41 protein-coding genes, 4 tRNA genes, 1 pseudogene and 1 CRISPR repeat array (2 of these 47 only partly in view) are annotated in these 57,671 nt (G+C 35.5%); of the genes and pseudogenes, 31 read left to right on the top strand and 15 right to left on the bottom strand.

The window, feature by feature from the left end:
* A protein-coding gene (locus KGF34_RS01595) for an RING finger protein (RefSeq protein WP_252559610.1) crosses the window boundary here: on the bottom strand, positions 1 to 333 show its 5' end (the start). The gene continues 750 nt to the left of window position 1, outside the view; 333 of the gene's 1,083 nt are visible here — the first part of the coding sequence; it begins with the start codon at positions 331 to 333; the stop codon falls past the left edge of the window.
* 210 nt (positions 334 to 543) lie between these two features.
* Between KGF34_RS01595 and KGF34_RS01600 the strand changes: the two genes are divergently transcribed.
* The 5 genes from KGF34_RS01600 to KGF34_RS01620 all read left to right on the top strand — a co-directional run bounded on the left by KGF34_RS01600 (position 544) and on the right by KGF34_RS01620 (position 9,343).
* On the top strand, positions 544 to 6,300 hold the full coding sequence (locus KGF34_RS01600) for a DUF3320 domain-containing protein (RefSeq protein ID WP_252559611.1): 5,757 nt from the start codon (positions 544 to 546) through the stop codon (positions 6,298 to 6,300).
* Positions 6,301 to 6,443: 143 nt separating this feature from the next.
* Positions 6,444 to 6,647: a hypothetical protein gene (locus KGF34_RS01605; RefSeq protein WP_252559612.1), complete on the top strand. Its 204-nt coding sequence runs from the start codon at positions 6,444 to 6,446 to the stop codon at positions 6,645 to 6,647.
* Between the two features lie 72 nt (positions 6,648 to 6,719).
* Positions 6,720 to 7,838: a peptide chain release factor 2 gene (gene prfB, locus KGF34_RS01610; protein ID WP_186934917.1), complete on the top strand. Its 1,119-nt coding sequence runs from the start codon at positions 6,720 to 6,722 to the stop codon at positions 7,836 to 7,838.
* Between the two features lie 21 nt (positions 7,839 to 7,859).
* Positions 7,860 to 9,071, top strand: a complete 1,212-nt coding sequence (locus KGF34_RS01615) for a cofactor-independent phosphoglycerate mutase (protein ID WP_195410490.1) — start codon at positions 7,860 to 7,862, stop codon at positions 9,069 to 9,071.
* Positions 9,072 to 9,154: 83 nt separating this feature from the next.
* Complete coding sequence (locus KGF34_RS01620) at positions 9,155 to 9,343, top strand: FeoB-associated Cys-rich membrane protein (protein ID WP_178480416.1); 189 nt, start codon at positions 9,155 to 9,157, stop codon at positions 9,341 to 9,343.
* A 2-nt stretch (positions 9,344 to 9,345) separates the two neighbouring features.
* On the opposite strand, the gene KGF34_RS01625 is transcribed toward KGF34_RS01620, so the two are convergent.
* Positions 9,346 to 9,993, bottom strand: coding sequence for an HAD family hydrolase (locus KGF34_RS01625; RefSeq protein WP_252559613.1), 648 nt, complete (start codon positions 9,991 to 9,993; stop codon positions 9,346 to 9,348).
* 184 nt (positions 9,994 to 10,177) lie between these two features.
* Between KGF34_RS01625 and KGF34_RS01630 the strand changes: the two genes are divergently transcribed.
* A tRNA-Leu gene (locus KGF34_RS01630) sits at positions 10,178 to 10,262 on the top strand.
* A 94-nt stretch (positions 10,263 to 10,356) separates the two neighbouring features.
* On the opposite strand, the gene KGF34_RS01635 is transcribed toward KGF34_RS01630, so the two are convergent.
* The 5 genes from KGF34_RS01635 to KGF34_RS01655 all read right to left on the bottom strand — a co-directional run bounded on the left by KGF34_RS01635 (position 10,357) and on the right by KGF34_RS01655 (position 13,850).
* Positions 10,357 to 12,060: a recombinase family protein gene (locus KGF34_RS01635; RefSeq protein ID WP_252559614.1), complete on the bottom strand. Its 1,704-nt coding sequence runs from the start codon at positions 12,058 to 12,060 to the stop codon at positions 10,357 to 10,359.
* Complete coding sequence (locus KGF34_RS01640; protein WP_252559615.1) at positions 12,061 to 12,255, bottom strand: hypothetical protein; 195 nt, start codon at positions 12,253 to 12,255, stop codon at positions 12,061 to 12,063.
* Positions 12,256 to 12,300: 45 nt separating this feature from the next.
* Positions 12,301 to 13,134, bottom strand: coding sequence for a ParB/RepB/Spo0J family partition protein (locus tag KGF34_RS01645; RefSeq protein WP_252559616.1), 834 nt, complete (start codon positions 13,132 to 13,134; stop codon positions 12,301 to 12,303).
* On the bottom strand, positions 13,131 to 13,445 hold the full coding sequence (locus KGF34_RS01650; protein ID WP_195411059.1) for a hypothetical protein: 315 nt from the start codon (positions 13,443 to 13,445) through the stop codon (positions 13,131 to 13,133). Before KGF34_RS01650 ends, KGF34_RS01645 begins: the two co-directional genes overlap by 4 nt.
* Positions 13,446 to 13,640: 195 nt before the next feature.
* Positions 13,641 to 13,850, bottom strand: coding sequence for a hypothetical protein (locus KGF34_RS01655; RefSeq protein ID WP_252559617.1), 210 nt, complete (start codon positions 13,848 to 13,850; stop codon positions 13,641 to 13,643).
* A 709-nt stretch (positions 13,851 to 14,559) separates the two neighbouring features.
* Here KGF34_RS01655 and KGF34_RS01660 point away from each other — a divergent pair.
* Both KGF34_RS01660 and KGF34_RS01665 read left to right on the top strand, forming a co-directional pair.
* Entirely contained in the window at positions 14,560 to 17,307 is a 2,748-nt protein-coding gene (locus tag KGF34_RS01660) for a hypothetical protein (RefSeq protein WP_252559618.1), read from the top strand.
* Positions 17,300 to 21,976 carry a DEAD/DEAH box helicase gene (locus tag KGF34_RS01665; RefSeq protein ID WP_252559619.1) on the top strand — a complete coding sequence of 1,559 codons (4,677 nt, stop codon included), beginning with the start codon at positions 17,300 to 17,302 and terminating at the stop codon, positions 21,974 to 21,976. The genes KGF34_RS01660 and KGF34_RS01665 overlap by 8 nt, the downstream gene beginning before the upstream one ends.
* 281 nt (positions 21,977 to 22,257) lie before the next feature.
* On the opposite strand, the pseudogene KGF34_RS01670 reads toward KGF34_RS01665, so the two are convergent.
* Positions 22,258 to 22,632, bottom strand: a pseudogene (locus KGF34_RS01670) (TnpV protein).
* Positions 22,633 to 23,675: 1,043 nt separating this feature from the next.
* Positions 23,676 to 23,749: transfer RNA gene (locus KGF34_RS01675), tRNA-Gly, on the bottom strand.
* A gap of 633 nt (positions 23,750 to 24,382) precedes the next feature.
* Here KGF34_RS01675 and cas6 point away from each other — a divergent pair.
* From cas6 to rpiB, 12 genes are all read left to right on the top strand, one after another.
* A complete protein-coding gene (cas6, locus tag KGF34_RS01680; RefSeq protein WP_252559620.1) occupies positions 24,383 to 25,123 on the top strand; it encodes a CRISPR-associated endoribonuclease Cas6 in 741 nt (246 codons plus the stop codon).
* Positions 25,123 to 26,517, top strand: coding sequence for a type I CRISPR-associated protein Cas8a1/Csx8 (gene cas8a1, locus KGF34_RS01685; protein WP_252559621.1), 1,395 nt, complete (start codon positions 25,123 to 25,125; stop codon positions 26,515 to 26,517). The genes cas6 and cas8a1 overlap by 1 nt, the downstream gene beginning before the upstream one ends.
* Before the next feature lie 18 nt (positions 26,518 to 26,535).
* On the top strand, positions 26,536 to 27,414 hold the full coding sequence (cas7i, locus tag KGF34_RS01690; protein ID WP_252559622.1) for a type I-B CRISPR-associated protein Cas7/Cst2/DevR: 879 nt from the start codon (positions 26,536 to 26,538) through the stop codon (positions 27,412 to 27,414).
* Between the two features lie 12 nt (positions 27,415 to 27,426).
* Positions 27,427 to 28,491 carry a CRISPR-associated protein Cas5 gene (cas5, locus tag KGF34_RS01695; protein ID WP_252559623.1) on the top strand — a complete coding sequence of 355 codons (1,065 nt, stop codon included), beginning with the start codon at positions 27,427 to 27,429 and terminating at the stop codon, positions 28,489 to 28,491.
* A 10-nt stretch (positions 28,492 to 28,501) separates the two neighbouring features.
* Positions 28,502 to 30,709 (top strand): CRISPR-associated helicase Cas3', encoded by a 2,208-nt coding sequence (gene cas3, locus KGF34_RS01700; protein WP_252559624.1) that lies wholly within the window; start codon positions 28,502 to 28,504, stop codon positions 30,707 to 30,709.
* Positions 30,710 to 30,718: 9 nt separating this feature from the next.
* Positions 30,719 to 31,216, top strand: a complete 498-nt coding sequence (cas4, locus tag KGF34_RS01705) for a CRISPR-associated protein Cas4 (protein ID WP_022234507.1) — start codon at positions 30,719 to 30,721, stop codon at positions 31,214 to 31,216.
* Between the two features lie 9 nt (positions 31,217 to 31,225).
* On the top strand, positions 31,226 to 32,218 hold the full coding sequence (gene cas1b, locus KGF34_RS01710) for a type I-B CRISPR-associated endonuclease Cas1b (RefSeq protein WP_022234508.1): 993 nt from the start codon (positions 31,226 to 31,228) through the stop codon (positions 32,216 to 32,218).
* 3 nt (positions 32,219 to 32,221) lie between these two features.
* On the top strand, positions 32,222 to 32,500 hold the full coding sequence (gene cas2, locus KGF34_RS01715) for a CRISPR-associated endonuclease Cas2 (protein ID WP_022234509.1): 279 nt from the start codon (positions 32,222 to 32,224) through the stop codon (positions 32,498 to 32,500).
* A 185-nt stretch (positions 32,501 to 32,685) separates the two neighbouring features.
* Positions 32,686 to 38,447: direct repeats of the CRISPR family, unit length 29 nt; unit sequence CTATAAATCTATCCATATTGGATTTTAAA.
* Between the two features lie 171 nt (positions 38,448 to 38,618).
* Complete coding sequence (locus tag KGF34_RS01720) at positions 38,619 to 40,286, top strand: formate--tetrahydrofolate ligase (protein ID WP_252559625.1); 1,668 nt, start codon at positions 38,619 to 38,621, stop codon at positions 40,284 to 40,286.
* Positions 40,286 to 40,711 carry a tRNA (adenosine(37)-N6)-threonylcarbamoyltransferase complex ATPase subunit type 1 TsaE gene (gene tsaE / locus KGF34_RS01725; RefSeq protein ID WP_252559626.1) on the top strand — a complete coding sequence of 142 codons (426 nt, stop codon included), beginning with the start codon at positions 40,286 to 40,288 and terminating at the stop codon, positions 40,709 to 40,711. The genes KGF34_RS01720 and tsaE overlap by 1 nt, the downstream gene beginning before the upstream one ends.
* On the top strand, positions 40,708 to 41,418 hold the full coding sequence (gene tsaB, locus KGF34_RS01730) for a tRNA (adenosine(37)-N6)-threonylcarbamoyltransferase complex dimerization subunit type 1 TsaB (protein WP_252559627.1): 711 nt from the start codon (positions 40,708 to 40,710) through the stop codon (positions 41,416 to 41,418). Before tsaE ends, tsaB begins: the two co-directional genes overlap by 4 nt.
* Positions 41,412 to 41,864, top strand: a complete 453-nt coding sequence (gene rpiB / locus KGF34_RS01735; protein ID WP_252559628.1) for a ribose 5-phosphate isomerase B — start codon at positions 41,412 to 41,414, stop codon at positions 41,862 to 41,864. Before tsaB ends, rpiB begins: the two co-directional genes overlap by 7 nt.
* Positions 41,865 to 42,286: 422 nt before the next feature.
* On the opposite strand, the gene KGF34_RS01740 is transcribed toward rpiB, so the two are convergent.
* Positions 42,287 to 42,538, bottom strand: a complete 252-nt coding sequence (locus KGF34_RS01740; RefSeq protein WP_252559629.1) for a TIGR03905 family TSCPD domain-containing protein — start codon at positions 42,536 to 42,538, stop codon at positions 42,287 to 42,289.
* Between the two features lie 161 nt (positions 42,539 to 42,699).
* Here KGF34_RS01740 and KGF34_RS01745 point away from each other — a divergent pair, with 161 nt between their 5' ends.
* The 8 genes from KGF34_RS01745 to KGF34_RS01780 all read left to right on the top strand — a co-directional run bounded on the left by KGF34_RS01745 (position 42,700) and on the right by KGF34_RS01780 (position 50,147).
* Positions 42,700 to 43,725 (top strand): DnaD domain protein, encoded by a 1,026-nt coding sequence (locus KGF34_RS01745; RefSeq protein ID WP_252559630.1) that lies wholly within the window; start codon positions 42,700 to 42,702, stop codon positions 43,723 to 43,725.
* Positions 43,726 to 43,738: 13 nt separating this feature from the next.
* Positions 43,739 to 44,734 carry an ATP-binding protein gene (locus tag KGF34_RS01750; RefSeq protein ID WP_252559631.1) on the top strand — a complete coding sequence of 332 codons (996 nt, stop codon included), beginning with the start codon at positions 43,739 to 43,741 and terminating at the stop codon, positions 44,732 to 44,734.
* A gap of 246 nt (positions 44,735 to 44,980) precedes the next feature.
* Positions 44,981 to 45,054 (top strand) — tRNA-Gln (locus tag KGF34_RS01755).
* A 33-nt stretch (positions 45,055 to 45,087) separates the two neighbouring features.
* Positions 45,088 to 45,164: transfer RNA gene (locus KGF34_RS01760), tRNA-Pro, on the top strand.
* A gap of 65 nt (positions 45,165 to 45,229) precedes the next feature.
* The gene (locus KGF34_RS01765; protein WP_022233961.1) at positions 45,230 to 45,691 is read left to right on the top strand and encodes a DUF4358 domain-containing protein; all 462 of its coding nucleotides are present in this window, start codon (positions 45,230 to 45,232) and stop codon (positions 45,689 to 45,691) included.
* A gap of 73 nt (positions 45,692 to 45,764) precedes the next feature.
* The gene (locus tag KGF34_RS01770; protein ID WP_252559632.1) at positions 45,765 to 47,999 is read left to right on the top strand and encodes a UvrD-helicase domain-containing protein; all 2,235 of its coding nucleotides are present in this window, start codon (positions 45,765 to 45,767) and stop codon (positions 47,997 to 47,999) included.
* 12 nt (positions 48,000 to 48,011) lie between these two features.
* Positions 48,012 to 49,208: a serine hydrolase domain-containing protein gene (locus KGF34_RS01775; RefSeq protein WP_195410450.1), complete on the top strand. Its 1,197-nt coding sequence runs from the start codon at positions 48,012 to 48,014 to the stop codon at positions 49,206 to 49,208.
* A 93-nt stretch (positions 49,209 to 49,301) separates the two neighbouring features.
* Positions 49,302 to 50,147 (top strand): hypothetical protein, encoded by an 846-nt coding sequence (locus KGF34_RS01780; protein ID WP_207735296.1) that lies wholly within the window; start codon positions 49,302 to 49,304, stop codon positions 50,145 to 50,147.
* A gap of 125 nt (positions 50,148 to 50,272) precedes the next feature.
* On the opposite strand, the gene KGF34_RS01785 is transcribed toward KGF34_RS01780, so the two are convergent.
* Positions 50,273 to 51,565 carry a cytidylate kinase family protein gene (locus tag KGF34_RS01785; protein WP_252559633.1) on the bottom strand — a complete coding sequence of 431 codons (1,293 nt, stop codon included), beginning with the start codon at positions 51,563 to 51,565 and terminating at the stop codon, positions 50,273 to 50,275.
* On the bottom strand, positions 51,562 to 52,002 hold the full coding sequence (locus tag KGF34_RS01790) for a MarR family transcriptional regulator (RefSeq protein ID WP_022233966.1): 441 nt from the start codon (positions 52,000 to 52,002) through the stop codon (positions 51,562 to 51,564). The genes KGF34_RS01785 and KGF34_RS01790 overlap by 4 nt, the downstream gene beginning before the upstream one ends.
* Before the next feature lie 227 nt (positions 52,003 to 52,229).
* Between KGF34_RS01790 and KGF34_RS01795 the strand changes: the two genes are divergently transcribed.
* The gene (locus KGF34_RS01795; protein WP_252559634.1) at positions 52,230 to 53,054 is read left to right on the top strand and encodes a leucine-rich repeat protein; all 825 of its coding nucleotides are present in this window, start codon (positions 52,230 to 52,232) and stop codon (positions 53,052 to 53,054) included.
* A gap of 86 nt (positions 53,055 to 53,140) precedes the next feature.
* Here KGF34_RS01795 and KGF34_RS01800 read toward each other — a convergent pair whose 3' ends face one another.
* From KGF34_RS01800 to KGF34_RS01810, 3 genes are read right to left on the bottom strand one after another with little or no spacing between them, the layout of a single operon-like run.
* Positions 53,141 to 54,733: an FAD-dependent protein gene (locus tag KGF34_RS01800; RefSeq protein ID WP_252559635.1), complete on the bottom strand. Its 1,593-nt coding sequence runs from the start codon at positions 54,731 to 54,733 to the stop codon at positions 53,141 to 53,143.
* Entirely contained in the window at positions 54,730 to 55,947 is a 1,218-nt protein-coding gene (locus KGF34_RS01805) for an aminoacetone oxidase family FAD-binding enzyme (protein ID WP_252559636.1), read from the bottom strand. Before KGF34_RS01805 ends, KGF34_RS01800 begins: the two co-directional genes overlap by 4 nt.
* Positions 55,948 to 55,993: 46 nt before the next feature.
* The gene (locus KGF34_RS01810) at positions 55,994 to 56,443 is read right to left on the bottom strand and encodes a small multi-drug export protein (protein WP_186935009.1); all 450 of its coding nucleotides are present in this window, start codon (positions 56,441 to 56,443) and stop codon (positions 55,994 to 55,996) included.
* Positions 56,444 to 56,668: 225 nt separating this feature from the next.
* On the opposite strand from KGF34_RS01810, the gene KGF34_RS01815 reads away from it, so the two are divergent.
* Both KGF34_RS01815 and KGF34_RS01820 read left to right on the top strand, forming a co-directional pair.
* A complete protein-coding gene (locus KGF34_RS01815) occupies positions 56,669 to 57,151 on the top strand; it encodes a VanZ family protein (RefSeq protein WP_252559637.1) in 483 nt (160 codons plus the stop codon).
* Between the two features lie 32 nt (positions 57,152 to 57,183).
* Positions 57,184 to 57,671, top strand: the start of a protein-coding gene (locus KGF34_RS01820; RefSeq protein ID WP_252559638.1) for an MATE family efflux transporter. The gene runs 865 nt beyond the window's last position; 488 of the gene's 1,353 nt are visible here — the first part of the coding sequence; it begins with the start codon at positions 57,184 to 57,186; its stop codon lies off the right edge, out of view.

Here is a 57,671-nt window from a genome sequence, read left to right on the forward strand (position 1 = left end):
AACGGAATCATTCTCGGGTTGATTGTCTTTTAACAGAGGCGCTCCGCAATGTTCGCAGTAAAACAAAGTATTGTCGTTTGGATGACCGCAAATTTTGCAGATTACTTCATTGTCTGAGCCGCTCTCTTTGTCAGCTTCAAAGTCATCGGAACTGTCCGGTTGATCATTTTCAAATAAAAAATTTTGTGAATGTTTATCCTGATAAAAGCAGTGTTCCTCCTGCTCGTAGCATTCTCTGTGGTGCGGCGTGCCGCATTCAGGGCAAACTACTATATCATCGCCCTCTTTAAACTGTTTGTTACAAACAGGGCATTTATATTTATAAAAATCCATATTTGCCTCCGGGTATTTTTATACAAACTAATTATAACAAATAATCTTATTAATTGCAACCATAATTTATTATAATATTTTAAATGTATATAATTTCTGAATTTTATTATTTAACCGCAAAAAGAATATATTTGTTTACAAAATATTGTAATAAATTGGTAAATCTGATATAATGAAAATGTTGAAATTTTTGAGCAAGGAGGATTACTTGTGAATGATAAAGTGAGCGTACAAGTGGTAACCTTTGGAGCAATGAATTTTGCAATGCAGCAAAACTATGTTCCGTTTGTGCGCAGCGTAACGATAAAAAATAACAGCGATGAGGAAATTAAAGATATTATGTTAAAAATTTCCTTTGAACCTGAATTTGCAAAGCCGTTTACACATAGAATTGAGGTTTTACCTCCGCATACCGAAATTGAGGTAAGTCCTGTTAATATTATAGTATCTACGGAGTTTCTGTTCTCACTGACAGAGAGAATTGTTGCACAGATCAGCGTACAGCTTTTATGCGGCGAAGAAGAACTTGTAAATGCCGGTGACAATATTGATTTGCTTGCCTATGATGAGTGGAGCGGCTGCTATATAATGCCTGAACTGATTGCGGCTTTTGTGACACCTAATCATCCCGCTATCTCGGGCATCCTTAAAATCGCAACCGATTATTTAAGAAAATGGGGAAAAGACCCGAGCATAACAGGTTATCAGAGCCGCAATGCAGATGTTGTAAAACTGCAAATGGCTGCTGTTTATGCCGCTTTACAGTCAAAAAATATTGTGTATAATAATCCGCCTGCAAGTTTTGAAAAAGCAGGTCAGCGTGTGCGACTTCCTTATTCTGTAATTGAGCAGAAACAAGGTACTTGCATTGACCTTGCGGTTACATATGCGTCTTGTCTTGAGGCGGCAGGACTTTTCCCTTTAATAATGATAAAAAAAGGTCACGCATACTGCGGCTGCCGTCTTGAAGAGGAAACTTTTGCCGATTGTGTAATTGATGATTTTTCGGCTATAGACAAACGAACGGTAAGCGGAAATGAAGATATTTTGCTTGTTGAATGTACGGATTTTACGGCGGGAGAAAAGATTGATTTTGACAGAGCGGTAAAGCACGGAAAAAATAATCTGTCAGATTCGGAAAATTTTATATGTGCTGTTGATGTTAGAAGAGCAAGAGCGGGAGGACTGCGACCAATTCCGCAAAAAATAGATAGCAACAGTATTTGCGGTTATGACGGGACGGTTGATTCGGTTTCTGATTATCAGGCAGCTGCACCTAAGAAACTTAACAGAAGCGGTACAGGTGTAATCGGATATGAGGAAAGTTCGCTTTCAAGAATACAGATATGGGAGAGAAAGCTGCTCGATTTCAGTTTAAGAAACTCACTTTTAAATTTCAGAATTACCAAAAACGCTTTGCCGATTTTAACTCATGATCTTGCCGCTCTTGAGGACAGCCTTGCAGACGGAGTATCTTTTTCAATACGAGAATTGCCGAGCGAATGGACGGCGTCGCTTAGAGATGCAAGGCTTTATGAGATAGAAAACGAAAATGACCTTGCAACAAATATTGCAAGCGAAGAGTTTAAAAGCAAAAGACTTTGTGCGGTTATGCACGACGAAGAACTTGAAAAAACTCTGAAAAATATTTACAGAACAACAAAGTCGAGCATAGAGGAAAACGGTTCAAACACACTTTTCTTAGCACTTGGATTTTTAAAGTGGTATGAAAGCGATATTTCGGAAAAGCCACGCTATGCACCGCTTATTATGATTCCTGTTGAGCTTGTAAAAAGTTCGCATAATAAAGGCTATTTATTGAGAAGCAGACAAGAGGAAACCCAGATTAATGTTACATTAATTGAGTATTTAAGGCAGATTTTCGAACTGAAAATACCGAGCCTTGACCCACTGCCCGAGGACGAGCACGGTACGGACATTCCGCTTGTTTTCAATACGGTTCGTAATTGTATTCTTGATAAAAAGCGTTGGAATGTTGTGAATACGGCTTGCTTGGGACAGTTTTCGTTCGGTCAGTTTGTAATGTGGAGTGACCTTAGAAACCGTGCCGACGAATTAATGCAAAATAAGGTTGTTGCAGGTCTTATTGATAAGAAAATTACTGTTGAGCAGGAAGAAAATCCGCTGACGGTGTCTGAACTTGATGAACGCATCGCACCCGATGACCTTGCAATACCGTTGAGCGCAGATTCTTCACAGATGCTTGCCATTGCAGAGGCGGCAAAGGGAAAAAGTTTTGTACTTCACGGACCTCCCGGAACAGGTAAGTCGCAGACAATTACAAATTTAATCGCAAATGCGCTTTATCACGGTAAATCTGTTCTTTTTGTCGCAGAAAAAATGGCGGCTCTTAATGTGGTTCAACACAGACTTGAAAATATCGGTCTTGCTCCGTTCTGCCTTGAACTTCACTCAAATAAGGCTAGCAAAAGCAGTGTGCTTTCTCAACTCGAAAAATCACTTGAAGTCGGCAGAATAAAGCATCCCGAAAAATACAAAGCAACAGCAGACAGGCTGAAAGCTATGCGTGTGAGTATGAATTCTGTAATTGACGGACTTCATAAAAAGCACGAGAGCGGAATTTCCGTGTATGACGCTATAGAACAATATGAAACCTGTGCCGAATTTAAGAATAAAATAACAATTCCGCAAGACGTTATTAACACTGTTAATGATGACAGAATAGAACAGCTTTCATCCTTAATTTTAAGTTATAAAAATTCTGTTGACGGTGTAGGTGATATAGTTAATAACCCGCTTAAAAATATTTCCCTTACGGAATATTCTATACCGTTAAGAGAAAAGCTGTATTCGGATTGTGTAAATTTGCTTAATCTATATAATAATGCAAAATCGAGCGTTGAAAGAATTTTCGGTACATTTAATATCAATGCCGAATTAAGTGAAAAATCAATCAAAAACATTTTAAATCTTAGCAAAGCGTTGCTTATCCCTTCGGCTTTTTCTCCAAGCCTTATTCTTGAAAATAATTACAATGCGGTAACTCAAAAGCTGAATAATTATTATGTAAGCATTTGTAACGAAAACAGAGAAAAACAAGAAATTGAAAAAGTGTTTACAAGCGGTATTTATGAATATAACTGTATTCAGGCTCTTAATGAATGGAATGTCGCTCAATCAAGTTGGATATTTAGCAGAAATTCAAAACATAAAAAACTTTTGAAAGAAGTTGCAACATTTTGTGTTATGCCAAATGCCGTTACCAAAGAAAATATTATCAATTGGTATCAGCGACTTATTAATTTTAATAAATTGCACAATGATAATATGACTTGCGGTAATGAGCTTAGGTATATACTTAATGAATTAGGTTCTGATTTTAAACAGTCAATTAATAAAACCGATTCCGTCTACAATGCGATAAGTGTGTATAACTATAATGAAATCAGAACAATATTAAATGCGTTTAAGAATATTAATCTTGCACAGCTTGGAAACGATGTTAATTGTGCAGAAAATTATATATTAAAATGGAATGAATTTTCCGACATTTTCAAAGTTAATATTGATAATGAGCAGAGCGACAATTGGCTTGACCGCACCGGAAATACTCTTAATAATATAAGTAAGAATATTGACAAATTGTATGCGGTTACGGAATATAACGCTAAGCGTGAACAGCTTGCAAATGAACAGCTTGAGTGTATTTGTAATGCGGTTGAAAGCGGTATTGTTAATAAGGAAAATGCAGTTGACGCTTTCAGATGCAATGTGTATTATGCGCTTGCACTCAAATATATTTCTGTTGACGAGAGCTTGAGCACATTCAGAAGCAATAGCTTTGAGCAAACTATAAAAGAATACCACGCATTAATTGATGAATATTCAAAACTTACTGTTCAGGAACTTGTGGCTAAACTTTCATCTCAAGTGCCTGTTTCGGGTTCGGCGGGTGCGTCGTCTTCCGAACTCGGTATTCTTAAAAGAGCGATAAAAAGCAACGGCAGAATGATGTCGATAAGAAAGTTGTTTAACGAAATCCCTGCATTATTACGCAGACTTTGCCCGTGTATGCTTATGAGCCCGATTTCTGTTGCACAATACATTGACCCGTCATTCCCTAAATTTGACCTTGTGGTGTTTGATGAAGCATCACAGCTACCTACAAGCGAAGCTGTCGGCACTATAGCAAGAGGTGAAAATGTTGTGGTAGTCGGTGACCCTAATCAGTTGCCGCCGACAAGTTTCTTTAAATCAAACAGAATTGATGAAGAAAACATAGAAAACGAAGATCTCGAAAGTTTGCTTGATGACTGCCTTTCGATTTCAATGCCGCAGATGTACTTAAAATGGCACTACCGTTCTCGCCACGAAAGTCTTATCGCATACAGCAATATGAAGTATTACGATAATAAACTTTATACATTCCCGTCGCCGAACGACAGAGTGTCGGCAGTTAAACTTGTGCACATTGACGGCTACTATGATAAGGGCGGTACAAAGCAGAATAAAGCCGAGGCAGAGGCTGTGGTAAATGAAATTATCCGCAGATTATCCGATGAACAACTGCGTACAAAGAGTATCGGCGTTGTAACTTTTAATATTATTCAACAGAATTTAATTGAAGATATGCTTGCCGATGAATTTTCTAAAAAACCCGAACTTGAAAAATACGACAGCGAATCCGCAGAACCCGTATTTGTTAAAAATCTTGAGAATGTACAGGGTGATGAGCGAGATGTAATTCTGTTTTCAGTCGGCTACGGTCCCGATAAGGACGGCAAAGTTTCTATGAACTTTGGCCCGCTTAACCGTGACGGCGGTTGGCGCAGACTTAATGTTGCAATTTCAAGAGCAAGACAGGAAATGATTGTTTATTCCACTCTTACTCCCGAGCAGATTGATTTGTCACGCACAAGAGCACTCGGCGTTGAAGGGCTTAAAGGCTTTTTGAAATTTGCGGGACAGAACCGAAATATTGTTATACCCGACGGCAAAGTTTCTGTTCATAACGATAATAGAGTTATTGAAGAAATTGCCAAAGAAATAGAAAAACTCGGCTATAAGGTGAACTGCAATATCGGTTGTTCGGAATACAAGATTGATATTGGTATCGTTGACCCTGAAAATCCCGACAGTTATCTGCTCGGTATTCTTGCCGACGGTGAAAACTGCAAAAATTCCGCAACATCTAAAGATAGATTTGTATTACAGCCCGATGTGCTTGCAGGTCTTGGCTGGAAAATTATGCGTGTATGGACTCTTGATTGGCTCGATGATTCGGCTCGTGTAATTGAAAAGATTAAATCAGAAATTGAAAATGCGATTTCGGGCAAAAATACCAAGCAAAAAATTTCAGAGCAAAACAAAACTCAAAATTTAGAATTTGAAAAAATTGATACATCAACACAGATTGAACAGACAAGACAGCGAAAGTACGAAACAGTCGATTCTCAAATTCTCGGAAGTTCTGAAAGCTTTTATACAGCAGCGGCAGGGGTCGAAATTCAAAAGCTGATGTTTAAAATTATCTCTGTTCAAGCACCGATAAGTAAAAAAGCATTGTACAAAAGTGTGCTTTCGGCTTACGGTATTTCTCGATCGGGTAACAGGGCAGAGGCAATACTTGACGGTATTCTCGGCAGAATAATGCACTCCGAAACCTCTGACAATGGGGTGATATTCGTATGGCAGCCCGAACAAAAACCTGATGAATACAATATTTATCGTGTGTCGGAGCAAAACGAGAATAGGCGCAATATTGACGATATTTCCTCAAAAGAAATATTAAATGCAGTCATTCAAGTTTTGAGCGAACAAGGCGGTATGCAAAAATCTGACCTTATTAAAGAAAGTGCCAAAAAGTTCGGTTTTACAAGAACAGGCACGCTTATTGATACAACGGTCGGTTTTGCTGTCGATAACGCAATCAAAAACGGCAAACTTGTTGTATCGCAGGACGGAAAAATTACAGATAAAACATAATTACAAGATAGGAAAAATATAATGCCGGATAATGAAGAAAAGTTTTTTCAATAAAATCTCAATGAAAAAGCGCCGCAACCCGGTATGATGTTTTTTGTGCATTTGCTTTTTGAAAAAAATGTGAAATGCCGTAGCAGTCGGTAATGAATGAAATAATGGAAAAACATCTTGGCAAAACCGAATGTTTTTCTTATGATAAATCATCGGCAGGTTTTATGCCTGAAAATTATATAGCACATTTTAAAGACGGTGATGTTAATACGGGAGAATATGCGGCGGGAATAAATTATTTACGCAAATTCCTTATTATAAAAAACAGTTTACATTTATCGGCTAATTTGCTATAATAAAATTGTATGTAAAATAGTAATCTGATTTTTAGAGCTATATATCAAATTAAGACAGGAATGGTATATTTTATGGTACAATTTGAGGAATTATTGTTAAAGGTTCAGGCACTTAAACCTGAAATTGATGATTTGTCAGACGCTCTCGGTATGAAAGGTATGCTTTCTGAAATTCAGCAGCTTGAGCTTAAAGCTACCGAACCGGGGTTTTGGGACGATGTAGAAAAATCTCAAAAAGTTTTACAGCGTACAGGCACACTAAAAGGCAAGGTTGAGGCTTACGAGGCTTTAGTGGCTAAGTATGAAGATACCTGCGCTTTGATTGAACTTGCAAATGAGGAAGAGGATCTTTCGCTTCTTGAAGAGGCTGAAAGCGAGGCAGAGGGAGTTAAAGAAAGTCTTGAAAAGCAAAGACTTCAAACTCTTCTTACAGGCGAATATGATAAGAACAATGCAATTCTTACTTTCCACGCAGGTTCGGGCGGTACAGAGGCTCAGGACTGGGCGGAAATGCTTTATAGAATGTACAACCGTTGGGCAGATGCTCACGGATTTAAAGTAAAAGAAGTTGACTACCTTGACGGTGACGAGGCGGGTCTTAAAAGTGCCGTTCTTCTTGTTGAGGGTGAAAATGCTTACGGTTACTTAAAGAGCGAGGCAGGCGTTCATCGCCTTGTAAGAGTATCTCCTTTTGATTCGCAGGGCAGAAGACACACAAGTTTTGCCTCTCTTGAGGTTATGCCTGAAATGGACGATAACATTGAAGTAAATATTGCTCCCGAAGACATCAAAATGGATGTTTACCGTGCGAGCGGCGCAGGCGGACAGAAAGTCAACAAGACTTCATCTGCCGTTCGTCTTACTCATATTCCGACAGGTATTGTTGTAGCAAGTCAGGTTGAAAGAAGCCAGTATCAAAACCGTGATGTGGCTATGAAAATGCTTATTTCAAAACTTATGGAAATTAAAGAGAGAGAACACCTTGATAAAATTGAAGACATTAAAGGTGTTCAAAAAGAAATCACATGGGGCAGTCAGATCCGCAGCTATGTGTTTATGCCATACACAATGGTTAAGGATCACCGCACTTCATACGAAACCGGTAATATTCAGGCTGTTATGGACGGTGATATTGACGGATTTATTAACGCATATCTCAAATGTGCAAGTCTTGGCACATTGCAAAAATAATCATTAAAGAGGTAGATAAAAGTGAAATATTTGGTAATGCTTTGTGACGGTATGGCCGATGAGCCAAACGAGGCACTCGGAAATTCTACACCGATGGAAAAGGCAAACAAGCCTTGTATGGACAGCCTTGCCGCAAAGGCTGAGGTCGGTATTGTTAAGACTGTAGCAGAGGGTTTAAAACCCGGCAGCGATGTAGCAAACCTTTCCGTACTCGGTTATGAACCTGCCGTATATTACAGCGGTCGTTCTCCGCTTGAGGCTGCAAGCATCGGTATTGATTTAAAGGATACAGATGTAACTTTAAGATGTAATCTTGTTACTCTTTCAGATGATGAAGATTACGAAAATAAAACAATTCTTGATTATTGCGCCGATGATATTTCTTCGGAAGAAGCTAAGATTCTCATTGAGTATATTCAGGAAAAACTCGGAAATGATGTATTCCGTTTCTATCCGGGCGTATCTTATCGTCATTGTCTTGTTTGGAGCAACGGTAATCCGCATCCCGGTGTGCTTACACCTCCGCATGATATTACAGGCAAGGTAATTACAGATTACATTCCAAAGGGTGAGGCTGTTGACGAGCTTTATGACCTTATGAAGAAGAGCTATGACCTTTTAAAGGATCACCCTGTAAATCAGGCGAGAATAGCAAGAGGCAAGCGCCCTGCAAACTCAATTTGGCTTTGGGGTGAGGGTACTAAGCCTTTACTTGATAATTTCAGTGAAAAATTCGGTATAAAGGGCAGTATGATTTCTGCCGTTGACCTCTTAAAAGGTATTGCAATCTGCGCAGGAATGAACAGTGTTGATGTTGACGGCGCTACAGGTTACCTTGATACAAACTTTGACGGTAAATGTAAGGCTGCTATTGAAGAATTTAAAAACGGCGCCGATCTTGTTTATATACATGTTGAAGCTCCTGACGAGTGCGGTCACCGTGGTGAAATTGAAAATAAGGTAAAAGCTATTGAAATGATAGACGAGCATATTCTCGGTCCTGTAGTTGAATTTTTAAAGGGCTACGATGATTTTGCTGTTTTGGTATGTCCTGACCATCCGACTCCGCTTTCTATCCGTACACATACTTCTACTCCTGTTCCGTATCTTATTTATGACAGTAAAAATGAGATTAACAGCGGTGTAAAAGTATTCTGCGAAAAAGAAGCAAGAGAAACAGGCAACTACATTGAAAAAGGCTTTACTATGATGAATTATTTTCTTACAAAATAATTTTTCGTCTACATAATTCATTAAAAAATTTACATCCTCACATTTATAATTGAATTAATCAATAAAAATGTGAGGATGTTTTTATGCGTGAATTTATATTAATTGTAACCGCTGTAATCATAATTGCACTTGTTGCCGTAGTGTTTGTAATAATGTATATAAACCATAATAAAAAGAACGGTAAGTCCCACAAGCCGACAATTATTTATTACAAAGTCAAAGAAAACGAAACCGAAGATAATACAGAAAATAATTCTGTAAAAGATAATTGATATTATTTTTCGGAATCTGCAAATACTTTATCGCTGATTTCTAAAAGTTCGGAAAAACTGTGAATGGTGTAGTCGGGATTTTCTGTATTGCCAAAACCGTATTCGGCAAATACAAACGGCACCTTTGCGTCTTTTGACGCTGTTTGATCACCGATAGTGTCGCCAACATAGAAAGCACAATCAATGTTATTTCTGCTAATAACAAGGCTGATATTTTCGCCTTTTGTGAGTTGGGTTCTGCCTGACATTTCAAAATCAGAAAAATATTTTTCGAGTTTGTGAGCTTTCAAAAATGATTCAATATAACCGCACTGACAGTTACTGATTATACCGAGAAAATATTTTTCGGAAAGTTTGCTAAGCACATCTTCGAGGTTATCGTACAAATGACCGCCTGACTTTTCAAGATACGGAACTTCTACGGCACAACATTCTTTTATAATGTTTACGCCGTTTTCTTCACTAAGCTCCGGCAACATAATGTTTGCAATCTGCTCAATAGTTTTGCCCATATAGCTGTTCATTTCTTGAAGCGTTATTTGCTTTTGGGTTTCGGGGTGATTTTTAAGAACTTCGTTCCATATAGGAAGAATTACATCGCTCGTGTGCCACAATGTTCCGTCTAAATCAAATAAAATTGCTTTTTTCATAATAATACTCCTGATTTATTATAAAAATTTTCAAACTGATAATATCACACTCTAAAATTAATGTCAATATGAGGTGTGTTTTGTAAAAAATAAAATTGTTAAAAATTAAAAGTTTTTTTAAAAATCTGTTGACAAAGTAAGTAAGCAGTGATATAATATTTATCGTTGTCAACAGACAATATTTGCGAGTGTGCTGGAATAGGCAGACAGGCACGTTTGAGGGGCGTGTGTTTCACGACGTACGGGTTCAAGTCCCGTCACTCGCACCATATCGAGTGTTCATAAGGGATTTGACTTATGAACACTCTTTTTATTTTATCATATAATTCGTATGTACGAGCAAGGGTAACACCTTGCTCTTTTTTATGCCGTGAATTGTTCGGTTATATATTCTACGGCAACACCTTTGCGTGTATCCGCAATATGGGTTTGTTTTGTGGTGTTCGGCAATTCGATATATCCGATAAAACGGTAATATATAACGATTCGTTGCGTTCGACTTTTGCCTGTACCCTCTGTTTCAAAAATATCGATATGGTCAATCAGTTCTCGAAGCAGCGGTGATGTCAGATTATCCATTTGCATAAACCTGCGAATTGCCGATATGAATTTTCCATATTCCGAATTGGTGTTTTTCAACTCTTCGATTTGGTGTCGAGTATCCGCAATTTTGGCTTTTAAGTCCATACGCTCTTTTTCGTATTTATGAGATAACTCAACAAACCACTCATCGCTGACTTTTCCGATAACATTATCCTCATATAGCTTTTCATAAAGTTGCGATACCGTGTTGCTGCGTGTAATCGCTTTTTGCAGTTCCGACTCCAAAAACTTTTTGTCTTTTTCTCTTTCTTCGTCATTTTTCCGCAAAAGCAGTTGTGCAAAATATGACTCGTCAATTTCCAACATTTCAACAAGTCGCCTTAATTCAAGTTTTACAACTTCTTCAAGGGCGTCTGCTCTGACATAATGTCTTCCGGGACACTTTCCTCGATAATCTACCTTGTTATCAGAACAAGTGAAATAGTGAATTTCTTTGTTAGAGGTGCTTGTGTGGTATCTCATTTTACTGTGGCAATCTCCGCAATATATCAATCCGTTAAATATACTCCGTTCGCCGTTTTCTTTTTTCGGAGCCCGACGCTTTATTTTTGAAATAAACTTCTGTACGGTTTCAAATGTTTCTCGGTCGATTATCGGCTCATTTACATTATTGAATACAGCCCAATTTTCTTTTGAGTTTTCAATACGTCTTTTGTTTTTAAATGACTTGGAATATGTTTTGAAATTGATAATATCTCCGCAATACTCTTGTTGAGAAAGAATTTTTTGAATAGTTGTCTTACACCATTTGTACGGATCGGTTTGTGTTTTCTTTCCGTCTCTGTTCAGTCCTTTAGACCGCCAATAAGCCATAGGAATAAGCACTTTGTTTTCCTGCAATTCTCTTGCAATGGTTTCGTTGCCTTTACCGTCGAGGCACATTTTGAATATGCTTTTCACAACGGTTGCGGCTTCCGGGTCAATTATCCATTTCTTTTTGTTTTCCGGAGATTTCGTATATCCGTAAGGCGGTTGCGATAACGGCTCTCCCATACTGCCTCTGAGCCTGTGAGATGAACGAATCTTTTTTGAAATATCTCTCGCATACATTTCGTTTAAGATATTCTTGAACGGTGCAATTTCGCTCTCGCCTTCGTCGCTGTCAATGGCATCGTTCACGGCGATAAAACGAACATTATGTTCGGGGAAATAGCTGTCGGTATAATTACCTACCGAAACATAATCTCGACCCAGGCGGGATAAATCTTTAACCATTACGGCAGAAACAAGTCCGATTTCAATATCGTCGATAAGCTGTTGAAATCCGGGGCGGTTGAAATTTGTTCCGGTATATCCGTCATCCACATAATATTTTGTATCCGTTAAACCCATTTCTTTTGCTTTTTGTGATAACAGCTTCTTTTGATTGCCTATGGAGTTGCTCTCGCTTTCCGTTCCGTCATCACGGGACAAACGACAATAAAGATCCGTTATCCCTATTTGGTTTTTGTTTTTCGACTGCATTTAATTCTCCTTTCCGACAGTCGAACAATCATATTCATCTGTCATTTTATCATTGATGCTATCAACAGACAATTCTGCAAAATCGCTCGTGAGATATTTTTTCAATCTGTTATTCAAATGATTGCTGTCGCTATATTTTTTAATGTTAAAATCCTCAAATTTATCGCAAACGATATATCTTACTCCGTTTATCATATATTCGCCTGTACCCAAACTGAATTTGTTATTTGCTTTTTCATATCATCTCTCCCTATCACGCTGTCGGATTAAATATTTTCTGTAATGCTCGCAAGCTTTAATTATGAAATCTTCGGTCTTTTGTTTATCCAAACCTTTTGGCAAGACATCACGCAGCTTATCTACGGATATTCGCACTTGCTCTTTTTGATTTGGCTTTTCTTCATTGAGAACGGCAAAAACCGTATCGACGAAAAAGTTGCCGTCTTTACTGAATTTTCTTAATCTTTGTGCCTGCGATAATGACGGCGTAGCGTCGGTAAATTCGATTTGTTCAAGCAATATTTGCTGTTCGTATTCCGACAGATATGAAAGTTCAACCGCAGGAGTAAAGGCTATTCTTTCTTCGTCAACAAGTTTAAGTAATTCGGGTATTAAGTATGTCAGGCGGATATATCGCTGTATTTGTCTTGCACTGTCATCGGCGGTTTCTGCAATCTTTTCGTCTGTTCTTATCTTTGTGCCAAGTTGGCACGAAGCTTTGCCTTGATCTTTCAAAGCTTCTGATTTCATTTTGTATGCAAAGGCTTTTTCGCTTGGCAATATATGTTCTCGGTGTATGTTTGAATCCACCATTGCGATTGTTGCCTCATCTTTTGTAAGTTCTTTTATTGTCACGGGTATGCTTGTTATCCCTAACGCTTTGCAGGCTTCAACTCGTCTGTGTCCGCTGATAATTTCATATTTACCCGCCGGAAAAGAACGAACTATTATCGGTTCAAGCAATCCGTTTTCTTTTATACTTTCTGTTAATTCTTGTTGCTCAATCCCGCTTCTTTCCTTAAACGGATGATTTTCAAAGGGAACAAGCAAATCTATACTTATGTTTTTTATCATTTTTCTGCCTCCTTTAATATTTCAACTTTTTTGAGGGAAATACCCTTATGGTTTTTCTCATAAATCAATCTTAAATTTGTTCCGTTATCTATTTCGTAAAAGCCAAGATAACTCTGCCACCAAAATACCGGTGTGATTATTTTTCTTCCGTCACTTAGCCGAAGAAAAAGTCGCATCATATTTCGGCTTGCCTCTGCTCGCATTATTAACTTTGCGAAGTATTCGCCCTCTTTATCAATAAATTTGTAGTCGGAGGTAATGATATGTTCCTCTCTCATTTCTTCTCTTGTGTAAACTTTGTTTTGAATCATAATATATCCCTTCTTAATAAATTCTCTTTATCGGAAAGTAAAAGCTATATATTTATACGGCTGCTCTCCGTTTTGTTTTTAATCATCGATTTATCTTTGCTTTACACATCTGTTTCTGTATTGATTTGGTGCCGAAATTGATAATTTTTTCTTTTGTATCGACATTTTATTGAAAACAAGTATCGCTATATCAAATTAACCGCTGTCGTCATATTCACGGCGATTTTTAATGCTTTTTGCCCCTCTTTTGGATTTGTATTTCGGACAAAAAACAACGATTGCCTTGTGGCTCTGCTTGCATTTGTTTTTGCATTTAAGACAAAGGCTGTTGTATGTTCGTCTGCCTGTTTCGAGATTTATGAAAAAATCCCATTCTTGTTTTGCTTTCTTTGATAATCTCGGCATTGTAAAAACTCCCTTCACTTGTTTGAACCGGGAGAGGCATTTTGCACCCCTATTTGCAAATAAATTTTCACCTCTCACTTGGTAGGCAACGAAAACGGGCAAAAATTAACCCTTTGACCAATATTTTTTTATTACCCCTTCACTTGTTAGAACTGGGAACGCTTTTTTGGGGGGTGTTTTTGAAAAATTTATATTTTTTAACATTTACCTCTCTACTCATTTGGACAAAGGGTGACGAAATGCACACCCATTTTCCTAATTTTCAAAAAATTTTACTTACCCACTCACTTGTTTAAACCGGGAGAGCCGTTTTGTACCCCTCCGAAGAGAAAAAAATCCCTCCGATTTATCAAATCGAAGGGGAAAAGTTAGTTTGAATTTGGTATTCAATTTTAATAGGCAAAAAGAAAAAGACACAGCCAACGGATTTTTCTCCGTAAGCTGTGCCTTGATTTTTATTTGTAAAGATTATTGGTGATGAGAATCCAATATCGAATGTTCAATCTTAGCGAGCAGACCATTTGTATATCCAAACGGTAATTTTGCTCTTTAGGGACACCCTAAAACCTTAATAAACTTACCTGTTGGTGTAGAACATTGAAAAAAGTCAAATATTATATTATAATGACTATATAAGTATATAAATAATAATTAACATCTTTTCGCAAATTGACATCAACATAGCTTAACGGGGAGGAAGTGTGATTATATGTTATTTGATAAATATACAGATAGTATTGATAATCATGTCCAAATTAAAATCAAACACCTCAAAAACCAAGTAAATGAAAGAGCCAATATTGGATTGGAATTGATGAATTTATTAGATGATCCAAATGCAACTGATATAATTGACGAAATTCACCGACAAGCAGAAGAAAAATTATATAATGATTTAGCCTCGCATTCCGATACATATGCATCCGGTTCGGAAATTATATTTATTTCACTGGTTTTAATTGCTATGATGTATTATGATGGCAATTTTTATGATCATGTCAGATGTGTCTATGCCTCGTTATATGAGGAATTTTCGTCGCAAAAGATAGAAGGACGAATTCGTTCAATTTTGAGCAAGTTCAGAACTGAAAATGATATTAAAAGCAACTCACGCATAATCAATACTGTTTTAACAAACGCAATTGTTCCAAATGCGTTTTTGCCGTCGTTTTTTGATTTCATTTACGATATTTACAAATTAAATCTAGAATATAGCATTTCCGATGATAAGGAGGAATTGTATGAAGATTTCAAATTTATATTCGATAGTTTGCGCTCAAATATGCTTTTAGATGATGACGATATTCAAATTAATGTCACGAAAAAATCGTACAAACTAATTAAGTCAACAAAACAACTAATAACAAATTCAAACGATACTAATAGTGTAATTGAGTTAAGCATGAAAGTTGCTGAAATTATCGACAAACGAGTGTGGGGCAACGAATTTATTGTTAAAAATCCTTACTTAAAATTAGGTTATGAAAAATGGACTTCTAAAATTAAAGAGAAAAAAGAGAAAAACAAGATTCGAAAAAGTTCTGATTTCCGCTCACGCTGGGAGCCGATATATATTTTAGCAAATAACGAAATTTATATGGTACCACCAATTCACAGAATTAAAGCCATCTATGATTACAGAGATATTTATATTATTTTAAAAAACGGTGATGAAGAAATTTATTCTAACTATTCGCCGGATATTAGAGAAATTATAGGTGGATACCGAGTGACTCCGAGTAAGATACGCTTAAATAATCCTTTTGGCGAAATTACGTATATGCTTATGTCAAACTCAGATGTGATTTATAGTAGCAAAAATCAGCTTTTTAGAGATTATTTTGTTTTTGATGAAAACGGAAATGAAATCAAGAACAATACAGACTATTCCGGAGTAGCAACGTTTTGTATAAAAGACTCTGATAATGACTTTTATCTTAGTCATAAAATAGTAAAAGCCGGAGATACAATCACAATTGGCGATGTTGTATTTAATTTTTCATCACTGTTAAAACTTGGTGTTATAGGTGAGTTATATGATAACCATTTTCTTACAGAAGAAGGCAGTGATAGAAAAATTCCCGTTTATAGACAAGTAAAATCTTTGAAATTCGAATGCGAGAATAAATATTCAAGATTCGATTTTATAGTTAATGGTCAAATTCAAAAACAGGAGGAATTTAAACAGAACATTATAAAAGGTGAAACAAGCTCAAAATTATCTGTTAATATAGAAGACATGTCACCCGGTGTATATATGTCCGAGATATATGGGTGGGCTAACGGAAAAAGAAATAAAATTTTTGAGTGTCATTTTGCAATTGATAATGAATTAGAAGCAGAAGTTGATAAAATAGATGCAGAATCATATTTGGTATATGTAGGGTCTTCTTTAACGTCCGAATCTATTTTAAAAGAAATCACTATTTCAGATTTTAATGATAACTGGTTGTGTATCACTTATGATGACAAAAAATACAACTATTTTATTCCGTTTGAGATGGATATGTATAGAATCGACGGCGGTCAATGGCTGTCATTTAAGGATGATATTTGGATTGGCGACATTAGATCTGACAGTGTTATAGAAATTTATAATTTCAAATATGATGCTATATCAATGCTTACGTCTACCGGCATGTATATTGACGAAACGCCTAAATTTGAAACCGGTGCTATATATCACCGTGTTAAAGTGGGATTTTTAAATTCGTATAAAACAAATTATGATTATATATCTATTCTCTTTTTAGTTAATGGTATAACTAAAAATGCATTATGGTGTTATAACAAATGTATAATAGACACAAATAAAACATCGCTTATATACAATACCAACAGTAAGTCTCTTGACATTACGCCAAAATTTCACGGAAAAGGAAATGTCTTTTTTACGATTACTGCTGATAATAGAGATGTCTATCAAAGTCAATTTGTAAAAAACAATGTAACAATTCAAGTTGAGAATTTAATGTCATTTGTGGAATACACAATAACTTTCTATGAGAAAGAAAAAGGGCTTACATTAAAAAAAGATAAAGCTCTTGCAACTTATAAACAAACAATATATGCCAGAGAAGATTTTATCGGACGAGCATTTAAAATTAAAAATGTGTATTTTGATCAACTAATACAAGGGAATTTCGTCAGAAAAAAATATTCTTTCAATACTACATATATAAAATTTGTGAATATGATCAATAATGATAATTTTATTGGGGAAGTTTATGCAAAAACACTTAGGGGAGCATATATGCTTGACAACATAAATCCTGTTGAGGTTGAAATGTGCAGTGATGTAATAGATGGAATAATTGAGCTTTCTGTTACAAAAGACGGAGATGGTCTACTTATGGATTTTGAACATCACGGAATAAAAAACACTATGGATGACAGTGCCGCCATAGACATTTTTTCATATAGTATAGCAGTACATGAGGAGAAAAATTATGAGTAAAAGAAATCCGATTGAACGTTCGGAATATATCAATAACCGATACAAGGAATATCTAAGGTCTTCTTTTCAATTTGAGTCAGACCGTCTTCAATCTTTGTTCGAAAAGCAGTTGGATGATGAGGACTTATTCAAAGGTCCGTATGTTGACTTGAATCTTCCTTTCAAACGAGGTAAGAATTTAAATGAGCTAATCAGTGAAGGTGTTGTATGCCAAACTTTCAAAAAACTCGGTGACATTGACTTTGAACGACCATTATATTCTCACCAAGAAGAGGCCATTCGTCATATTTGCTCCGGTCATAATGCAGTTATTACAACCGGTACGGGTTCGGGAAAAACCGAAAGCTTTCTCTTGCCTATATTAAATGAACTTACGAATGATATAGAAATAGGGAATCAAGAAATTGGAATAAGAGCAATATTCTTATATCCTATGAATGCACTTCTTAATGACCAAATAGAACGAGTAAGAAAAATACTTGCTGATTTTCCTGATATAACATATGGCTTTTTTACAGGTGACACTGAAGAAACCGTCTCGAAAAACTATCGAGTAAAACATGCTGAAGAAAATAATATTGTTATACCTGAAAACGAGCTTATTTCACGAGAAGAAATTCGTAATAATCCACCGCATTTACTGTTTACAAATTACTCAATGTTGGAATACTTGTTGATTAGGCCTAATGACTATGCAATTTTTACGCCTGAAAGATTAAACAATTGGAAATTTGTTATATTAGACGAAGCCCATACATATCATGGTGCATTAGGGATAGAATTGTCCCTTCTTATGCGAAGGCTCACTGGTTTCGCACCGAAAAAACCTCGCTTTATTCTTACGAGTGCAACATTGGGTGAAAAGGGTAAATCAGAAAATGAAATTATTGAGTTCGCCCATAATTTAACATCTTCTGACTTTAGCATCCAAGATATTATATTTTCAAAGAGAATACCTCTTAGAGAGGATCTTGTAAAATATACAATATCAGGCTCTGACTATCAACTTATTAAAAATGCTAAAAATGATTTGAATGCCATTGCAAAAGTGGCATCCACATATTGTAATATAGAAACTGCTGACATACATGAATATTTATATGAATTACTTGTTCATGACAGACATGTATATGATTTATATAAATCATTAAAAAACGGAAGTAAAGCTGTTAACACAATTCTCAAAGAATTTAACGGCACGTTATCGTCAGCACAACTTGTGGATTTAATAGATCTAATCAACCAATCTGAAAAAAATGGGATTGGTTTATTCGATTTAAAATATCATTCATTCGTTCGCCCTTTGTCGGGTGCTTATGTAACTTTAGGAGAAAACCCCAATTTAAGTTTAACAAAGACAAATATAATTGATGGTTTTAAGGCTTTTGAATTGGGTAACTGTCGTTATTGCAGTTCTCCTTATATTATTGGGAAAATTTATAAAAACTCTTCTGATGGAATAGACTATCTCATACAAAATAAAGAAATCGACATATATGAGAATTATGGAAACAACGAATCAGTCAGCTTAGATTATTTTTTAATGGACAATATTACAGATTCCGAAATTGATAGCGAGGCTCTGGAGGAATTCAAAGTTTGTTCAAAATGCGGAGCGATTCATATATCAAACAACTTGAACGCAAGACAGTGTTCCTGTGATAAGAATTTTATTCGTTCAATTTATCGAGTAACTCAAACGAACGATGATGGAAATGAGATTGCTTATAATAATATCAATCAATGCCCTTGCTGCGGTCACAAAAGTCATTCGGGAATAGTAAAAAGCCTTAGTCTTGGAAAGGACGAAGGTACTGCGTTGATAGCTCAAACTCTTTATGAGGCTATTGATGACTGTGAAATCCAAGCAAAAAAAGCACCCAAAATATCTTTAAAAATCAAAGATAAATCGGTAACCGAAAACAGGAAAAATAACATCAAACAATTTTTAGCTTTTTCTGACAGCCGCCAGCAAGCAAGCTTTTTTGCAACATTTTTTGATTCTAACCATACAAGAATGTTACAAAAAAGACTGATTTGGGAAATCATAAAGGAAAACAATTATAAAAATATAACAGTTGACGAATTAGTAGCCCGATTATCAAAAATGATTAAAGAACAAGATTTGTTTCCAAACGATATGGAAGCAAATAAGAATGCGTGGATTTCTGTTCTTGTAGATCTATTAAAAGTCGATGGCTCTTATGACAGTGAAGGATTGGGGTTATATTATTTCGACTTAGATTTAAGTGATATATTTTCACAAGTTTCTGAAGATGATGTCGCCGCTGAATTTGGTCAATATCATATCACAAAAAAAGACTTAGAAAATATAATGCAAGTGGTGCTCGGCATATTCAAAACCACTCCGGCTATTGATTACGTTAAATCTTCTCTTAGTCCGGAAGAAAAAAGAGAAAGTTTGGATTATAGGCGCTTTGACAATTATATAATGTATGAATGTCCAAGAGCATTGAACAACGTGAGGAGCTTCTTACCTGTCAAAGCAAAAGACAATATGGTTGTTCGCTATGTCCAAAAGGTTTGTGAATGTGACGAAGGAATTGCAAAAGAAATTTTGTATGTAATATTTAATAATTTGGCTGTAAAAGGTGGTATTCTAAAGAATCATAATTCTAAAGAATGGTATCAAATAAATGTAAGCAAGTATATCGTAAAAAACTATAAAACATCACCGTATTACATCTGCTCAAAATGCAAAAGGCTTACTCCGTACAATGTACACGGAAAATGCGTTCATGACAAGTGCGACGGTGAACTCAGAGAAATAAATCCGGATGAAATATTAGCTTCAAATTATTATAGAAATCAGTACAAAAATAAAAAAATTGAAAGTATTGTAATTAAAGAACACACGGCTCAGCTCGAGCGCAAAATAGCAAAACAATATCAACAAAATTTTAAGAATAAAAAAATTAATATTCTTTCTTGTTCAACAACATTTGAAATGGGAATTGATATTGGCAATTTGGAAACTGTATTTTTGAGAAATGTCCCGCCACTACCGGCAAACTATGTTCAAAGAGCAGGTCGTGCAGGACGAAGAAAGGATAGTGCGGCATATATCCTTACCTATTGCGGAACAAGTTCACATGATTATACATATTTCTGCGAACCCGAGAAAATGATTAGCGGCGTAATCAAACCGCCATATTTTAATGTAGTTAACCACAAGATCATATTGAGGCATCTTATGGCTGCGTGTTTGGGATTTTTCTTCCGTAAACATCCAAATTATTTTAAAAATATCGACGAATTCGTCTTCGGAGAAGGAATTGAATGCTTCAACGAATTTATATCAAGCCGTCCAAGCGATTTAAATCGATATATAAATGAACGGGTTCTTCCTGGTCAACAATATGCCGAATATCATAATTTTAAATGGTTTGATGATATGGGTGGAAACGATGAAAAATTACAACACTTTGCAGATGCGATAAAAGAAACTGTAGATGAATATAAAAAAGCTCAGGAGGAAGCGTTAAGAGAAGAAAACTATAAAGAAGCAGACTATTATAAAACACAAATTGAAAAATTACATAAATTGGATATGATCAGTTCTCTGTCAAAGTATAGCGTAATACCCAAATACGGTTTTCCTGTAGATTTGGTTGAACTTCAAATTTACAATCAAAAAGGCAAAATTGACACAAAATATGATTTAAGTAGAGATCTCAAAATTGCAATTTCAGAATATGCACCTGATTCAGAAATAATTGTTGACAAGAAAAAATATACTTCAAAGTATATTACATTACCCAAGGGTGAACAATTTCCAAAGCATTATTTTTGTGTTTGTCCAAACTGTAAGAAAGTAAATGTTTTTGTTAGTGAAAGAACTATTGACGAGTGTAAATACTGTGGTCAATCTCTCAAAGCTGAAAAAGCTGAATTTTATATAGAGCCGATATATGGCTTTAAAACAGGAGACACAAAAGAAAGCACAAGAATGAAACCGAAGCGCTCGTATTCCGGCGAAATATCCTATATAGGCGGAGGAATAAAAGATGATGTTCATATCCACATTGGTGATGCCATCGAAATAGAAACCAGTACAAATGACGAATTACTTATAATGAACAAATCAGCTTTTTATATGTGTCCGGAATGTGGATATAGTGAAATCATTAAAGGAAATACTACATCTATGATAACATCACGCAAACATAAGAATTATAGGCAATTTGATTGTAGTTGCGAGGAATTAGAACAGATAAAATTAGGACATCGTTTTCAAACCGATGTTGCTCGTTTTAAAATACCGTCTTTGTCATCATCCACGGCATGGGATTATGCGGCTGCTTTATCCTTTATGTATGCATTCCTTGAAGGTATAAGCAATGCATTAGAAGTAGACAGAAATGATATTGACGGAATAATTGAACCGAATTTAGATTTACATAGTTATGATGTTTTAATCTACGATAATGTTCCCGGCGGTGCGGGTCATGTTAAACGTCTAACAAGTAAAGATGCTGTGATAGATTCACTTAAAGCTGCTCATGATAAGGTGTCTCAACCGTGTTGTGATGAAAACACATCATGCTATAATTGTCTCAGGAACTATTATAATCAAGCATACCACAGCAAATTGCAGCGAAAATATGCCAGAAATATTATTGAAGGTCTTATAAGAGAAATTCAGTAATAGTTATTAAATGTTTTTGTTTGTGTAGGTCTTAGGGCGTCCCTAACGAGGTGTTTGGTAGTGTAGCTGTCCGAACACACAGCTTGTTTCACAACAAAGCGAAAGCAACCGATTTGGACAACCTGTCCTTAATTGGTCTGCTCGCTGAGATTGTGTGAAAAGCGGGCAAGCTATCGTTTGGATATCCAAATGGTCTGCTTGCTAAGATTATACATTTTAATCGAACAAATGAAATTAAGGCACAGCCTACTGGATTTTTCTCCGTAAGTTGTGCCTTGTTTTTAGTTATATATTACTTGCTCGTTCACAATTTCCGTTGCTCGATTGCGGATATTGTTCATCTTTTGCACCCATAACATTGCGTTATCCGATTTCAATTTTTCTGTAACATTTTCTTTTTCGGCAATGTCTTTTACCAACCGAGAAAAAAGATTTTGAGCCTGTTCTTCGATGTCAGCAAGATATAAATCGAGCTTACCGCTTGTCAGCAAATTGTAGTAACGCACCTTATGACTTTGCTTCAAATATCGTTTATGCCTCATTGCCTAAACGCCGATATTTGTTTCTTTTTCTTCCGCCGGTAACGAAAGATTAGGCAATAAATAATCGCCGACCTGCGTATAAGTACCACCGCTATTTTCAAAAATTGTTTTCATATTAAAACCTCCTTGATTTCAGTAAGTTCATTATACGAAAAACAAAATAAAATTACGAATGTGCGGATTATTGTTTGAATATGATGTTCGACTATCGGTAAAACTGTATTTCGCCAAATCCTATATGAACACTCGCACCATAAGAAACGGATTAACTTTTTTTGTTAGTCTGTTTTTTGTTTTACAAGCAAATTGATAACGGGACTTGAAGGCGACCGTTAAGAAAACAGTCCGGTGGACTGTTTTTAGGGAGAGCGTTGATGATATTTATAAATTTAACAAGCCGTATCAAACGAGGCAGAAAGTGTACTTATTTTTTTTCACTCCGTCACTCGCACCATAAAAACAGATTAGCTTTTTGTTAATCTGTTTTTTTTGTTTTACAAGTAAATTAATAACGGGACTTGAAGGCGACCGTTAAGAAAACAGTCCGGTGGACTGTTTTTAGGGAGAGCGTTGATGATATTTATAAATTTAACAAGCCGTATCAAACGAGGCAGAAAGTGTACTTATTTTTTTCACTCCGTCACTCGCACCATAAAAACAGATTAGCTTTTTGTTAATCTGTTTTTTTGTTTTACAAGTAAATTAATAACGGGACTTGAAGGCGACCTTTAAGAAAAGGAGCTGTAAAAAACAGCCCAAATAAAAAACGACTGCATTCTAACCGAAAGGTAGGAATGCAGTCGTTTTTGTGATATAATTTACTATCAATGAAAAACCACATCAACAAGGTGCATTATACACCGTATCAATTAAAATTATAACCTGAAATTAAAAAAATAATAGAAATTTCTGACCCGGTATATACATTTAACGAGGTTTTTCATCATATTGCTCTAAATAAACACCTTGCTGTTAAGGAAAGCAGGATATGTCGCATATCTACATAGACGGAACAAAGATAACTGCCAATGCAAATAAGGGTAACGACCAATTATTGCCCGAATACAATATTCAGCAATGCAAGCAAAAAAACACCGAGACTCACTTTTTCGTGAATCTCGGCTTTTTAATATGCTGTTTCTTTACAGCACCTTTTGTGGAGCGGATGATGGGAATCGAACCCACACGATCAGCTTGGAAGGCTGAAGTTCTACCACTAAACTACATCCGCTTATCTCTGTAACAAATAATATTATATCATTACAGATAATATTTGTCAAGCGTTAATTTCAGATTATAAAATTTTTAAGAAAATTTCAACTGTTTTATATTAAACTCTAAGTTTAACGATACTCCAACATATATAACGAAATATGATTTTAAAAATCAAAGGCCCTCGAATTTTTATCGAGAGCCTTTTATCTTTTTTATAAATCAAATTCAAAGTACGGATTATGGTACAGTGAAAATGTTATAATATGGTAAAGACAAACCTAAATTGCCAAAGTGAAGTTCGGATTTTTGAGGAAAAAACGAGAAATACCACGGGTTCACCTTGACAAAAGAGTATGGTAAAGACAAAATCCAATTTGGATAGATTAAAAAGGTGGTGTAAATAAATATTATTTAAAATCCATTTTGGAAAGATTTATTAAATTATATCATAATTAATTGTAAATATCAAATGTACTAAATTTATAAAAATAAATGTATTTATAAGCTTATTTATAAAAATTTTTCTTAGAAAATATATATTAGGTATTGACAAACAAAATTGTGAACGCTATACTGTAATTAGAGTTGTGAAATATCATAACTCTAATAACAAAATCTAATACTATTAAAATAATAAATGGAGGTAAATATGAAAATCTTATTGCGATTTTATTTGCAAAACAATAAGCTGCCGATTGATTATCGACGAATTATGCTTTCGTTTTTTAAACGGTCACTGTCAGATATTGCCGAGGGAAAATATTATGAAAAATATTATTTTACACCGGAACGCAGAAATTTTACTTTTGCGGTGAATCTGCCTATGCCGAAGTTTTCTAAAACGGAAATTCAACTCGGGAAAAATCAACTAAACATTACTTTTTCAACAGCTGACTATAATACGGGATGTATTTTTATGTCTGCTTTTATAAAGCAAAAGGACAAGCCGATTCCCGCTCCGCTCGGCAACGAAATGAAACTTGTCAGTGTTAATCTTGTGCCGGAAAAAAATGTTACTTCATCATCCGCTGTTGTGAAAATGCTTAGCCCTTTGTGTATCAGATTACATAAAGCCGAGAATAATTCGGATAGGTATATTTCGGTTGCAAATCCGGATTTTACGGAGATTGCAAAACAGGTAATTAAAGAGCAGCTTGTTGAAAGCGGTTTTGATGAAAAGTTAATTTCAAAGTTTGAAATTAAACCGTTAAACGCAAAAAAAACAGTGGTTTATCACTACAAAAACTACATTGAATGCAGTTTAGGCAGTTTTAGTATTAATGCCGATAAATCGGTTATTAATTATCTGCTGAAAAGCGGTATAGGTTCACGAAAATCCGCAGGATTTGGCTTTGCCGAGCTTTTATCGGAGGGAGGTGAACCGAATTAATGAAAACAAAGATTGATTACTTTGATTATGACACTTTGCTGCAGCCTACCGATTGGAGGTTTGCAGCAGCCGTTGTCGGTTTATGTAAATATTTTGATTACTTTGGAATTGATTACAAAGTCCTCTGTGATGTTGAAGAAAAGCCCGATAATTATCTCCACGGCTTTGACGGTATTATTTACAAAAGTGAAGATATAACAGAAGAAAAATATCTTGAGTTTGCAGAGAACTATTTTGAAAAATATATGACTCACAAAAATATTTTAAACATTCTCGAAAGTCAAGAATTCAGTGAAGAACAAATTAAATTGGTAAATGACCTTGTTAAGAGCAAAACAGTTCTTAAAGGGCTATTTGACAAAATAAAATTTAATGGAACAAATAAAGATATTTTTATTTCAACCATTGAAGAAAACAGGGCGGAAATTATAAAGAATATCTTTAAAAACGGCAATAACCTTTATAAGAATTACTGCAATGAACGACTTATTTTTACCGAAGATAACAGCACTTGCAGACTTAGAGGCTACAATGTTGACAAAGACAGAAAAACAAGTAATCTCGGCTTTTGTTTTTCAAAGGAAAGTTTTGAGAGCAATGATATTTTAGAATTTGATTTTATACCGTTTGCTTTTTCAAATTCTGATATGAGAGAAACTTATTTTGTGAATAACAATTTTTCTGTTAAGTCTTTAACTCAAACAAACTATGCTTTTTCAAATCAACTTAGCAGTACAGAAAATAAAGATGACAAAAACAAACTAATGCTTGTTTTGCAAAACTCAAAGGATTATATAAGCTATGATGTTGAAATTATATCAAAATCACAGGATAAGGCTTATTACGAAACATTCTTTGTACGACTTGAAAGATTAAAAAAGTTAAGAGAATTATCGGGAAAATCATTAAACTTTGTCAAAAAAATCAATGATGATTATTGGTTTAATCTTGAGAAAGAAGTTTATATGCGTTGTCTTAACAATGTGTTGCTTGACGATGTAATTTTAATGATGCTTAAGTTTTATTTTGATGATAATGCCGTTAAAGGCTATATAAAAAGCAGAACTGATATGCTAATAGACATAAATGTATCTTGGAAAGGAAATGAAATTATGGATGAAATTAAGTCAGCAAAAAGTTGTGGATTTTTAACTTCCCAAAAACTAATTGAAATGAAAAGCAGTAATAAAATTAATTCATATAAGCAAAAAATAATCAGTGCTCTTTGCGCACATGATTACGACAGAGCAAAAGAGATTATACTTAGTTTGTCTGCTTATGTCGGAATGGAATTTTCATTTTTCTATACATTTCTTGAAAATGCGGAAGAAAATAAAGATCTTGCATTTGCTTTTGCAAGCGCATTAATTGAAGTAAGCCCAAAAAATAACTAATATAAAGGAGATTTTATTATGAAAAATAAAGCATTAACATTAACTGTAATCGCAAATATGACAAGCAACTACGGCGAAAGCCTCGGTAATATTTCAAGTGTACAAAAGGTATTCAGAGGCGGAAAAGAGTACGCTACAAGAAGTCGTGAGAGCCTTAAAAACGCTATCTGTGTTCAGTCGGGTTTTTATGATGATTTACAGACATCAATCGACGGAGCAATGCAGAAACTTGTTAATGAAGATGTAAATGCCGCAACCTGCCGTGCGCTTGAGGGTGGATATATGTCAACAAAAGATGTTACATACATCCGTAACAGTTCTTTCTATCTTACAGACGCTGTTGCTACAGAGCCGTTTATTAATGATGCCCGTTTTCACAATAACCTTTACCTTGCAACCAATTATGCTATGGCACACGGTTTAAATGTTCAAAACAATGCAAAGGATTGCGGTCTTATGCCTTATCAGTATGAATATGATAAGTCATCTAAAATTTACAGTCTTACAATTGACCTTGAAAAAATCGGTAAGGACGAAAACTTTAGTGCAGAGGCAGATAACGCCGAAAAGTGTGAAAGAGTAATTGCTCTTATTGACGCAGTAGAAAATCTTTCACTTGTTGTTAAAGGAAATCTTGATAACGCAGAGCCGATTTTTGTGGTAGGCGGTCTTTCGCCGAGAAAAACACATATTTTTGAAAATGCTGTTTCTGTTTCAGGCAAAAGACTTATTATAGAGCCGATTAAGGAAAAACTTGCTCAAGGTTACAGTTGTGCACTTATGCGTAACGGCGAGCTTTCAAATGAGGACGAAATTGTAAGAGAACTTAATCCTGTAAGTATGACAGAATTTTTTGAAAATCTCAGAGGTCAGGTTAAAGAGTATTTTTCGGAGTAAGGCGGAATTAATATGAAAGCAATTAGACTTCATATAAAACAAAACAGTGCAAATTACAAAAAAGAAGAAACTGTACAAAACCGTATGACATTTCCTTTACCGCCGTATTCAACTGTTATCGGAGCACTTCATAAGGCTTGCGGTTATACATCTTATCATCCTATGCAAGTAAGCGTACAGGGAAAGTACGGTTCTCTAAAAACAAAAATGTATAAGGACGATTGTTTTCTTAACAGTCTTAATGATGACAGAAATTTGCTTGTGAAAATGAAAAATCCCGATATGCTTTCAAGTGCATATCAGGTTGTGGCTACTGCACAAAAGGCTCAAGGAAACAGCTTTGAAAAAGGCATTACAATTAATGTAATTAATGAAAAATTGCTTGAAGAATACCGCTTTTTAAAGCATACAAAACGCAGAATCGACAAGCATAAAAAAATCATTAATAAAATGAAAACTCGGCTCAAAGAAATGAAAGCCGATGAAAATATTTCTGCCGAAGAAGTAAAAGATTTTGATAAGCGTATTAAGCATATAAAGGCTGTGTATGATGAGTACGAAAAGGTAAAGTATACTATTCCGTATTCCCATTTCAGAACGCTTGCAAAAGGCCCTAAGTATTATGAACTTCTCTGCGATATTGAACTTATCATTCATATAGTTGCAGATGAAAATACTATGAATGATATTATGGATAATATCGGAAATCTTACTGCAATCGGCAGAGGAGAGGATTTTGTAGAAGTGCTTGAGTGTGCTCAAACAGAGCTTTTTGATGTTGACGAAGATGTCGATTACGGAGAAGCTGATTTTGATGTTTATATGCCTGTCGAGTATCTCGAAATTAATAAAGACGATATGGATATAATTTCAAAAACGGAAGGCGGATACACAGGCGGTACAAAATATTTAATGCCAAAGGATTACAAAACTGTGCAGTTAAAGGGCGGTATGAGAAAACGAGTGTTTAATCGTGTACCTATTATTTTCTGTCAACTTAACTATATTGAAAACGGTTGTAAAGGCATAATGCTTGACAAAACCGAGAACGGTATATATTCAGTGTTTTTAGCTTGAGGTATTTGTAATGAATATAGAAGATAAACTTGCAAAACCCGACAAAACAATCGGACAACATTCAAATGAGCTTATAGAGCAGGCAAAACTGCTCTATAAGCTCGGCTATATAAAATCTGATGATTTATACTCTGATTTACTTGTTTCGTGTTTAAAACATGATAACGGTAAGGCAAATTCTCAATTTCAAAAAAGAATTACTAAAGGCGGAAATTTTCAACCTGAACAAGAAATTCCACACAGTATACTTTCGACTTTTTTTATTGATAAATCAGAATGTATAAAACCTATAAGCGTATATTTTGCTGTGCTTTATCATCACTATAACAAAGACTCTCCTGTTACAGTGTTTAAAGAAAACCGTGAGCTTATAGAAAAATTCCTTGCTGAATTTGGCTTTGATACAAACTCTTACAATAAAATGAAGAGAAATATTAAGAAAATCAAAGCTTTATTTGAAACCGAACTTTCTGATGAAGAAAAACAATACGCTGTTTTATTAAAAGGTCTTTTACATAAATGTGATTACAGTGCAAGTGCAGGTCTTGACTGCGAAAAGGTCAACGATTTTTTGACTGATTCTTTAAACAATTGGAAAAATGCCCGAAATATACATTACAATGAATTGCAAGAATTTTGCATTAAAAATACCGACAGCAATTTAATTGTAACAGCACCTACAGGTATGGGCAAAACCGAGGCGGGATTGCTTTGGTGCGGGGACAATAAATGCTTTTTCGTTTTGCCGTTAAAAACAGCTATCAATGCGATGTACGAAAGAATTAAAAAACTTTGCGGAGATAATTCGCAAGAAGATTACAAGGAAAGAGTGGCACTTGTTCACTCCGATATGAAATCCTATTATTTGGAAGATTCAATAATTAGCGGAAAAAATTATGATTTTGCGTATGCACAATGCAGTAAACAGCTTGCACTTCCGATTACAATTTGTACGCCTGATCAGATATTTGACTTTGCATTGAAATATGCAGGTTATGAATACAAACTTGCGGTAGCGTCATATTCAAAGTTTATTATTGATGAGATACAGATGTATTCACCTGATGTTTTGGCTGCAATTATTTATGCAATTGAGATGATTCATACTTTGGGTGGTAAAGTGGCTGTAATTACCGCAACTTTGCCTCCGTTTGTAAGAAACGAGATTGAAAAAATACTCGGAACAGATGTAAAAACATCCGATTTTTCTGATAAAGGTAAGCTAAGGCATAATGTAAAAGTATATGAAAAAAACTTGCAGTCTGACGATATTATAAAAATATTTGATGATACAATATGCGATAAAGTAAAAAAATATCTTGTCGTTTGCAATTCAATTGATATTGCAAATAAGATGTACACCGAAATAAAAAATTCGGATATTAACGCAAGTGTAAATCTGTTTCATTCCAATTTTACAAAAAATGACAGAAAAACTAAAGAAAATGCGATTTTGGCAGCCTCTGAAAAAACTAACGAAAGTATGAATATACCTGAAATATGGATTTCAACATCCGTAGTCGAAGCAAGTCTTGACATTGATTTTGATATTCTTATTACCGAGTTATCGGATTTATTTTCCCTGTTCCAACGCTTTGGAAGAGTAAACAGAAAGGGTAATAAAGACTTTTCATCTTACAATTGTTTTGTATTTACTGAAATTCAAGGTAATGCACATCGTTTCGTTGACGATGCTATTCATTCGTTGTCAAAACAGGCGATTTTAAGCGTTGACGGAATTATCTCTGAAGTTCTTAAAAAAGAACTTATAGATGAGTACCTTTCGGTTGAAAAAATCGAAAAATCAAAATATTTTCAAGAATATCGTAAAATTTATAAATATTATAAAGAAAATGTCGATTATCTCTCTCTTAAAAAAGATGGAATAAGAAGTATTGACAGAAGTGACGCTGTGCCGATTGATGTTTATAATCAAAATGAGAGTGCCATAGAAAAAGCTTTGGAAGTTTTAAAATCAGATACTTATTCAAGAGATGATAAACTTAAAGCAAACGAAGAAATACTTGGTTTCACGGTTTCCGTACCTAAATTCAGAATAGACGATTACGAAATAAAAAAATTAAAAATGCCATATACTGAATTACCTGTTATTAACAGCAGTTATGATTCCGAATGCGGCATCAGATTTGATAAGGAAAAGAAAACCAAAAAGCAAGATAAATCTGATGATAACGGAGAACCTGATAATTTTATATGAGGTATGATTATGGACGAAAATAATATTTCGGGTATGCATATTTATTATTACTATGTTTGTAAAAGAAAGCTGTGGTATTTTTCAAACGGTTTGGCAATGGAAAGTGAAAACGAAAATGTCAAAATCGGAAAACTTATAGATGAAACCACTTATAAGCAAAAGAAAAAACATATTATGATCGACAACACAATCAATATTGATTTTATTACCGAGCATAAACTTTTACATGAGGTAAAGAAAAGCAGAAAGATAGAGGAAGCGGGTATTGCTCAACTTAAATACTATCTTTATTATCTGAAAAAGCGTGGGGTAGAGGGAATAAAAGGCAGAATTGATTATCCTTTGCTAAAGCAAAGTCTTAATGTTGAACTTAGCGAAGAAGATGAAAGAGAGCTTGAAAGTGCGGCAGCTGATATAGTAAAAATTATATCGGCTGCTTTGCCGCCAAAATTTAAAAGTAAAAGAATTTGCAAATCATGTGCTTACTATGATTTGTGCTGTATTTGAGGTGATAAAATGCAGGAAAGTTATTACATATATTCGTCAGGCAATTTAACTCAAAAAGACAACACATTAAGATTTACTGCAATTGACGGAAATGTAAAAGATCTTCCGATAGAAAATATTAAAGAAATTTATATTATGAATGAAATAACGGTTACATCTAAATTGCTGAACTTATTTTCAAAATACGGAATACTTGTACATTTCTTCAATTACTATCAATTTTACATAGGAAGTTTTTGCCCAAAGGAAACAAAACTTGCAGGTCAGCTTTTGGTTAAGCAAGTGCTTGCTTACGGCGACTATTCAAACAGATTATCAATAGCAAGAGAATTTATAGTTGCTGCGTCTTATAATATTTACAGAAACTTAAGATACTACAACGGCAGAGGCAAGAATGTGTCAGAGCAAATGGCTGCTATTGAAAATTTGAGGAGGAAACTTGCAGATGTAGAAACCATAGAAGAGTTGATGGGAATTGAAGGTAATATTCGACAGGAATATTACAAAGCGTGGAATGTAATTATTGATCAGAATATTGAATTTGATAAAAGAGTTTATCATCCTGCCGACAATATGATTAACAGCCTTATTTCATATGTCAATTCTCTTGTATATACAAAAACTCTGGCGGAAATTTATAAAACCCAACTTAATCCTACAATAAGCTATCTTCATCAGCCGGGTACAAGGCGATATTCTCTTGCACTTGATGTTTCGGAAATTTTCAAACCGCTGATTGCGGATCGTCTGATCTTTTCTTTGCTTAATCGAAAACAAATAACAGAAAGCAGTTTTGTAGAAGGACTTAACGGTTTGCAGCTTACCGAAAGAGCGTCACGAATAATTACATCTGAATTTGACGAAAAATTAAAGACAACTATTTTTCACAAAGAACTTAATAAAAATGTTTCTTATCAATTCTTAATCAGACTTGAACTTTATAAACTGATAAAGCACATTATAGGAGAAAAAGAATATAAAGGCTTTGAAATGTGGTGGTAAATATTGTATGTAATTCTTGTATATGATATAATATGTGATGAAAAAGGCAGAAAAATACTTCCAAAGGTATTTAAGATTTGCAAAAAATATCTTGTACATATTCAAAACTCTGTTTTTGAAGGAAACTTAAGTAAAGCAAACTCACTTGCTTTGCAAAAAGAACTTGATGTTTATATCAGAAAAGACAAGGATTCGGTAATAATGTTTCATACCCGTGAAGAACGGTGGATGAATAAAGATTTTCTTGGAAAAACGGATGATAAAACATCAAATTTTTTGTAACGCTTTTATTGTCGACCTGACATAGCACAAAACCCCCGGCAGGTTGACAGAACCTAAAAATCAAGTAATCATCGGTATAGTTGCTTTTGATATATTGAAATGGCAGTAATATTTGATAAATATTTGGTATATCGACAAAACAGCACAGAAAAATGCCGATGATTACTTATCATTTTATCCCACGGCTATAAATCTATCCATATTGGATTTTAAATAAAACTCTCATTTATATACCTCCAAACACTTACTGCTTTCTATAAATCTATCCATATTGGATTTTAAATATATAATATATTTTAGTGTGTTAAAGTGTTAAAACGCTATAAATCTATCCATATTGGATTTTAAATTGCGCTCTCCCATACATTTAGAGCAAAAGCCTGACACTATAAATCTATCCATATTGGATTTTAAATCTTTGTTGTATTTTTCCGTTTCGTCCGCATTTGGAATCTATAAATCTATCCATATTGGATTTTAAATAAATTTTTCAAGTCAGTAAACAGATTATCAACAAGTCTATAAATCTATCCATATTGGATTTTAAATTAACAAATTGATGTTTCAAGTGAAACATTAAACAAAACTATAAATCTATCCATATTGGATTTTAAATCGCTCGGTGCATTTCTTGGTTGGTTCTTCGGCGGCGCCTATAAATCTATCCATATTGGATTTTAAATTAGAATTTTTAAAAATTCTAATTGTTCAAGCGGATTCTATAAATCTATCCATATTGGATTTTAAATATTATAATGGTTTAAGTATTTTGGCAGGCAATAATCTATAAATCTATCCATATTGGATTTTAAATAACGAGTATTATATGCCGACGCAGTATATTATAGCCCTATAAATCTATCCATATTGGATTTTAAATACAATTTTTCAAAATGTTGGTGGTAATTCCTCAACGGCTATAAATCTATCCATATTGGATTTTAAATATATTGCCCTTGCGTGTAAGTTCGTTTGTTGTTTGCTATAAATCTATCCATATTGGATTTTAAATTTCTTCTGTATATGAAATTTCGTCATTGCAGGGATTCTATAAATCTATCCATATTGGATTTTAAATTAAATCAGACAAAACAACGCCACAATTAAGATTGACTATAAATCTATCCATATTGGATTTTAAATAATTATCACGATAATTTTCTCGATTACTCACCCTATCTATAAATCTATCCATATTGGATTTTAAATTCATATAGTGGTACTCGTGTTGTTTTATCTTGGGATGCTATAAATCTATCCATATTGGATTTTAAATACATATGGGTATTTTTATCTTGAACTTGAAGATATCTATAAATCTATCCATATTGGATTTTAAATACATATGGGTATTTTTATCTTGAACTTGAAGATATGTACTATAAATCTATCCATATTGGATTTTAAATCCCCCTCACCGCTTAAACTTAACACTGTTTTTTTGTCCTATAAATCTATCCATATTGGATTTTAAATAAAGGCAGTACAGGAAAATTAACACATACATATATTGCTATAAATCTATCCATATTGGATTTTAAATGACAATTACGGCGCTACGGTCGGCTATGCGTGTAGCTCTATAAATCTATCCATATTGGATTTTAAATAAAAAAATTTCAATCAAAAAGACTTTTGAACTTGTTGACTATAAATCTATCCATATTGGATTTTAAATCACGATATTGAAAGTATTACCTGCGGGCAATGGAATCTATAAATCTATCCATATTGGATTTTAAATCGGAAAAACTACCCCGATACGGGCAATCAGCGAGTTCTATAAATCTATCCATATTGGATTTTAAATAAGTTTATTAAAAATCTGTTTGCGCCACACGATATTCTATAAATCTATCCATATTGGATTTTAAATACATTTCTTTTGCTTACGGAATGAGCAAAGGAAAACTATAAATCTATCCATATTGGATTTTAAATTTCGGATATGGCAATGAGAAGTTGCAGATAGCCGTCTATAAATCTATCCATATTGGATTTTAAATGCGCTTTCGACAATTGGGGTTTTCAATCGTAGTTACTATAAATCTATCCATATTGGATTTTAAATGCAACGAAGTCGGCGAATTATTCCGCAATTGGATTTTCTATAAATCTATCCATATTGGATTTTAAATTACAGCTGAAACATCAGAAAGAAATTTTAACCAATACTATAAATCTATCCATATTGGATTTTAAATTTTTCAATAATGGATTTAATTGGATTGTCTGATTTGACTATAAATCTATCCATATTGGATTTTAAATGCATCCGTCTACATGATCTACCCACGCAAAGGATACTATAAATCTATCCATATTGGATTTTAAATCAATTTCTTTATATTTCATTATATATTTCTCCTTCTATAAATCTATCCATATTGGATTTTAAATACATGATCTACCCACGCAAACGCAAAAATGCCTTTTCTATAAATCTATCCATATTGGATTTTAAATTATTTAGCGGAGGGGGGTTAAGTCGGATTCACTATCCCTATAAATCTATCCATATTGGATTTTAAATTTTTTAGCCTCCTTGTAATTTTTTGAATAGATTTATCTATAAATCTATCCATATTGGATTTTAAATGCATAATCTACCCACCCACGCAAAAATGCCTTTTACTATAAATCTATCCATATTGGATTTTAAATTAGTCTTACTATTCAATAAACAAGTGCCACTACTAAACTATAAATCTATCCATATTGGATTTTAAATATTGAGCGTATACATTCTAAATCTATAGATAAGCGTCTATAAATCTATCCATATTGGATTTTAAATTTACTTAAAAATAAAAAATTTAACGATTTCTATTTCTATAAATCTATCCATATTGGATTTTAAATGCTATTAGGGGGTTTATTATTTTTCTTCTTGTTTTCTATAAATCTATCCATATTGGATTTTAAATTTTTAATACCTCATTTCATTTCTACATTTCCAAAGTCTATAAATCTATCCATATTGGATTTTAAATTGACAATTGAATGAACTTGCAACAGCCTTGAGCCTGCTATAAATCTATCCATATTGGATTTTAAATGCATAATCTACCCACGCAAACGCAAAAATGCCTTTTACTATAAATCTATCCATATTGGATTTTAAATGCTTTTGCCGCTGATGATAATTTAACTTATGATCACTATAAATCTATCCATATTGGATTTTAAATTTACCCACAAGGGAGCAGTGGCTCCCTTGACCCTGCTATAAATCTATCCATATTGGATTTTAAATTGTAATGGTAATTAGTCATTATATAGATTTTATTGCCTATAAATCTATCCATATTGGATTTTAAATTTTAAACGCTCTGTATTGGCTTAAACAGTCAAGCAACTATAAATCTATCCATATTGGATTTTAAATTTTTACCATATACATAACATCATCTCCGTTGATTTCTATAAATCTATCCATATTGGATTTTAAATTTGTACTACCACGCAGGCGTGTACGGATGGGATTATGCTATAAATCTATCCATATTGGATTTTAAATGATAATTTCAACAAATTGGAAGAGTTGCCGAAAAACCTATAAATCTATCCATATTGGATTTTAAATTGACAATTGAATGAACTTGCAACAGCCTTGAGCCTGCTATAAATCTATCCATATTGGATTTTAAATAGTACAAACAGATGAATAGTATTGTTAAGTTGCAACCTATAAATCTATCCATATTGGATTTTAAATGCTCTCTATCTTTATTGTGATTATATTATACACCGCTATAAATCTATCCATATTGGATTTTAAATTTCAATAATATCCCTTTTACTTTGCAAAGAATTAATCTATAAATCTATCCATATTGGATTTTAAATCTCTGTTCTTGATCTGTTTCAAGTTCTTGATCTGACTATAAATCTATCCATATTGGATTTTAAATTTTCGTAGAGTTTCTCAATAACTTCCTTAACATCTGCTATAAATCTATCCATATTGGATTTTAAATTGACGGTCACTGACTGAAAAATTTTTCTTGATTTTCTATAAATCTATCCATATTGGATTTTAAAAGATGAGTGTAACCCGCTTATACCTTGTATAAGCGTTCTATAAATCTATCCATATTGGATTTTAAAAGTATCGGCTTAAATAGTCAAGCAATATAATTACTCTCTATAAATCTATCCATATTGGATTTTAAAAGCATAATCAACCCACCCACGCAAAAAATGCCTTTTAAACTATAAATCTATCCATATTGGATTTTAAAACGCAAAAAATGCCTTTTAAACACCCTGTATCGGCTTCTATAAATCTATCCATATTGGATTTTAAAATTGAGCTTTAAGCCCTTAATGAAGAAAGCTATTGTTCTATAAATCTATCCATATTGGATTTTAAAATACCAAATTAAATTAAAGTTTAACAAAAGGAGATACTATAAATCTATCCATATTGGATTTTAAAAATTTGTTATTGCGTGAAGTCTGATTTGCAATATGATCTATAAATCTATCCATATTGGATTTTAAAACTTATTAGAATCACTTTCAGAAATCTTTACATATCCTATAAATCTATCCATATTGGATTTTAAAACAAGCAACTTTTAAAAATTATGATAGCTTTGTTTCTCTATAAATCTATCCATATTGGATTTTAAAAATATTCACATAATGACTGCCGTATTCCAATAAACCTCTATAAATCTATCCATATTGGATTTTAAAAAAATATGTTGTCTTTCCGCCTGTTCTATTCGTAGTGCTATAAATCTATCCATATTGGATTTTAAAACTCCTCTCTCGTCAGTTGACGAGGTCAGAGAATTACTATAAATCTATCCATATTGGATTTTAAAATTACCGGCAGGTGTTAGTTATTTGTCTGGTTCATACTATAAATCTATCCATATTGGATTTTAAAAAATGGACTTGTTGATACAATTCTTCAAGCCCTTGGTCTATAAATCTATCCATATTGGATTTTAAAAAGGTGAAAATCACAATGTATCAGATTTATTAAAGCCTATAAATCTATCCATATTGGATTTTAAAACTCAATTAAAGTCTATACTTATGATGTTGATGAATACTATAAATCTATCCATATTGGATTTTAAAATTATCAAAATAATAATAACATATTTATATTTAAATGGCTATAAATCTATCCATATTGGATTTTAAAATGCCATAGTCATTCTCCTTTATTTAGATTTTCAACCTATAAATCTATCCATATTGGATTTTAAAATGACAACTGAATAAAGGAATAGGCAGTGACCACGCTATAAATCTATCCATATTGGATTTTAAAAGTTATAATTGAGGCAGAGCAAACTGATAAGGAAATCACTATAAATCTATCCATATTGGATTTTAAAAGTTAATTGCTCGGTGTCAAGCCTATCAATGAACCCCTATAAATCTATCCATATTGGATTTTAAAAGTGGTTGCGGATTTTTTCAAAATTTTTCTTGATTTTCTATAAATCTATCCATATTGGATTTTAAAAGCTTATGTGCACGCATTATAGTATCATATGCGTATTCTATAAATCTATCCATATTGGATTTTAAAATATTTTGATAGAACACCCCTGGCAAAATACGATTACTATAAATCTATCCATATTGGATTTTAAAATCAGTTTCTGATACAAATAAATGGAGATTTGATACTATAAATCTATCCATATTGGATTTTAAAATTATTTGATTGTAAGTCTTATGGTCTTTCTGTTGCCTATAAATCTATCCATATTGGATTTTAAAATTTAAAATCTTCCACCGCTGTGTACGGTGCTACTGCTATAAATCTATCCATATTGGATTTTAAACAAAAGCGCTATATAAGCACCAAGAGCACTTGGTAATCTATAAATCTATCCATATTGGATTTTAAATGACAAAGCGTCACCGCCCGCTTTACCGGCTGAACTCTATAAATCTATCCATATTGGATTTTAAACGCAACAGTATCCGTTGTAACTGAATACATCAAAGTAACTTTACCTAATCTGCAGCAATTAAACCCGAGTATTTTATATTCTATTGTAAAATATATTTTCTTATTGGAATAATAGAGGGGGAAAGTTTTGTTATAATTAAAGAAATATATTTGAACGGAGGTATTTTCAATATGTTAAGTGATATTGAAATCGCTCAGGCTGCGACCTTACTCCCGATTAAAGAGGTTGCCGCACAGATCAGAATTAAAGAGGATGAGCTGGAGTTTTACGGCAAGTATAAGGCTAAACTTTCAGACGAACTTGCCAATCGTTTGGAAAATGAGCCGGACGGAAAACTTATTCTTGTTACAGCTATAAATCCAACCCCCGCAGGTGAGGGCAAAACAACTACTTCTGCAGGTCTTGGTCAGGCTATGGCTAAGATTGGTAAAAAGGCTGTAATCGCTCTAAGAGAGCCTTCACTCGGTCCTGTATTTGGTATTAAGGGCGGCGCTGCAGGCGGCGGTTATTCTCAGGTACTTCCTATGGAAGATATTAATCTTCACTTTACAGGCGATATGCACGCTATTACTTCTGCAAACAATCTTTGCTGTGCAATGCTTGACAATCATATTCAGCAGGGTAATGTTCTCGGGATTGATCCTCGCCAGATTCTTATTAAGAGATGTCTTGATATGAACGACAGAGCTTTGAGAAATATTGTTGTCGGTCTTGGCGGCAGAGTGAACGGTATTCCTCGTGAGGACCACTTTATAATTACTGTTGCATCTGAAGTTATGGCTATCCTTTGCCTTGCTGACGATATTTCTGATTTAAAGAAAAGACTTGGTAATATTCTTATTGCTTATACATATGCAGGCGAGCCTGTTTTTGCAAAGGACATCAAGGCTGACGGTGCTATGACAGCTCTTCTTAAAGACGCTATCAAACCAAACCTTGTTCAGACACTCGAGGGTACCCCTGCTATTATGCACGGCGGTCCTTTTGCCAATATTGCTCACGGCTGTAACAGCATTCGTGCTACAAAGCTTGCGTTAAAACTTGCCGATTACTGTATTACAGAGGCAGGCTTCGGTTCAGATCTCGGTGCAGAGAAATTCTTTGACATCAAGTGCAGATATGCAGGTTTTAAGCCGTCTGCCGTAGTTATTGTTGCTACTTGCCGTGCGTTAAAGTACAACGGCGGTGTGCCTAAGGCAGAGGTTTCTGCAGAGAATCTTGAGGCTCTTAAAAATGGTATTGAAAACCTTGGTGTTCACATTGATAACATGAGAAAGTACAATGTTCCCGTTGTAGTTGCTATCAACCAGTTCGGTACAGATACAGCAGAGGAACTTGAGTTTATCGAGAGTTACTGTAAATCTAAAGGCGCAGACTTTGCTCTCTCAAATGTATTCTCAAAGGGCGGAGAAGGCGGTACAGAACTTGCCAAAAAGGTAGTAGAGGCTTGCGAAAAGCCGTCTGATTTTGCTCCTATTTATTCAGATGACCTTACAATTAAAGAAAAGGTTGACAAAATTGCAAAAACAATTTACGGCGCTTCAAGAGTAAACTATACAAAGGCTGCCGAAAAGGCATTGAAGCAGATTCAGGCTCTCGGCGGTGAAAAACTTCCTGTTTGTATTGCAAAAACACAATATTCGCTTTCTGATGACCCAACACTTCTCGGTGCTCCAAAGGATTTTGAAATCACAGTAAAGAATCTTACACTTTCAAACGGTGCAGGATTTGTAGTTGTATATACAGGTGATATTATGACAATGCCGGGTCTTCCGAAAGTTCCGTCGGCAGAGAAAATTGATGTTACCGAGGAAGGAAAAATTAACGGTTTATTCTGATGATTACTGTAAATACTCATAATGCCCGTGAAACAGAGGCACTCGGCGCAAAAATTGCCGAAAAGTTGTGCGGCACGGAAGTAATCGCTCTTTTTGGCGGTCTTGGTATGGGCAAGACTGCCTTTACAAGAGGACTTGCCGGTGCGCTCGGTGCAGGAGAAAATGTTTCAAGCCCTACATTCGCTCTTGTCAATGAATATTCTGGTAAGTATAATATTTTTCATTTTGATATGTACCGTGTAAATACATGGGATGATTTGTATTCCACAGGATTTTTTGATTATATCGATAACGGTATAATCATTATTGAGTGGAGTGAAAATATTGAAGAGGCTTTGCCTGCCGATTGTATTAAAATCAGAATCATTAAGGGCGAAAATGATGATGACAGAATTTTTGAAATTGAAGGTGTTGATCCGCAATGAAAATTCTTGCAATAGATACAAGCGCCACAGCTGCGTCAACCGCAATTTGTGACGAAAACAAAATAATAGGTGAGTTCTTTATAAATACAAAACTTACTCACAGCAGAACACTTATGCCTATGGTTGAAAGTCTGCTTGCAAACACAAACATAACGACAACAGATATTACCGCCGTTGCGGTAAACTGCGGTCCGGGTTCGTTTACAGGTGTAAGAATCGGTGTTGCAGCGGCTAAAGGACTTGCTTTTGCCGATGATTTGCCTTGCATAGAGGTATCGACGCTTGAAAGCCTTGCGTATAATTTGCAATCTGCAAATGGGATAATCTGTTCTGTTATGGACGCTCGTTGTTCGCAGGTTTATAATGCGCTTTTCAAATGTGACGGCATAAAGCCCGAAAGACTTTGCAAAGACAGAGCTTTGTCTGTTGCCGAGCTTTCAGAAGAACTTAAGAGTTATGACGAAAGAATCATTCTTGTGGGTGACGGCGCTGAGCTTTGCTTTAATGCAATGAAAGAAACCCTCTCAAATGTTGAGCTTGCACCAATCAATGTAAGATTTCAAAGAGCGTCATCAACAGCAGAAATAGCTATTGAAAAATTTAATAATGGGGAAGTGCTTTCAGCGGCAGAGATAATGCCTATGTATTTAAGACTGCCACAGGCTGAAAGAGAACTTAAAAAGAAAATGGAGGAAAAGAAATGTTAGCACTCGGTTGTGATCACGGCGGATATAACCTTATCTGCGCAATTAAAAAATATCTCGACGAAAAGGGTATTGAATATAAAGATTTTGGTACTTACAGCACAGACAGCGTTGATTATCCTGTTTACGGCTATAAAGTTGCAAAAGCAGTAGCAAGCGGCGAATGTGAGCTTGGTATTCTTTGCTGCGGCACAGGCATAGGTATTTCTATGGCTGCAAATAAGGTCAAGGGTATTCGTGCGGCTGTTGTAAGCAATGAGTTTTGCGCTGAAATGACACGCAGACATAACCACGCAAATATTCTTTGCATGGGCGGCAGAGTAACAAGCGAAGAGGATGCAGTTAAGTTTACAGATATTTTCCTCAATACTCCCGAAGAAGGCGACAGACATTTAAAGCGCCTTGCTATGATTGACGAGATTGAGGCAGGTACTTTCAAGGTTGACTGATTTCGGGAGATTTTTATGTCCGACGAAGAATTAGAGGTGTTGAACGACATCAAATATATTCTTTATGTCTGTTATGCTTGGAAATAAACTTGATGATGTGAACGCAAAAATTGATGAAACCAATATTCTGTAAAACGAACTAAAGGGTTATGGTTTTGAAAACTCTTTTGTTTAAGTTACCAAACAGCAGGCTGTTTGGCTATCGTCAGATTACATAAGCGGAAAGTATTTGTGGGCTTTGCCCACACCCACAACCTTTGAAAAGGTTGACCAAACTTTTATAATTTTTGTGATACACCGGAATTTCTTGACAAAACACTGCATAAAACCGTCTAAATCTTAAAACCAAAGTAAAAAGCTCTCTTTACGCAAATAAAGAGAGCTTTAATGTTATGATAAATATAAAGTTTTAGCCGCAGAGCTTATTCAAGTTCAAGAGCCTCTTCAATAGCGTAAGAAAGCTGATCGGGGCAAGATGTACCTCTGCCACGGCAGTCAATGCCTTTTAATCTCTTTACAGCCTCTTCTGCGTCCATACCTTTTACAAGAGCACAAATGCCTTGAGTGTTGCCTGAGCAACCGCCGATAAATTCGCAGGATTCTATAATTCCGTCATTTATCTCAAGGTTAATCTGTCTTGAACAAACACCTTTTGGAATGTATGTATATTTCATTATATTACCTCCTTAAAACATTTCAACTGTATTTTAACATATTTCTTTAAAAAAATCTATAAAATTTAAAAATATGTGTCGATTTTTAAATTTAGTGTGATATAATAATGTGTACGATAAAGTTTGATTATAATATTTATTTTGGGTCAGAGGTATATGAAATGTCTATGAAAATTAATCTTGGTGCTTGGAATTCAATATTTGCCGTGCCTTCGTCTGTTGTAGACGAGGGACTTAAGTTTTCGGACGGCGTTAAACTTAAGGTATTGTTATATCTTTTGCGGCACAGTGGGGAAGATGTGAACGAAAGCGACATCAGTAAGGCGACAGGCGTAAATGAAACCGATATTCCGGAGGCAGTTGAATACTGGGTTATGAAAGGTATCTTTTGCCAAAATAACGGTGCTTTTGAGCCTGCACAGGCAGAACAGCAAACGACTGAACAGTCTGCGGTAAAACAAGTCGAAAGCAATAATACTGCCGCTCCGATTGAAAAGGAAGAGCCTACAGTTCCGCATATGTTTGTAAGACCGCAGCGCCCCGATTATGTTTATGTGGCACAACAGCTTGCGGTTGACGAAGAATTTAAAATGCTTGTAAACGAGGCACAGACAGCCCTCGGCAAGCCTTTATCAAACTCCGATGCATCGTCGTTACTGTTACTTAAAAATACCTGCGGTTTGCCTGTAGAGGTAATTATAATGCTTATTCAGTATTGTATAAGCATCGGAAAATCTAACATAAGAGCCATTGAAACAATAGGTTTGAGATGGTCTGATGCGGGAGTTTTCTCGATTGAGGAAGCCGAAAATAAAATAAAACAAGCACATCGTGCAAGCCAGAGTTTTACGATTGTAGCATCTGCGTTCGGTTTAAAAAATACGGGTTCTCCTACTAAAAAGCAGGTTGAATACGCCGATTTGTGGGTAAACGAGTGGAAATTTTCTCCCGAAATGCTAAGAGAGGCTTACGAAAGATGTGTTGACAGTAAGGGCAGCTGCGATTTCAGATACATAAACGGAATTTTAAAACGCTGGAATTCAAGTGGAATTTACAATGTTGACGATTTAAACAAATTTGACAGCAGACCCGATAAGTATAAGCATAAAGGCGGAAACAGGAATGACGCCAACACATCATATAATATAAATGATTTGCAGAGATTAGATACAATCGACAGTATTTAGTGTGGTGATATAAATGGGATACAGTAAAGAAATTTACAGAGCGACAAAAGCAAAAATGGAAGAAAGGCGCACCAAAGCCGAGAGAAGAGCGGAGCAGGTTCGTGAAGAGGTTTACAGAAGAGTTCCGAGAATAGAGGAGCTTGAAAAAGAAATATCTTCATGCGGAATACTTGCGGTTCGTGCGGTTTTAAACGGCGGAGATGTAAAGTCTGCCACGCAGGATTTGCGTGCAAAAAGTCTTTCTATGCAAAATGAAGTCAAAAAGCTGCTTACAGAAAACGGCTATGAAGAAAATTGCTTTGAACCGCATTACAACTGTAAATACTGCAAAGATACGGGATATATAGAAAAAGACGGAAGAACAGTGTATTGCCCTTGCTTTAAAAGATTGCTTGTAGCAACTGCGTGCGAGGAGCTTAACCGTACTGCGCCTTTAAGACTTTCCACTTTTGAGAGTTTTGACCTTAATATGTACAGTCACGAGGTTGATAAGGCGAGCGGAGTATCACCTTTTGATAAAATGCAAAAAATTTATAATTATTGCGTGCAGTACGCAAGGACTTTTACGCCCGAGTCAAAGAGTATACTTATGAGAGGCGGCACAGGTCTTGGCAAAACCCACCTTTCGCTCGCTATTGCCAATGAGGTTACAAGGCGTGGTTTCGGTGTAATCTATGTGTCTGCACCTATGCTTATGTCAACGCTTAGCAATATGCATTTTTCCAAAGAGTCCAACGATTCCGAATATTTTGAAATGCTCACAAAGTGCGATTTACTAATTATTGATGATTTAGGCACAGAGTTTTCAAATACTTTTTCAAATACACAGTTTTATAATTTGTGTAATTCAAGAATGCTTTTGAGAAAGCCTTTGATAATAAACACAAACCTTTCGATAACAGAACTTGAAAAAACTTATACTTCAAGATTTATTTCAAGAATATACGGAGAGGGTGTAAGGCTTAATTTTGTCGGCGATGATATAAGACTCAAAAAAAGTTTTAGCTAAAATTCCGTATTTTTTGTATTTTTCAAATTTTAGAAAAAATTGAAAAAAGATGTTGACAAAACACACGTTCTGCTATATAATAGCTATTGTTGATTGCGTGAAAGTAAGCAACAAGTCAATGCTGAACGAAAGTTAAAAACTTCTAAAAAGTTTTAAAAAATTTCAAAAAAGTGTTGACAAAACGCACTTCATAATATATAATATATATCGTTGATTGCACGGCTTGCAGCAATGAGCAATAAACATTGAGGAATGGTGTAACGGTAGCACGACAGACTCTGACTCTGTTTGTTGGGGTTCGAATCCCTATTCCTCAGCCATTAAAAGCCCCGAGTAATCGGGGCTGTTTTTATCGAGGTGTAGCGCAGTTTGGTAGCGCACATCGTTCGGGACGATGGGGTCGCAAGTTCGAATCTTGTCACCTCGACCATCTGAATACGCCGGGTCACACTGATTCGGCGTAATTTTTTTATAAGACATTTTTGGAGGTTAATTATGAAAAAGGTAGTTTCTTTGGTAACAATATTTGTACTTTGTCTTACTGCGCTTGCAGGTTGTTCAGGCAGCAAAGAGGTTGATTTAAAAACAGTTCTTTCTGACATCAACTCTAAGTATTCATTGGACTTAAAAGAGCTTACAGATTCTAATGATCTTAAAAAATATTACAGCATAGACACAGAAGATGTTAAGCAGTTTGCGGCAGAAATCAATTCAGACAGCAATTCAAGAGTTGAAATCGTACTCGTTGAGGCTGTTGACGCTGACGCTGCATCAAGAGTAAACGATGCGCTTTCTAAGACATACACTTCAATCGTTACACAGTATTCAGGCTACAATGCCGAAAAACTTCCTATGGTTGAGGCTTGCAAGGTTACACAGGACGGCAACTATGTTACAATGATTGTTGCAGACCAGGGTCCTGAAATTCTTGAAACATTCTACGGCTACATAAAATAAAATCGTCAGATTATACGGGCGGACGCAGTTCGCCCGTTTTCTGTGTTATTAAACTTTTAACGGGAATATTGCTATGGTACAATCAGAATTAAAAAAACAGTTTTCACATATGAATAATATGCAGCAGCAGGCTGTATTTTGCACAGAAGGCCCTTTGCTTATACTTGCGGGTGCAGGCTCGGGCAAAACAACCGTTCTTGTAAACAGAATTGCGTATATTTTGCAGTCTGAACTTTGCAAACCGTGGCAGATACTTGCAATTACCTTTACAAATAAGGCGGCAGGGGAGCTTAAAGAAAGAATCTGCAACGCTGTTCCGGAAGGCGGTTCGGATATTTGGGCGGCTACATTTCACTCTACCTGTGCGAGAATTTTAAGAAGATACGGCGACAGAATCGGTTTTACAAGTCATTTTACCGTTTACGGTACTGACGATCAGAAAAAACTTGTAAAAGATATTTTAAAACAGCTTAATTATGACGAAAAAATGTTGCCGGTAAAAAGAGTGCTCAACGAAATTTCAAAAGCCAAGGATGAAATGCTTACTCCGCAGGAAATGCTCAAAAGAGCAGGTTACGATAACCTCAAGCAGTCCGTGGCAAAAGTATATGAAATTTACCAGTCAAGACTAAAAACCGCAGATGCAATGGACTTTGACGATATGCTCTGCAAGACTGTTGAGCTTTTTCAAAAATGTCCCGATATACTTGAATTCTATCAAAATCAGTTTAAATACATAATGGTTGATGAGTATCAGGATACAAACAAGGTGCAGTATAAATTTGTGAGTATGCTCGCCGCAAAATACGGCAACATCTGCGTTGTAGGTGATGACGACCAGAGTATTTACAAATTCAGAGGTGCTACAATTGAAAATATCCTTTCTTTTGAAAACACCTTTAAAGGCGCTAAGATGATAAGACTTGAGCAGAATTACCGCAGTACACAGAATATTCTTAATGCGGCAAACGGTGTTATTTCTAACAACACAATGCGTAAGGGCAAAACTTTGTGGACTGAAAATGCCGTTGGCGATAAAATTGAGGTGCATACTTCCGATTCCGAGCGTGACGAAGCTCAATTTATTGCAAAAACTATACTTGACGGTGTTGCAGACGGCAGAAAATTCTCTGATTTTGCAATTCTTTACCGAATGAATGCGCAGTCAAATGCCATTGAGCAGGCTTTGTCAAGAAGTGGTATTCCGCATAGGGTAATCGGCGGCAGACGATTCTATGACAGAGAAGAAATCAGAGATATGGTTGCATATCTTCAGGTTATTAATAATCCGCACGACGATGTCAGACTGGGCAGAATTATTAATGTGCCAAAGCGTGGTATTGGCGCAACTACACTTGAAAAAGCCTCTGAAATTGCCGCGGGACTCGGCGAAAGCATATATTCCGTAATTAAAGATGCAGATGTATATCCACAGCTTTCAAGAGCCGCAACAAAGTTAAAGAGTTTTGTTGCGCTGATTGACGGTCTTATGGAGGCTGAACAAAGCGGAGATTATTCTCTTGCGGAATTATACAATCTTATTCTCGAACATACAGATTACGAAAAATATTTAAAAACAGAGAAAGACAACCCCGATGTAAGAATTGAGAACATCGAAGAGCTTTCTTCAAATATTATCAAATTTGAAGAGGATTACGCAGAAGAAGCGTCACTTTCAAACTTCCTTGAGGAAATTTCATTGCAGACAGATATTGATAACTATGATGCAGAAGCGGATTCATCGGTAATGATGACATTGCACAGCGCAAAAGGACTTGAATTTCCCGTAGTTTTCATTGCAGGTCTTGAAGAAGGTGTGTTCCCGTCAATTGCCACAATGATGAATCCCGATGAACTTAACGAGGAACGCAGACTTGCTTATGTAGGTATTACAAGAGCAAAAGAAAAGCTATACATTACCAAGGCAAAGTCAAGAATGTTGATGGGTCATACAAGCTATAACAAAGTATCACGCTTTGTAAATGAAATCCCGCCCGAATTACTTAATTATACAGGCGAGAAAAAGACTTTTGCGTCAACAAACGGTTTTTCCGCATCCTCAAGTCATATCAGTATCGGTGCCGGTTCAAAATTCACACCTAACAAAAGTTTTAATACATTTACTAAACCTGCCGTTAAATCGGGTACTGTTTACAAAAAAGGAGATTGCGTATTCCATAAGGTATTTGGCAAAGGTATGATTATGAAAACCGAAAAAATGGGCAACGACACAATGCTTGAAGTTGCTTTTGATAAGGCAGGCACAAAAACTCTTATGGCTAATTTCAGTAAAATGGAAAAAATCTGATGAGGTGATTTTTTGAAGGCTTTAGCAAAATCATTAATGTGCGTAGCTATGGCGGCGTGTTCCGCAGTTGCATTTACAGGCTGTGACAATGATTCGGAATCTTCGGCTACAACAGCACCGCAGACTACAAATTCTACAGGTGCATCGACGCAGGGACTTACCGTTGCGCCTGCAACTGCTGATGAAGTACCTACTAATCCTGCATATAATTTTACAAAATTAAAACAGGATACCGACAGCATAACAGCTAAGTTCGATAATACACTTGTTGCAAGTAAATTCAGAGGAACTGTATATTATAAACTCGGAAATGATTTTGAATATATAGGCAATAACGGCTATGCCGACAAGGGTTCGCATACATATAATTCACTCAATACAAATTACTACATAGGTTCGCTTACAAAGCAGTTTACCGCTGCGGCTGTTATGATTTTACAGGAGCAGGATAAGCTGAGCACAGATGATACGCTTGACAAGTATTATCCCGATTATAAGTACGGTTCGGATATAACTATCCGTAATTTGCTTACAATGACAACAGGCTTGCCGGATTATCTCGGCAAATCTGACGAAAGCGTGCGTGCAAATGCTCCGCAGTACGATATTTCAGAGAAAAATTCCGCTAAAGATAATCATTCTGTTATTTTAAAATGGATATTATCACAAGAAATTGATAATGATGAAGAAAATTACAGCTATTCAAATTCCGATTATTTTATTCTCGGTGACATAATCGAAAAGGTAAGCGGAAAAAGCTATGAGGAATTTTTGAAAGAAAATATTTTTGAGCCGCTCGAAATGACTTCGACAACCTTTGAGAGCACAGACCAACTTGCTACAGGTTATCAGGATATTTTTGACGATGAGTGGAATATTTATCCGGGTGTTGCGTATTCTTCTACGGGTCTTATCTCCAATTTGAGTGATTTGCTTAAATGGACAGATGCTATTACGGGAAGTGAATTGTTGTCTGCAAAATCCAAAGAAGAAATGTTCACTCCTTATAAATCAAGTTTTGCGTACGGTTTGTATGTTGACGATTGCGGTAATTATTATTGTGACGCAGCATTCTACAGATTTAATGCAAGAATTGTATTTGCGCAGGACCAGAGCAAAGTATTCATCGCTTTTTCAAATTATACGCAGTCAAATCCGAAAGCTGTAAACAAAAACCTTGATGAAATTTTAAAGCCTTATTTAAAATAAATCAACTCAATATTCACAATTAAGTATAACCTTCATAAAATGTATTGTTACAGAGCGTAAGCCTGTTAATACATTTTATGGGGGTTAATTTTTATGCCAGATGTATCATACGGCACAGTACCACGGCAGTCGGGCAACGAACCGCTTACCGAAAACAAATGCACAGACGCTGTCTGCATAAACGCAAGCCGTATTTATGACAGTTGCGGCTCAAAGGATTGCCTTAGCAATCTTGCGGTTTATTTTACACCTTGCAGTCAATCTGTTATCAATAACGCATCATCTGTAAAAATCTGCAAGGCAAGCGTTATAACCGCCGATGTAAGCGTTGAATCAATCGCTTTTCATCGTGGCTGTTATGCGGTTGATGTTACATTCTATTTTGATATTTCTCTTGAGGCATATACCTGCGGTTCAACAATTCCGTCACGGGTAAACGGACTTGCAATTTACGGTAAAAGGTCGGTTCTTTACGGCAGTGAATCAAATTCAAAGAGCTTTTCGAGCGACAGTTGTATAGTTTGCTCTCAACCTGTTACATCATGCGGTTGCACGGAGTTTTTACCAAATGCAACAGTACAAATTTCCGAACCTATGGCTCTTTCGGCACGACTTATAAAAGGAAGTGTTCCGCAGCTTCCTTGTGCTCCTATACCTGAATGTGTAATAACATACTTTGGTGACGATTTTGCTGTGACCGGAGATGCGAGCGTAAGTGCCACTATCGGTATTTTTACAATTACACAGCTTGAGAGAAATGTACAGATTATGATTCCGTCATATGATTTTTGTATTCCTCGCAAGGAATGTAAGCCTGAAAGTGACGACCCGTGCGAAGTATTCAGCAGGGTAGATTTCCCTAACGAATCATTCTTCCCGCCGAATGCAAGACCTGAAGAAAGAGAAAAATGTAATTTTGAGTGTGGCTGTAACGGCTGACAAAGAAAAAGGCAGGCAGTTTTTACTGTCTGTCTTTTAGCTTGTTTCATTAAAGTTAAGGTGAATTATGTTTTGATTTGAAGTTTGTATTAATAATTTTCTAATCTGAAAATCGACCTAAAGAATCATAACGAAAATTTTTGTTTGAAAAGTATTTCGATTAAATCCGCTGTTTTTTCATAACCGAAGTCATTTGATTTTATAGTCAGATTGTAATTTTTTGCATTGCCCCAATCTGTATTCGTAAAGTATTTGCAGTGCGCAGAGCGTTCTCGGTTTACTTTTCTTACTTGCTTGGCGGCATTTTCATGTGAAAGGTGATCTCTTTCTTTTACTTTTTCAATTTCACTTTCTTCATCTGCGGTTATAAATACATTGTAAATATGTTTTTTGTTTCTTAAAATATAGTTTGCAAGTCTGCCGACAATTACACAGTTTTCGGTTTTGGCAAGGTGCTTAATAACCGATTCTTCTTTTTTGAACAAGCTGTTGATATTAGGAACAGTATCACCGTTGTTTTGCTGGTACCATTCAAAAAAGTCGTTAAGCGCTGATTTGTCAAGAGTTTGCTCGTTGTGTTCTATGTATTCAGGTGAATATCCGCTTTCCTGCATTACAAGTTTTATAAGTTCGGTGTCATAATATTTGTATCCGAGTTTTTCGGCAAGAATTTTTCCTATTGCTCTGCCTCCGCTGCCGTATTCTCTTGAAATGGAGATTACATAAGTAGGTTTGTCATCTGTTTCAGCGGTATCATCTGCAATTTTGGTTTTGCCTAAGAGTTTATCTCTGTATTTTCCGAACACTTTATTTATTATACCGAGAATAAATCCTACAAGAAAAGCGGCAATTACTGTGCCGATTCCCACACTGCCGAGATTGTGGATAAAAATAAGGCAAGATACACCTGATATAATAACCATTGTTATGTCAAATGCCATTTTTACCTTTGAAAATTCAATCTTAGTTACTTGCGAAACCGCACTCATAACGCCTTCGCCCGCAAGCGGGATAACATCGGTAGGCAAGTAAAGGAAAATACCGATAGCAACAATTGCGGCACTGATGAGTACCATAATAATTCTTATTACGATATTGTCGGGAGTGGGGAAGAAGCTTACAAGATAATTACAGAATGTTGTGAAATAACCGAAAACAACGCCTACGGGAATCTGTAATAAGCTGATCAGTTTAAAATTCTTTCTGAGAATAATTAATTGTATTAATACCAATACAATATGAAAAAGTATGGTAGCCTTTCCCATTTCAATTCCCCATATACAGGTCATAGTGTAGGGGATAGAACTTACAGGCGATACACCGAGGTTCGATTTAACGGAAATTGCTATACCTATTGTCATTATAAATAAACCTACAAGGTACATCGGTAGTCTGATTTTCATATTTTTTAAATTCATTGTTGTTTTTCCTCCTTATCATATTCAAGCATATTTTCATAGACACGCATTAATAAATCGTTAAATTTTTGCTTTTCATCTTCATTAAAATTTTTAAGAGCTGCATTTTCAATTTTTTTAAATTTTCTGTTTAGATAATCAATGTATTCTTTGCCTTTGTCAGTCAGGAATACATACAGGGAGCGGCGGTCACCGTTGAGCATTTTTCTTTCAATATAGCCTTTAGTTTCCATTCCTTTGAGAATAACTGTAATTGATGCCGGCTCAATATGGCAGCCTTTAGCAATGTCTTTTTGCACGCAGCCGTTATGATTTTGCAGATAGTCGAGTATTTTTGGCTGTCCCGGAGTAAGACCCGAATCCTTTATACTTGCAAGCAGTGCCTTTTGAACTAAAAAATGATCTGCCATTAGCAGATAATGTATTGATTCTTTCATACTACACCTCTATAGTTAAAATTCTAATAATTAAAATCCTAATTAATTATATGCTTGTAAAACGACAAAATCAATATTTTGACAAATGTTCTCGCTTTTATATAAAAATTGCTGTGATTACTTTTTATAATATGTGAAAATCAGTGTTAAAATTTATTCATTTTATTGACAAAGCATTTTTGCAGTGATAACATAGAAATATAAATATATTAGTTAGGGGTTATAAAATGAAAAAATTTAAAAAAGCTATTACAGCTATAATTGTTACCGCAATGCTTGCTTCCGCATTTTCTGCAATACCTTTCACTGCAAACGCAGTCGAAGTAAATGTACCAAAGGTTTCGCAGAGCAGAGATGCTGTGCATTCTGTTGTAACAAGCGGCGACTACCGTTATGAGAACATTGATGGCAAGTCAATTATTTTTTGGGAATACCTTGGCAGTGATACCGATGTAGTTATTCCGGAACAGATTGACGGCAAAACCGTAACTATGCTTGCTCGTGGTGCGTTTTATAATAAAACAAATTTGAAAAGCATCACTCTTCCCAAAACTCTTACATACATTAAGGGTTGTGCTTTTTGGGGTTGCACAAGCCTTGAAAGCGTAGTAATTCCGGACGGTGTTTCAACTATTGAAGAGTATGCCTTTACAGAGTGCTACAATCTTAAAAGTGTAACTATTCCTAAGAGCGTAACCTCAATTGGCGATAGATTATTCTTCCTCCTTAACTCAGACATTACAATTTATGGCTACGAAGGTTCGTATGCACAGAGTTATGTAAACTCTTACACCGATAGCAACAAGCTGAAATTTGTGGCTATTGATGGCAAAAAAGTGCTCAAGGGTGATGCAAATGGTGACGGGATTGTAAATGTTTCCGATGTTACATCTATGCAGTTACATATTGCGGGTTCTAAAAATGATGACGGTATGCCTATAATAGATGAAAGCGACAAGGCGGTACTTGAGGCACTCGATCTCAACGGTGACGGTCAGCTTACAGTATTAGATGTAACTGAGCTTCAGATGTATATTACAGCTCAAAATTAAATATTCATATACCTTATCATATACCTTATAAACAAAAGAAGTGCAGCTCGTATGAACTGCACTTTTTGCTTGCTGTAATTTTGCTTTTATTCCGATATGGAATTTTCTATAATCTTCTCCGCACATTTAATTCCGTCGACAGCGGCAGATATAATTCCGCCTGCGTAGCCTGCGCCCTCTCCGCACGGATAAAGTCCTGCTACCGAAATACTTTGTAAATTGTTGTTTCTCATAATTCTGATTGGCGATGAACTGCGGGTTTCAACACCTGTCAGCACAGCGTCACCGTATGAAAAACCGTGTAATTTTTTATCCATTTGCACTATTGCCTGTCGCATTGAGTTTGTTATAAAATCAGGCAGACATTTATTAAGGTTGGTCGGTGTAAAGTCGGGACCTACAGACGGTTTTACATCACCGATTTTTGTACTTGCCTTATTTTCAATAAAGTCGCATACACGCTGAACCGGAGCATTAAAGTTTTCTCCTCCGGCGACAAATGCTTTATGCTCAAGTTCACGCTGAAAATACATTCCTGCAAGCGGATTTTCCGATTGATAGTCGGCAGGTGTAATCCCGACAAGTAAGGCGGCATTTGAATTTTCTTCATTTCTTGCAAATTCACTCATTCCGTTTGTGCAAAGTCGGTTTTCTTCGCTTGAGGCATTTACAACTTTTCCGCCCGGGCACATACAAAATGTATATACGCCTCTGCCGTTTTCAAGGTGAACATTTGTCTTATAGCTTGCTGCGCCAAGCGCTTTGTTGCCTGCAAATCTGCCGTACTGTGATTTATCAATCATTTCTCTGTGATGCTCAATTCTTGCACCGACAGAAAATGCTTTTGCCTCAATCGGAATAGCTTTTTCATTTAACATTTCAAAAGTATCTCTGGCGCTGTGTCCGATTGCAAGGATAATTGCATTGGTATCAATGGTTTGTTTAGTTCCGTTATGCTCAATTTCCGCACCTGTAACAGAATTGCCTTTTGCTGAAAATCCGATAAGCTTTGTTTCAAACATAACTTTTCCGCCGAGGCGGATAATTTCATTTCTTATGCTTTTAACTGTCGGTCTTAATTTGTCCGTTCCGATATGCGGCTTTGCATTGTAAAGAATTTCGTCAGGTGCTCCGTGTTTTACAAATTCAATAAGTACCTTGCGCTGACGGGTGTCTTTAGTGCCTGTGGTAAGTTTGCCGTCAGAAAAAGCTCCGGCACCGCCTTCGCCGAATTGTACATTGCTTGTTGTGTCAAGAATACCGTTTTTCCAAAAGTTATGTACATCTTCCGTTCGGGTATCTACATCTCTGCCACGCTCGATTAAAATCGGATTTGCACCGCTCTGTGCAAGTATAAGTGCGGCAAATAATCCTGCAGGGCCTGCTCCGACTACCACAGGGCTGACCGTACCTCTGAATTTTTCAACATTATATTCATATTTTTCTGCGATTTCGGCGTTTTTAAATTTTTTGCATATCTTTTCTTCGTTTACAAAAAGTTCTGCGTCAACGGTTGCAAGAAAAAATATATTATCCTTTTTTCTTGCGTCAATCGAGCGTCTGAAAATCGTACAGCTTTTAAAAAACTTTTTATCTACATTAATAAGTTTTGCCGCTTTATTTAAAACGGTTTCGCTTGTGTAGTCAAGAGGTAAATGTATATTGCTTATTCTTATCATAGGTTTTCTCCTGTTATAATACCGCTTGCAAAAGCAAAATGCAGGTTAAATCCGCCGCAATCTCCGCAAACATCGAGTGCTTCGCCGCAGATGTATAGATTTTTTACAACTTTGCTTTCAAATGTATAGCCGTTTACTTCGTTTCCGTTTACGCCGCCGAGCATTACCTGAGCTTTTGAAAAATCTTTGCATTGTTTACATTCAAATTTCCAATTTTGAATTAAATTCGCAAGTGATTTTAGTTCTTTGTCGCTTAACTTTTTACAGCTTTCTGTCAATGCTTTGTTTGTAATGCTTTTAATAAGTGCAGTTCCTATTTTTTTATGAAAAAGACCCGTGAAAAATTCTTCGAGCGGTTCATTTGCAAACAGCTTTTTTCTGTCATAAAGTAAATTTAATAATTCTATATACGAATAATCTTTTGTAAGATTTACGGAAATAATCGGATTTTTGGTTTTGGGTAAAAGAGTTGTGAGATTGAACACACAAATTCCCGAAAGTGCATTATCCGTAAACTGTACTTCGCCGATTTCGCTTTTTATTGCTTTTTCGCCGTCATAAAGAGTAACCTCCGCTTTAGCACGGATTCCTTTAAGACTTTTCATAAAATCACTTTTGACCTGAATGGGACAGAGGGCAGGGAATAACGGCGTGATTTTATGACCGAGATTTTTTATAACATCAAGTCCGAGTCCTGTGCCGCCTGCTGTAGGAAAGGCCTTTCCGCCGCATGACATAACTACTTTTTTGGCGGTGTATTCTCCGTTCGAGGTTTTGATATTGAAAAATTCGCCTTTTTTACGGATAAGTTCAACTTTGCAGTCGCATATGATTTCGATTTTCAGCCTTTTAATTTCCATAAGCAAAACATCAAGCACGGCACTTGCTTGTCTTGAATGAGGATAAACAAGTCCGTTTGTTTCTGTGTCGCATACAAGACCTAAGGTTGAAAAGAAATTTATAAGTTTTTCTGCGGAAAATCTGTTTAAGATTTTAGAAACATCAAAACTGCCGTGATAAAATTCTTTACTGACATTGGTATTTGTCAGATTACAGCGGCCGTTGCCTGTAACAAGAATTTTTTTGCCTGCTTTGCTTTGAGCCTCAAGAATTGCTATTTTTAAATCTCTGTTATTTCGTTTTGCCGATATAGCCGCCGCAAGTCCCGCAGCACCCGCACCGACCGTTATTATATCATAATTTGTATTTTTCAAAGTTATCATCCTAAAAAACAGGGCAGCCAAAGCTGCCCGTCGGTTATTATTTTGGAGCAAAAATTGCGCTTAATCCGCCGAATAAGCCCATACTTGCAAGTCCCATAATTATACCTGCAAGAATTACACCGAGCATTACTGCAATTACGCTTGACTTAAAGTCCATATCGAGCATACTTGCGGCAAGTGTACCTGTCCAGGCGCCTGTACCGGGAAGAGGAATACCTACGAATAAAAGTAAAGCGAAGAACAAACCTCTGCCGGCCTTTGCCTGCAATTTTTTACCGCCCTTTTCGCCTTTTTCAAGGCAGAATTTAAAGAATTTTCCTATAAATTTTTTGTCGCTGCCCCATACAAGAATTTTTCTTGCAAAGAAATATATAAAAGGTACGGGCAACATATTACCTAAGATAGCGAGGACATACACCCAGAATAAATCAAGCTGCATTCCTACACCGAACGGAACGGCACCTCTCAGCTCAATAAGAGGAACCATAGCAATCAAAAATACCAAGATATAGTTTAACAAAACAATACTCCTTTCAAAATAAAGGTACTAAAATAGTATAACAGATACCGATATATATTGCAATTTATTTTTTGTCTAAAAAACTACAGCTTTTACGCAAAATTTTAACATACATTTAAAATATAACCATTCCTTTATTTGTCGATTGACATATTATGCAGATTTGTGTAAAATAATACAAGGTGACTAAAAATGGCTACATACAGTTGCGGCAAAAAAGCCAAAGCGATTTTAATTATAATAACGATAGCCCTTGTGGCATTTGCATTTATTCATTCTTCGATGCCTGCTGATATATCATCGGAAGAAAGCGGAAATGTACTTGAATTTTTGCAGAAAATTTTAGACTTTTTAGGTTTTACTCCCGAACTTACTGACCATATAGTAAGAAAAACTGCGCATTTCAGCGAATACACCGCAATAGGCGCAATGCTTATGTCATGCGCATTTGCATTTGATAAACTAAAACCATACAAATACTATATTAATGTAATGTTTTGCGGACTTGCGACTGCGGTCTGTGACGAAACCATACAACTTAATGTAGAGGGCAGAGCGGGAATGATTACAGATGTACTGCTCGACTTTTCGGGTGTGATTTTCGGCACATTAATAATGCTTTTTATTTTTTTGATATACAAAAAGCGTTTTATCGCTAAAAGTGAAAATAAATGAATATTTAAGATTAGGAAAGGAAACAGAAACGAATGGAAAATGTAAAAGAAAACAAAATGGGCATTATGCCCATGACAAAACTGATACTTACTATGTCGTTGCCTGCAATTTTTTCAATGACAATTATGGCAATGTATAATGTAGTTGACAGTATTTTTATCGGACAGTACAGTCAGGAAGGACTTAATGCCACTTCACTTGCTTATCCGTTGCAGATGCTTTTGATTGCTGTAGCGGTCGGTACGGGCGTCGGTATTAACTCGCTTGTTTCAAGACGATTTGGCGAAAAGAATTTTAAAGAGGCAAACGAGGTTGCAACCCACGGTCTGCTGTTAAGTTTTTTCAGCTACGCAATATTTCTTGTCCTCGGTATTGTGATTTCAAGACCTTTTATGATGCTTTATACAACCAACGAAAATATCATAGAATACGGTACACAGTACCTTACAGTGGTTCTCTGCTTTTCGCTCTTTACGATTATAGAAGTTACAATCGAAAAAACTTTGCAGGCTACGGGCAA

The organism is Ruminococcus sp. FMBCY1 (assembly GCF_023921805.1).
GTDB classification, from domain to species: domain Bacteria; phylum Bacillota; class Clostridia; order Oscillospirales; family Acutalibacteraceae; genus Ruminococcoides; species Ruminococcoides intestinale_A.

Bases quoted from the DNA above. Each gene is read 5' to 3' on its own strand.
- KGF34_RS01605 (WP_252559612.1), top strand. From the start codon at position 6,444: ATGAATGAAATAATGGAAAAACATCTTGGCAAAACCGAATGTTTTTCT.
- prfB (WP_186934917.1), top strand. From the start codon at position 6,720: ATGGTACAATTTGAGGAATTATTGTTAAAGGTTCAGGCACTTAAACCT.
- KGF34_RS01620 (WP_178480416.1), top strand. From the start codon at position 9,155: ATGCGTGAATTTATATTAATTGTAACCGCTGTAATCATAATTGCACTT.
- KGF34_RS01625 (WP_252559613.1), bottom strand. From the start codon at position 9,993: ATGAAAAAAGCAATTTTATTTGATTTAGACGGAACATTGTGGCACACG.
- KGF34_RS01635 (WP_252559614.1), bottom strand. From the start codon at position 12,060: ATGCAGTCGAAAAACAAAAACCAAATAGGGATAACGGATCTTTATTGT.
- KGF34_RS01640 (WP_252559615.1), bottom strand. From the start codon at position 12,255: ATGATAAACGGAGTAAGATATATCGTTTGCGATAAATTTGAGGATTTT.
- KGF34_RS01645 (WP_252559616.1), bottom strand. From the start codon at position 13,134: ATGATAAAAAACATAAGTATAGATTTGCTTGTTCCCTTTGAAAATCAT.
- KGF34_RS01650 (WP_195411059.1), bottom strand. From the start codon at position 13,445: ATGATTCAAAACAAAGTTTACACAAGAGAAGAAATGAGAGAGGAACAT.
- KGF34_RS01655 (WP_252559617.1), bottom strand. From the start codon at position 13,850: ATGCCGAGATTATCAAAGAAAGCAAAACAAGAATGGGATTTTTTCATA.
- KGF34_RS01660 (WP_252559618.1), top strand. From the start codon at position 14,560: ATGTTATTTGATAAATATACAGATAGTATTGATAATCATGTCCAAATT.
- KGF34_RS01665 (WP_252559619.1), top strand. From the start codon at position 17,300: ATGAGTAAAAGAAATCCGATTGAACGTTCGGAATATATCAATAACCGA.
- cas6 (WP_252559620.1), top strand. From the start codon at position 24,383: ATGAAAATCTTATTGCGATTTTATTTGCAAAACAATAAGCTGCCGATT.
- cas8a1 (WP_252559621.1), top strand. From the start codon at position 25,123: ATGAAAACAAAGATTGATTACTTTGATTATGACACTTTGCTGCAGCCT.
- cas7i (WP_252559622.1), top strand. From the start codon at position 26,536: ATGAAAAATAAAGCATTAACATTAACTGTAATCGCAAATATGACAAGC.
- cas5 (WP_252559623.1), top strand. From the start codon at position 27,427: ATGAAAGCAATTAGACTTCATATAAAACAAAACAGTGCAAATTACAAA.
- cas3 (WP_252559624.1), top strand. From the start codon at position 28,502: ATGAATATAGAAGATAAACTTGCAAAACCCGACAAAACAATCGGACAA.
- cas4 (WP_022234507.1), top strand. From the start codon at position 30,719: ATGGACGAAAATAATATTTCGGGTATGCATATTTATTATTACTATGTT.
- cas1b (WP_022234508.1), top strand. From the start codon at position 31,226: ATGCAGGAAAGTTATTACATATATTCGTCAGGCAATTTAACTCAAAAA.
- KGF34_RS01720 (WP_252559625.1), top strand. From the start codon at position 38,619: ATGTTAAGTGATATTGAAATCGCTCAGGCTGCGACCTTACTCCCGATT.
- tsaE (WP_252559626.1), top strand. From the start codon at position 40,286: ATGATTACTGTAAATACTCATAATGCCCGTGAAACAGAGGCACTCGGC.
- tsaB (WP_252559627.1), top strand. From the start codon at position 40,708: ATGAAAATTCTTGCAATAGATACAAGCGCCACAGCTGCGTCAACCGCA.
- rpiB (WP_252559628.1), top strand. From the start codon at position 41,412: ATGTTAGCACTCGGTTGTGATCACGGCGGATATAACCTTATCTGCGCA.
- KGF34_RS01740 (WP_252559629.1), bottom strand. From the start codon at position 42,538: ATGAAATATACATACATTCCAAAAGGTGTTTGTTCAAGACAGATTAAC.
- KGF34_RS01745 (WP_252559630.1), top strand. From the start codon at position 42,700: ATGTCTATGAAAATTAATCTTGGTGCTTGGAATTCAATATTTGCCGTG.
- KGF34_RS01750 (WP_252559631.1), top strand. From the start codon at position 43,739: ATGGGATACAGTAAAGAAATTTACAGAGCGACAAAAGCAAAAATGGAA.
- KGF34_RS01765 (WP_022233961.1), top strand. From the start codon at position 45,230: ATGAAAAAGGTAGTTTCTTTGGTAACAATATTTGTACTTTGTCTTACT.
- KGF34_RS01770 (WP_252559632.1), top strand. From the start codon at position 45,765: ATGGTACAATCAGAATTAAAAAAACAGTTTTCACATATGAATAATATG.
- KGF34_RS01780 (WP_207735296.1), top strand. From the start codon at position 49,302: ATGCCAGATGTATCATACGGCACAGTACCACGGCAGTCGGGCAACGAA.
- KGF34_RS01785 (WP_252559633.1), bottom strand. From the start codon at position 51,565: ATGAATTTAAAAAATATGAAAATCAGACTACCGATGTACCTTGTAGGT.
- KGF34_RS01790 (WP_022233966.1), bottom strand. From the start codon at position 52,002: ATGAAAGAATCAATACATTATCTGCTAATGGCAGATCATTTTTTAGTT.
- KGF34_RS01795 (WP_252559634.1), top strand. From the start codon at position 52,230: ATGAAAAAATTTAAAAAAGCTATTACAGCTATAATTGTTACCGCAATG.
- KGF34_RS01800 (WP_252559635.1), bottom strand. From the start codon at position 54,733: ATGATAAGAATAAGCAATATACATTTACCTCTTGACTACACAAGCGAA.
- KGF34_RS01810 (WP_186935009.1), bottom strand. From the start codon at position 56,443: ATGGTTCCTCTTATTGAGCTGAGAGGTGCCGTTCCGTTCGGTGTAGGA.
- KGF34_RS01815 (WP_252559637.1), top strand. From the start codon at position 56,669: ATGGCTACATACAGTTGCGGCAAAAAAGCCAAAGCGATTTTAATTATA.